The following is a 57,671-nucleotide window of genomic DNA, read 5'->3' on the forward strand; positions in this document are numbered from 1 at the left end:
AGTCAATACATAGGGTGACTGTCACACCGCCTTCGGGAGCAAGCCCCCTCCCACATTTGATTCATTGTCAGGGCTCGAGGCCGATCCGGAAGAACTCGCCGCCACTCCATACGCCCAACCAGCGCTGCCCATCGATCTCACGACTGACCGCCAGTTCCACCAGTTGGTAAAACACATTGCGGTGAATCAACGCTTCGAGGTTGGTGCGCACGTGCACGTAAGGCGCGGGTTCCTGAGTCACCGGGTCGATCTCGACGCGGATCGGATGTTCCGGCCCGGCCTCAGCAGTCTCTTCAACGTTGGTAGTGAAACGCAAGACCTGCGCTTCGCCCTCGCCTTCGGCTTCCACGGCAATCGCCACGAACGGCGCATCGTCGACTTTGATCCCGACCTTCTCGACCGGGGTAATCAGGAAATAATCATCGCCGTCGCGGCGGATGATGGTGGAGAACAGCTTGACCATCGGCTTGCGCCCGATCGGCGTACCCAGGTAATACCAGGTGCCGTCGCGGGCGATGCGCATATCGATGTCGCCGCAGAAGTCCGGGTTCCACAAGTGCACCGGCGGCAGGCCTTTGGTTTTGGGGATCTGTCCCAACAGGTCATTGGCTTTTTGCGGTCCACTCATGGCGTACTCCTTGGTTTATTGGTCGCCGACTCCCAGCAGGCTGCGCGCGTATTGCGCCAGCGGCGGGCCGATCAGGTCTTCCGGCTTGTTATCGTGGAACGTCAGTAAACCGCCACGACTCTTGATGCGTGCAGTATCAATCAAATACTGGGTGCTGGTCTCGATCAACATGATCTGAATCACCCCGCCATCGATGCCGAGGCGATCCACGGCTTCCTGATCGAGCCATTCGTCAGAGTTGCCGATACGGTCGTCAGCCTTGGCGAAACGGGTGTACAGCAGGTAGTGGGCGCCGGCATCGCGGGCTTCGCCCATCGCCTGATCGAGGCCTTCAGGGGCACGGGCGCGGCGGACCATCGGGAAGTATTCGACAAAACCCTTGAACGCTTCTTCGGCCACCACGTTCGGGCGCGGATAGGAGCCACCCGGCGGTGCAAATGCGCCCTGAGCGATGTAGATGAACGAATCCGGCTGAATGCGGAAGTTGTTCACCCGACGGCTGTCGCTGTGATCCAGCAGCCCCGCGTCGCTCATCTGATAGCGAGTGCCTTCGGCCATATCGCTGACAGTCATACAGCCGCCAAGCGCCAAAACGGCCAGCAGCAAAACCAGGCTACGCATCCTCATCCTCCAGAAGCCGGTGACGGAAAACCGGCGAATGGCCGTTGGATGCAGCTTTTGCGCCAGCTCAGGAAATTCGTTGATTGTAAGATCGTATTCGCGAGCAAGCTCGCTCCCACAGGAGAATGCATTCGAAATGTGGGAGCGAGCTTGCTCGCGAAAGCGGTTGTTCAGCCGCCGATAATCTTCATGACCGTAGCGCCACCGGAGAACGCCACTTCCTGCTTGTCGCCCAACGCCTTTACCAACAGACGCTGCAATGCCGGCAACGCCTGATGACGTGGCTTGTCGAGCAGATCACCGACATAGTGGCGGTTGCTCGACGACAGGCAGCCATGCAGCCAACCGGTCGACGACAGACGCAAGCGCGAACAGGTTCTGCAGAACGGCACGCTTTCGTTGGCGATCACGCCGAAATGGCCGCGGCCCGGTATCGCATAGCGCACGGCCGTGGCATCCACCGGCGCATCTGCCTGGGCGTACTCGTAGCGCTCGCCGATCAGGCTCAGCAGTTGCTGCAGGCTGACGAACTGTTGCAGGAAGGCGTTGGAGTCGGTGGCGAGGTGGCCCATGCGCATCAACTCGATGAAACGCAACTCATAGCCCCGTTCCAGGCAGTAATCGAGCAGCGGCATCACCTGATCCAGGTTCTGCCCACGCAACGGCACCATGTTGACCTTGATCTTCAGTCCCGCGGCTTTTGCCTGGTCCATGCCATCGAGCACGGTCGCCAGATCGCCGCCACGGGCAATGCTGCGGAACGCGCCGGCATCCAGGGTATCGAGGGATACGTTGATCCGGCGCAGACCGGCATCCACCAGTAGCGGAAGTTTTTTCGCCAGGAGTTGACCGTTGGTGGTCAGGCTGATGTCTTCCAGGCCCATCTTGCCGACGGCGCTCATGAAAGATTCGAGTTTGGGGCTGACCAGCGGCTCGCCACCCGTGATGCGCAAGCGCTCAATGCCGGCGGCTTCGATCAGATAAGCCACGCCGCGGGCCATGGCCTCGGCCGACAGTTCATCCTGCGCAGCCACCAACCGCTTGCCGTTGGGCACGCAGTAGGTACAGGCGTAATTGCAGGCTGAAGTCAGGCTGATGCGCAAATTGCGAAAACGCCTGCCTTGACGGTCAACGATCATGATCACTCCGGCGATAGAATTTCGAGCCGCTAAAACTTGACTCACAAATCAAGTTTTAGCAAGCCCTATGCCTGAGTATATTCCTGCGGTACTGCGTCATGTAGCGAAATCATGGCGCAATAAGGCCGCTGAATGATTCAGCTGCTCGGCGTTTCCGGATCACGCTTGCGCTTGTTGCCCATGCGCACGCCGATGTCCATCAGGAACTGGAAGAAACCTTCCTGATCTTCCAGCACATTGCTCCAGAACGGCGAGTGATACAGCGCCACCGCGCCGTGCACCAGCGCCCAGGACGCGCAGTAGTGGAAATACGGCGGCACGTCTTCGAGCTTGCCTTCGCTGATCCGGCCCTTGATGAGCAGGGTCAGGCGTTCGAAGTTCGAGGCACGGATCTTGTGCAGCTCCTCGACCATTTCCGGCACCTGATTGCCTTTTACCACCTTCTCTTCGAGACGGTCGAACAGGCGGTAGCGCTGCGGGTCGCGCATGCGGAATTCGAAGTAGGCACGGGACAGCGCTTCCTTGTCCTTGTCGACATCGGCCGAATGCAGCAGCTCGTTCAAATCACGCTCGTAATCGAGCATCAGCCGCAGATAGATCTCGGCCTTGGATTTGAAATGCTTGTAGATCGTGCCTTTGCCGATACCCACGGCATCAGCAATCATCTCGACGGTGACGCTGTCTTCACCTTGTTCGAGGAACAGCTTGAGCGCGGTATCGAGAATTTCTTGCTCGCGGCGACGAAACTCACGGACCTTACGAGGTTCTTTGTGCATAAGAAAAGGTCTGTAGGGGTCAAAATTCGAAGCCGCGTATTATGCCTAACTTGCACAAAAATGCACGGATCATCCGACCATATCTGCGTTTCTTGTTCATTTTGCGAACGCCGGGGGTGCAATGAGAACTCAACTGAAGCGCACGTATTCCAAATTTGTTTAAAAACCCCGACCGGCTAACTGGACTGAACGCCAGACTGATCAATACTTGAACTGTCGGGCGGCATCTCCCCCAAGTGCCGTGCCGGTAAAGGTACCAAGGGACCGCGTGCCTTTGTTTTACTCCTAATGGTCTTAACCCGGATTCACCCCCCAGAACCCGGGTTTTTTTTGCCTGCGATTTGGCGGTGACCTACATGGCAGATTTGACAGAGGCCAGCGTAAACAGGCGCTTGAAGTTCTCGGTGGTCTGCTCGGCAAACCGCTCGTAGCTCTCCCCACGCAGCATCGCCAGAAACTCAGCCACCTCACGCACGTACTGCGGCAGATTCGGTTTACCACGATAAGGGATCGGCGCCAGATACGGCGAGTCGGTCTCCACCAGCAAGCGATCGGCCGGCACCTTGCTCGCCACGTCGCGCAGAGCGTCGGCATTGCGGAAGGTGACGATGCCCGACAGGGAAATGTAGTAGCCCATGTCCAGCGCGGCTTTGGCCATGTCCCAGTCTTCGGTGAAGCAATGCAGCACACCGGCCTGGGGCAACGCCGCTTCTCGCAGCAGCTCAAGGGTATCGGCACGGGCGCCACGGGTGTGGATGATCACCGGTTTGCCGGTCTGCTGTGCGGCTTGCAGGTGCAGGCGGAAGGATGCCTGCTGCAGCTCGGCGGCTTCCGGTTCGTAGTGATAATCCAGACCGGTTTCACCGATCGCCACCACTTTCGGGTGATTGAGTTCGTGCAGCAGCCAGTCCAGCGCCGGCGCCGCGCCCGGTTGCACATCCAATGGGTGCACACCAACCGAGCAATCGACGTCGTCGTAGCGCTCGGCGAGGGCTTTGACGTCGGCGGCGTTATCGGCACTCACGCCGATACACAGGAAGTGCCCTACCCCGCGTTGGCGAGCCGCATCGAGTGCAGCATCCAGCGAGCCGTCGTGGGCGGCGAGGTCGAGGCGATCAAGGTGACAATGGGAATCTACGAGCATAAAAAAGACGGCTACTTACATCGTATGAGTGGGACGGTCGGATTTCAGTGCTCCGGCCAGATGGGTTTCAATGCGACTGCGGGCGGTGTTGTCGCCATCGTTGAATTGCACGCCGACGCCGGCTGCGCGGTTACCCTGAGCGCCTTTGGGGGTGATCCAGGCGACCTTGCCGGCCACCGGAATCTTCTCCGCCTCGTCCATCAGGTTCAGCAGCATGAACACCTCGTCGCCCAACTTGTAGCTCTTGTTGGTCGGGATGAACAGGCCACCGTTCTTGATGAACGGCATGTAGGCGGCGTAAAGCACCGATTTGTCCTTGATCGTCAGGGACAGGATGCCGTTGCGCGGCCCGGGGCTGATGGCTTCATTCATGTTGACCTCCACTGCTGATGTTCAGAGTCTAGGTACACATTCTTATCTTTGACCAGGCAATCCCGCCCATTGCACCAACAACGCTTCCAGCAGCAGTGCCGGGTTGAGGTTGGCTTTGCTCAGGACTTTCTGCCGCTGGGCGAGAATCCAGTCCTGTATATCGAGGACTTTGCCTTGGGCGCTTTTTTGCGCCAGGTACTGCACGACTTTGCGCATATCGGTCAGACCGAGACCGGCTTCATCCTGGGTCAGTTGGTAGCGCAGGATCAGGCTCGACCAGTCGCAGAACCAGTCGAACAGGCGCAGCATCGGAATGCTTTTCCACTCTTCGGCCAGTTGCGTCGGCGATTGCTGCTGCTTGAGCAGCTTCTTCACCCCTTCGACCACCTGCGCCCGCTGTTCACGCACGCCTTGGGACTGCAGACTGACCGCCGCCAGTGGCGAACCGGCCGCCAGCGTCAGCAATTCGACGCGCTCCTCTTCGGAGCACTCCGGCAACGCCTGCGCCAGCCATTGCAAGCTCATGGCCTCACCGGGCAGCGGGCACGCCTGCTGCACGCAACGGCTCTTGATCGTCGGCAGCAAACGGCTCGGCTGGTGGCTGACCAGCAACAACACGGTATCGCCGGACGGCTCTTCGAGGCTCTTGAGCAAGGCGTTGGCGGCGTTGATGTTCATCGACTCCACCGGCTCGATCAGCACCACCTTGCGCCCGCCCAGCTGCGCGGTCTGCACCACGAAACTGACCAGATCACGGACCTGATCGACCTTGATCGCCTTGTCGGCTTCTTCCGGCTCAAGGATGTAATTGTCCGGATGGCTGCCGGCCTTGAGCAGCAGGCAGGACTTGCACTCGCCGCACGCTTCCGGCGTAGGACGCTGACAGAGCAGGCTGGCCATCAGGCGCTCGGCCAACGCGCGCTTGCCGATCCCGGCCGGGCCGTGCAGCAAGTACGCGTGGGCGTGCTGACTACGTCCGGCCAGTTGCTGCCAGAGGCTGTCCTGCCATGGATAGGCCTCAGCCACGAATCAGCTCCAGCAAGTTCGGAATCAGGGTATCCAGCGCTTGCTGAACCTTGACCAATGACTGACCGGCATCGATGCGCACATAGCGCGCCGGATCAGCCTCGGCGCGTTGCAGAAACGCATTGCGTACCGCTTCGAAAAACGCCCGGCCTTCCAGTTCAAATCGGTCCAGACGGCCCCGGGCACTGGCGCGGGCCAGACCGATTTCCACCGGCAGATCGAAAATCAGCGTCAGATCCGGACGCAGGTCGCCCTGAACGAACGTCTCCAGCGCAGCAATGCGTTCCAGCGACAAACCACGACCTCCGCCCTGATAGGCGTAAGTCGAGTCGGTGAAACGATCGCACAGCACCACCGCGCCGCGAGCCAGCGCCGGACGGATCACTTCGGCCAGATGCTGGGCGCGCGCGGCGAACACCAGCAACAGCTCGGTATCGGGGTTCATGACTTCATCGGCCGGGGCCAGCAGCACATCGCGAATGCGCTCGGCCAGTGGCGTACCGCCGGGCTCGCGGGTCAGTACCACTTCGATACCTTCGGCGCGCAGACGCTCGGCGAGGTATTCGCGGTTGGTGCTCTTGCCGGCGCCTTCCGGGCCTTCCAGGGTAATAAACAAGCCAGTCACAGGCAGTCCTTAATCAAAGTCATTGCGCGTTCTGCGGTGCGGTCGTCGCGGGTTCGGCAGCAGGAGCCGGCGTCGGCGCGGGTTCCTGAGCGGGAACCTGTGGCAGCGCTTCAGGCGCGGTATCAGGAGATGCCGCAGGAGTCGCCTCCTCGGTCGCAGTAGCCGGAGCGGTCGGCGTATTTGCCGGGGCCGGGCTGGAGCGGTAATCGGCGCGGCGCTTGAGCTGGAACTCGCGCACCGCGCTGTTGTGCGCATCCAGATCATCGGAGAACACATGGCTACCATCGCCACGGGCGACAAAATACAGACTGTTACCTTCCACCGGATTGAGCGCGGCATGAATCGCCTCGCGACCGACCATGGCAATCGGCGTCGGCGGCAATCCGGGAATCACATAGGTGTTGTAGGGCGTCGGCTCCTTGAGATGAGCACGGGTCAACTTGCCGGTGTAGCGATCGCCCAGGCCGTAGATCACGGTCGGGTCGGTCTGCAACTGCATGCCCAGCGCCATGCGACGCACGAACACGCCGGCAATCTGCCCACGCTCCTGCGGCACACCGGTTTCCTTCTCTACCAGCGAGGCCATGATCAGCGCCTGATATGGCTCGCTGTACGGCGCATCAGCAGAGCGGTTCTCCCACTCCTTGGCCAACACCTCGTCGAGGCGGTCGAAGGCTTTCTTCAGCAATTCGACATCGGAAACACCGCGCACAAAGCGGTAGGTATCCGGGAAGAATCGCCCTTCCGGGAACAGCCCGCGATGGCCGATTTTCTCCATCACTTCGCTGTCGCTCAAGCCCTTGAGGGTTTGCTCGATCTTTTCGTCTTTTGCCAGCGCGGCACGGACCTGGTGGAAATTCCAGCCCTCGACCAGTGTCAGGCTGTACTGCACCACTTCGCCGCGGTTCCACAGGTCGATCAGACCGTTGACAGTCATGCCCGGCTGCATGCGGTATTCGCCGGTATGGATCGGTGTGCCGGCCAGATTGAAGCGCCAGTAGATGCGCAACCAGAAGGCGTCCTTGATGACCCCATCGGTTTCAAGTTGAAGAAAGGTACGGGTCGGCGTCGAGCCTTTCGGCACATCCAGCAGTTCTTCCTGCGTGATGTTCAGGGGCTGTTCCAGCGCCGAATGAATTTTCCAGGCGCTGGCGCCCATCAGCAGCCCTGCCAGAACCAGTCCGGTTTCCAGCAGCAGCAAGAGTTTACGTCTCACGAATCAGGCATCCAGTAGCGCACGGGCAATGGTTTGCAGTTTACGGGTGAGCGGGCCAACCGGCCAGCTCAGTGCAGCGTAGGCCCGTACCGGCCAGACGCCATACACGCTGTTGCAGATAAAGACTTCATCAGCCCATTGCAGCTGTTCGAGGCTGATGTCGGTGATTTGGATGGGGATGGCCAATGACTCGGCCTGAAACAATATTTCAGCACGCATCACACCGGCCACGCCACAGCGCTTCAGATCCGGGGTGATCAGTACGCCGTCGCGCACCAGAAACAGGTTGCTGAACACGCCTTCGATGACGCGCCCGGCCTGATCGAGCATCAAGCCTTCGGCGTGTTCGCTGTCGCGCCATTCGGCACGGGCGAGCACTTGCTCCAGACGATTCAGATGCTTGAGACCGGCCAGCAACGGCTGGTTGGATAACCGCGTGACGCAGGGAAACAGGCGCACGCCCTGCTCGCCATGCACGGCAGGATAAGCAGCAGGCGGATTGCCTTGCAGAATGCGTCGACCCTGTGCCGCAGGATCGGGTGCGTAGCCACGCAAGCCGTCACCACGGGTGAGAATGAGCTTGAGCACGCCCTCGCCCATTGCCGCGGCATAAGCCAGTAGCTCGCTGCGAACCCGCTCGATATCCGCGGCGATGGCCAGACGCGAGCAGCCCTCGGCCAAACGCGTCAGGTGACGATCCAGCAATACCGGCTGGCCGCCGTGCACGGCAATGGTCTCGAACAGACCATCACCGTAAGCCAGGCCGCGATCTTTCAGCGACAGAGCGTCAGCCGGTTGACCGTCGACCCAGCTGTCCATCAACCGGCGAACCGGCGGAATGCCAACGTGCCGTTGGTGCCGCCAAACCCGAACGAGTTGGACAGTACGACGTCGATGTCCATGTTGCGCGCAGTGTGCGGCACGAAATCGAGATCGCAGCCTTCATCCGGCTCGTCGAGGTTGATGGTCGGCGGTGCTACCTGACTGTTGATCGCCAGTACGCTGAAGATCGCCTCGACCGCGCCCGCCGCACCCAACAGGTGACCGGTCATCGACTTGGTGGAGCTGACCGCCAGGTTGTAGGCGTGATCACCGAACACGGTCTTGATCGCGTTGGCTTCGGCAAGGTCGCCGGCCGGGGTCGAAGTACCGTGGGCGTTGATGTACTGCACCTGGTCGATGTTGATCTTCGCATCGCGCAGCGCATTGGTGATGCAGCGCGCTGCACCAGCGCCATCAGCGGGTGGCGAGGTCATGTGGAACGCATCGCCACTGGTGCCGAAGCCGATCAGCTCGGCGTAGATCGTGGCGCCACGGGCCTTGGCGTGCTCGAGTTCTTCGAGTACCAGCGCACCGGCACCGTCAGACAGCACGAAGCCATCACGGCCCTTGTCCCATGGACGACTGGCGCGAGTCGGCTCGTCGTTGCGGGTCGACAGCGCACGGGACGCGCCGAAGCCGCCCATGCCCAGACCGCACGCGGCCATCTCGGCACCGCCGGCGATCATTACGTCGGCTTCGTCGTACATGATGTTGCGCGCCGCCATGCCAATGCAGTGCGTACCGGTGGTACAGGCAGTGGAAATGGCGTAGTTCGGCCCCTGTGCACCCAGGTGGATGGACAGAAAACCGGAAATCATATTGATGATCGAGCCTGGCACGAAGAATGGCGAGATTCGACGCGGGCCCGTCTCATGCAGGGTCCGGCTGGTTTCTTCGATGTTGGTCAGACCGCCGATGCCCGAGCCCATGGCCACGCCAATGCGCTCACGGTTGGCGTCGGTGACTTCCAGACCGGCGTTGCGAACAGCCTGAAAACCCGCGGCCAGACCGTACTGAATGAACAGGTCGAGCTTGCGTGCTTCCTTGACCGACAGGTATTCCTCGACATTGAAGCCCTTTACCGAGCCGCCAAAACGGGTGGAATAGGCAGAAAGGTCGGTGTGTTCGATCAGACCAATGCCACTGCGGCCAGCCAGAATGCCCTGCCAACTGCTCGGCACATCCGTGCCCAGTGGCGACAACATACCCATACCGGTGACTACGACGCGTCTACGCGACACAGCACTCTCCTTTTTCAAATGACGACTTTGCATCAGGCCTAAAGAAAAAACCGCACGCCATGATGGCAGTGCGGTTTTTCCATGACAGCAGACAACGATTACAAACTATTACGCCTGGTGGCTAGTAACGTAGTCGATTGCAGCTTGTACAGTAGTGATCTTCTCAGCTTCTTCGTCAGGGATTTCGGTCTCGAATTCCTCTTCCAGAGCCATCACCAGCTCAACGGTGTCAAGGGAGTCGGCACCCAGGTCTTCAACGAAGGAAGCAGTGTTGACCACTTCTTCTTCTTTAACGCCCAGTTGCTCGGCAACGATTTTCTTGACGCGCTCTTCGATGGTGCTCATACCTTGTTTTCACTCCTAATGGACAAATTCAGGCAGCTGGCCAGTGGGTAAGTGTATAGAAAGGCTTTTCAGCTTTTCAACTGAAAGCTTCACTCCTCAAACCCTGCGGCCCTCTGCCTATAAATAGATTGCAGCTTTATAACGGATTTTAGACAGCTCGTATGACATTTTTTTGAAGCAATCCGTCACATTTTACTTACATGTACATCCCACCGTTCACCGGGATTGTAGCCCCAGTGACGTATGCCGCACCGTCGGATGCAAGAAAAGCGACCACCGAGGCGATCTCTTGAGCTTGTCCCAGACGGCCCAGCGGAATCTGCGTCTGCAAGGCTTCACGCTGTGCTTCCGGCAGTTCGCGGGTCATATCGGTGTCGATGAACCCAGGGGTTACCGAGTTGACCGTAATCGAACGCGAACCGACTTCACGCGCCATCGCACGGCTGAAACCTTCCAGACCGGCCTTGGCGGCTGCATAGTTTACTTGGCCTGCGTTGCCCATGGCACCCACCACCGAGCCAATACTGATAATTCGGCCCCAGCGCGCCTTGGTCATGCCACGCAAAACGCCCTTGGACAGGCGATACAGACTGTTCAGGTTGGTATCGATCACGTCGTACCATTCATCGTCTTTCATGCGCATCATCAGGTTATCGCGGGTGATGCCGGCATTATTGACCAGAATCGCCGGCGCGCCGAACTGCTCCTGAATGCTCGCGATCACGGCGGCAACGGATTCGTCGCTGGTGACGTTCAGTTCCAGGCCGGTACCTTGAATGCCGTGCTCCTTGAGCGTGGCAGCGATCGCCTCGGCACCCTTGGCGGAGGTCGCGGTGCCAACGACGATGGCGCCCTGACGACCCAGTTCCAGTGCGATAGCCTGGCCGATACCGCGGCTTGCACCGGTGACCAGTGCAACTTTACCTTGCAGACTCATGCAAGTTTCTCCTGATTCAGGCCTGCGCTGCACGGGCGGCAACGAAAGCGTCTGGGGTGTTGAGATTGGAGGTCGAAACGCCTTCGGCGCAACGTTTGTTCAGACCGGCCAGCACTTTGCCCGGGCCGCATTCGATCAGATTGGTCGCGCCTTTGGCAGCCAGCGTCTGAACCGATTCAACCCAACGAACGGGCTTGTACAGCTGTTCAAGCAGATCACGCTTGAGGGTTTCCAGATCGGCCGGCACTTGCGCGCTGACGTTCTGTACGACCGGGATCTGCGGCGCCTGCCAGTCGATGGCGGCGATGGATTCGGCAAAGCGCTCGGCAGCCGGACGCATCAGTTCGCAATGCGACGGCACGCTCACCGGCAACGGCATGGCACGCTTGGCGCCACGGGCCTTGCAGCCCTCGATGGCACGCTCAACCGCAGCCTTGGCGCCGGCAATCACTACCTGACCCGGCGAGTTGAAGTTCACCGCGCTGACCACTTCGCCCTGCGCCGCTTCGGCACAGGCAGCCAGTACATCAGCGTCTTCCAGACCGAGGATGGCAGCCATGCCGCCCTGCCCGGCCGGAACGGCTTCCTGCATCAACTGGCCACGGCGCTCAACGAGCTTCACCGCGTCGGCCAGGCTCAGGCTGCCGGAAGCAACCAGCGCGCTGTATTCACCCAGGCTGTGACCGGCAACAAATGCCGGACGCGCGCCACCTTCAGCCAGCCACAGACGCCACAGGGCGATCGAAGCGGTCAGAATGGCCGGTTGGGTTTTGTCGGTTTGATTGAGCAGCTCTTCCGGGCCCCGCTGGGTCAGTGCCCACAGGTCATAGCCCAGAGCAGCGGAGGCTTCTTTGAAGGTTTCGAGGATCAACGGATATTCCGCGCCCAGCTCGGCCAGCATGCCGAGGGACTGCGAACCCTGTCCTGGAAAGACGAATGCGAGGGAAGCAGACATGTAACAAGCCCCTAATGATCTTGTCGTCGAAAATGACGCCCCACTGGGGGACGCAAGAAACTGACAGTTGGATGGCCCTTTGAACCGGGCGGTCACATTTAAGCATTGTCCGACGAAAACGCCTAAGACAACAGATCCTCCAAACGACCGTGGAGGCGTTCGGGCAGGTTCTCCTGAATCTCGATCAGCGCGCGCTGAATTGCACTCTGAAAACCCTGAACCCCGGCCGAACCGTGACTTTTCACCACGATACCCTGCAAGCCGAGGAAGCTTGCGCCGTTATGTCGCGCCGGTGCGAGATCCGCCTGCAGGCGCTTCATCAATGGCAGGGCCAAAGCACCTACCACGCGGGAAGCAAAGTTTTTCCTGAACAAGGCCTCGATGCGCGCAGCGATCATCGTCGCCAGGCCCTCGCTGGACTTGAGCAGGATATTGCCGACAAACCCGTCGCAGACCACCACATCTGCCTCGCCGCGATAAAGACCATCGCCCTCGACAAAACCGATGTAGTTAATGCCGCGCGCCGCCTGCAACAAGGTCGCCGCCAGCTTGACCTGCTGATTACCCTTGATGTCCTCGGTGCCGATATTCAGCAACGCGACACGCGGCCGGGCGATGCCCAGCGTCTGCGCCGCCACCGAGCCCATCACCGCGAACTGCAATAGATGCTCGGCGCTGCAATCGACGTTGGCGCCCAGGTCGAGCAACTGGCAATAACCCTTCTGCGTCGGAATCGCCGCCACCATCGCCGGCCGATCAATCCCCGGCAAGGTCTTGAGCACAAATCGCGACAGCGCCATCAACGCCCCGGTATTGCCGGCACTGACACAGGCCTGAGCCTTGCCATCACGCACCAGTTCAAGGGCGACACGCATCGACGAGTCCGGCTTGCCACGCAAGGCCTGGGTCGGCTTTTCGTCCATGGTGATGACTTCAGATGCCGGGACAATTGTCAGGCGCGCGCGATCGGCAGCCGATTGGCCGTTGATCAGTTCTTCAAGTAGGGAGGGTTGACCGACGAGGGTCAGGTACAGCGAGGGCGTAGCAGAAAGGCAAGCAAGGCTGGCCTGAACAATGCTGCGGGGACCGAAGTCCCCGCCCATTGCGTCAATCGCGATGACTTGAGCGGACAAGTGATTACTCGTCAGCGCCCTTGTCGATCACTTTACGGCCACGGTATACGCCTTCTGGCGATACGTGGTGACGCAGGTGAACTTCACCAGTGGTTTTTTCTACAGACAGGGTGCTAGCCTCGAGAGCGTCGTGCGAACGGCGCATGTCACGGGCAGAGCGGGATTTTTTGTTCTGCTGAACAGCCATAATTGATTAACTCCTAAACGTTTGGGTCACGCTTTAACTGCGCCAATACACTGAACGGGTTGGACCGCGTTACCTCGTCCTCGCTCGGTTCGGGTTCATCTGCTCCCGCCGGCTGCTGGCATTCTTCCGGATGATGAGCAGGCACAATGGGCAAGGCGAGCAGAAGCTCCTCCTCGATCAGTGACTGCAGATCCAATGGATCTTCGCCCAGTTCCAGCACGTCATAACCTTTCGGTAACGACTGGGTATTCGCACCCTCCTTCACTACAGCGTAACTGCATTCGCTGTGGATCGGCAGGGTGACCAGCTCAAGACAACGCTGGCAAACCATTTTGACTTCGGTGTCGATAAAGCTGTGGATCACCACAGATTTACGTTCATCTCGTTCAAAAACGAATTTGGCCTGCACCGTACCGACATCGTCGGAAAGCGGGTCGCAGAGTCTCTTCAAATCGGCCAGCAGCAGTTCACCTTGAAGGGTGGTGCCACGGTCAGCCAATTTGCGCGGGTCAACGTGAGGTGGAATCGGGTCATTCAACATAGGCGCAGCATTATAGGGATGCACCCACCCATGTCAAAGGAAATTGTGCCCTGTCCGTCACTTGCGTGCCTCCGCTAGAATTCGCACCTGCCTCAGGAGACGCCAATGCTGCCTTTATTACTCGCCTCAAGCTCGACTTATCGCCGGGAATTGCTCGCCCGCTTGCACCTGCCGTTCGTCTGCAGCTCGCCGGATATCGACGAAAGCCACCGACCGGGCGAATCCGCCATCGAACTGGTCAAGCGCCTCGCCGAACAGAAAGCCCGCGCACTCGCCGCGAGCCATCCCGCTCATCTGATTATTGGCTCGGACCAGGTCGCAGTGCTCGGCGATCGGATCATCGGCAAGCCACACACCTTCGACAAGGCTCGCGAGCAACTACTCGCCGCCAGCGGCGCCAGCGTGACCTTCCTCACCGGCCTGGCCCTGCTCAACAGCCAGACCGGCCACTGCCAGGTCGACTGCGTGCCGTTTACCGTGCACATGCGTCAGCTCGACGAGGCGCGAATTGAACGCTACCTGCGCCTGGAGCAGCCCTACGACTGCGCCGGCAGCTTCAAGGCCGAAGGTTTGGGCGTGAGCCTGTTCCAATCCACCGAAGGGCCTGACGCCACCAGCCTCATCGGCCTGCCGCTGATTCGCCTGATCGACATGCTGCTGGCCGAGGGCGTGCAAATCCCTTAACGCACAAAAAACCGGCCATTGAGGCCGGTTTCTTTTCAACACTGCACCAGGCTTAACGCAACGAAGGCCCGTGGAAACCCATCCACATCGCCAACTGCTCAGCCACGCTGGCACCGAGCTTCTTCGAGAAGCGGTCGAACGGCGATTCCTGCACAGTGAAATCCACCAGTTCTTTCTCGCCAATCACATCCCGCGCCACCGAACTGGCATTGCCCAGGCCATCGATCAAGCCCAATGGCAGCGCCTGCTCGCCGGACCAGACCAGCCCGGAGAACAGCTCCGGATGCTCCTTGTCTTTCAAGCGATCGCCACGACCCTGCTTGACGCTATTGATGAACTGCTTGTGCGTGGTATCCAGCACGGTCTGCCAGAATGCGGTTTCGTCAGGCTTCTGCGGCTGGAACGGATCCAGAAACGATTTGTGCTCGCCCGAGGTATAAGTGCGACGCTCGACGCCGAGCTTGTCCATGGTGCCGACAAACCCGTAACCGGCCGCCGTTACACCAATGGAGCCGACCAGACTGGCCTTGTCGGCATAGATCTGATCCGCAGCACTGGCGATGTAATAGGCACCGGACGCACCGAGATCGGAAATCACCGCGTACACCTTGATATCCGGGTGCAGACCGCGCAGACGCTTGATCTCGTCATACACATAACCCGACTGCACCGGACTGCCGCCCGGACTGTTGATCCGCAGGATCACGCCCTTGACCTTCTTGTCCTCGAAGGCTGCACGCAGGCTGCCGACAATATTGTCAGCGCTCGCAGGCTCCTTGTCGGCAATCATGCCGGTGACGTCGATCAGCGCGGTGTAGTTCGGGCCACGGGTGGCGCTCTTTTCCATGTCCATCAGCGGCGTGAACAGGATCAGCGCAACAAACAGATAAACAAACGTCAGCAGCTTGAAGAAGATCCCCCAACGCCGCGAGCGACGCTGCTCCTGCACACTGGCCAGCAAAGTCTTTTCCAGCAGCTTCCAGCTTTTCTCGTCACCGTCGTCGGCACTTGCCTTGGCCGGTGCTTTCCATTCGTCGGTCATGCGCGGTACCCCAGCAAAAACGTATTAAGCCTGCTGCCCCAGCCAGGCGTGCAATTCACTAAAACGGTCGATCGACAGGCGCGGCTCGAACTGCTGCAGCGACTCGATCGACTGCGCGCCGTAGCTGACCGCCACCGACGCCATGCCCGCATTACGCGCCATCAGCAGATCGAAGGACGAATCGCCGACCATCAGCGCCTGCTCGGGCCGCACGCGACAATGCGCGAGAATCTGCTCGAGCATCAGCGGATGCGGCTTGCTCGCAGTCTCGTCGGCGGCGCGGGTGATATCGAAATAATCTTCCCAGCCATTGGCCTTGAGCACCCGATCCAGTCCACGACGATTCTTGCCGGTCGCGACCGCCAGGTGGTAGCCCTGCTCGCGAAACGACGCCATCGACTCCACTACGCCTTCGAACAGCGGCGAAGGCACGGCTTCTGCCGCGATGTAGTGGTCGGCGTAATACTCGCGAAACAGTGTCATCTCGGCATCGCTGATGTCCGGGTACAAGGTGCGGATCGCCTCGGGCAAGCCCAGACCGATGATGCCCTTGACGGCAAAATCATCACGCAACTCGAAACCGGAACGCGCGGACGCAGAATGCATCGCTTCGACAATCCGACCAATGGAATCAGCGAGGGTGCCGTCCCAATCGAAAATCAGCAGTTTGTAATCAGATGGGCGCACTCAATCGCTCCACGGTCTTGGCCCACATTTCATCCACTGGCGCCTGCAACTTGAGCTCGCCGCCATCGGGCAGCGGCACGGTCAGCATGTAGGCGTGCAGGAACAGACGCTTGCCGCCCAGATCACGGATCTCCTTGCTGAAACCGTCATCGCCGTACTTGGTGTCGCCGGCAATGCAGTGCCCGGCGTGCAACGTATGGACGCGGATCTGATGCGTGCGACCGGTGATCGGCTTGGCTTCGATCAGAGTGGCAAAGTCGCCGAAACGACGCAGGACCTTGAACACGGTCACCGACTCCTTGCCCTCCTCCTCGTCGACCTCGACCATGCGCTCGCCGGAGCGCAGATTGCTCTTGCCCAGCGCCGCACGGACTTGTTTGATCGAGGTCGCCCAATTGCCGCGAACCAGCGCCATGTAACGCTTGTCGACACCGTCACCGCGCAAGGCGGCGTGCAAGTGGCGCAACATGCTGCGCTTCTTGGCGATCATCAGCAGGCCGGAAGTGTCACGGTCGAGACGGTGAACCAGCTCCAGTTCCTTGGCGTCAGGGCGCAACTGACGAAAGGCTTCGATCACCCCGTAATTCAAGCCGCTGCCGCCGTGAACCGCAATGCCGGCGGGCTTGTTGATCACGATCAGGGCTTTGTCTTCGTAGACAATCGAGGCTTCCAGGCGCTGTAACAGGCCTTGAGCCAATGGCACCGGTTCGTCGCGCTCAGGCACGCGAACCGGCGGCACGCGCACGATATCGCCGGCCTGCAGCTTGTATTCGGGCTTGATCCGCCCCTTGTTCACGCGCACTTCGCCTTTACGCAAAATGCGGTAAATCAAGGTCTTGGGCACGCCTTTGAGCCGGGCAAGGAGGAAATTGTCGATTCGTTGGCCGGCATACTCCGGCGAGACTTCAAGCAGTTGAACGCCTGGAGTCGAAGGGGCAGTAGTTGTCATGCCGCGGATGATAACAATTTTTATGGAATTGAAGCACTTAATCATTGCTGCTATAGTCGCGAACGCCGCCAAAAGCGGCCTGGACAGCGGAACCACGGTCAAAAACCGGCCCTGACCAACGCAATTCACCAGGACGCGAGGCCGTCCTACGGGGCTTTCGCTACGTAACGGTGGAGTTTGCAGTTGTAACAAGCGCAGGTGACATGAGGCCTGAATTACACCGTCGAGCAGAGTTTTCACTCGCCTGACAGGCAAATATTCGAGGCCAGTTCACAAAGTGCAGTCAGCTGCAGATGACCCCGAGCGAAGGCTTCGGAAACATCGCCTGAATTAGCCATGATGCGTGACCTCCCCTTTCGGAGCTCACGGTAAATGCCAACCCGCTGCGGATTCTGCGCGCGGCAGCACCCGAATTATCAGGGATACGTGTAGGGTGGAGATGCACAACCGCCGGACTGTGTAGCAATAGGCTTTATCAAGACGCTTCATCTCGTCCACAGCCGCTGGTTGATTCCTCCTCCTGACTGAGTGCTTAAGTAGCCACAGCAAGCAGGACGCGTACGTCGCGATATCGGCCCAATTGGCCTGACATCGCTGGACACGGGAATGGCCAACCACTCCCGACGCACCTGACACCGACCGTGAGAAGTCGTGTGTGCCGAACGCCGTTTCCGGCAGCCCGGAAACCGACGGTACTACATGAAAAGAATGCTGATTAACGCAACTCAACCCGAAGAGTTGCGTGTTGCACTGGTAGATGGCCAACGCCTCTACGACCTGGACATCGAATCCGGTGCACGCGAGCAGAAGAAGGCCAACATCTACAAAGGCCGTATCACTCGCATCGAACCAAGCCTTGAGGCTGCCTTTGTCGATTTCGGCTCCGAGCGCCACGGCTTCCTGCCCCTCAAAGAAATCTCCCGCGAATACTTCAAGAAAGCCCCTGAAGGCCGCGTCAACATCAAGGACGTCCTGAGCGAAGGCCAGGAAGTCATCGTTCAGGTCGAAAAAGAAGAACGTGGCAACAAGGGCGCCGCCCTGACCACCTTCATCAGCCTGGCCGGTCGTTACCTCGTGCTGATGCCGAACAACCCGCGTGCCGGCGGCATCTCCCGTCGCATCGAAGGCGAAGAGCGCAACGAACTGCGTGAAGCGCTGAACGGTCTGGTTGCTCCAGCCGACATGGGTCTGATCGTGCGCACTGCCGGCCTGGGCCGCAGCAGCGAAGAAATGCAGTGGGACCTCGACTACCTGCTGCAACTGTGGACTGCCATCAAAGAAGCCTCGCTGGATCGCTCCGCGCCATTCCTGATCTATCAGGAAAGCAACGTGATCATCCGCGCCATCCGCGATTACCTGCGCCAGGACATCGGCGAAGTGCTGATCGACAGCGTTGAAGCCCAGGACGAAGCCCTGACCTTCATCCGCCAGGTGATGCCGCAGTACGCCAGCAAGATCAAGCTGTACGAAGACAGCGTGCCGCTGTTCAACCGTTTCCAGATCGAAAGCCAGATCGAGACCGCTTTCCAGCGCGTCGTTGAACTGCCTTCCGGCGGCTCCATCGTCATCGATCCGACCGAAGCCCTGGTGTCCATCGACATCAACTCGGCGCGCGCCACCAAAGGCAGCGACATCGAAGAGACCGCGCTGCAGACCAACCTTGAAGCCGCCGAAGAAATCGCCCGTCAGTTGCGCCTGCGCGACATCGGCGGCCTGATCGTCATCGACTTCATCGACATGACCCCTGCCAAGAACCAGCGCGCCGTGGAAGAGAAAGTCCGCGAATGCCTGGAAGCCGACCGCGCTCGCGTGCAGATCGGCCGCATCTCGCGCTTCGGCCTGCTGGAAATGTCCCGTCAGCGCCTGCGTCCATCGCTGGGCGAAAGCAGCGGCATCGTCTGCCCGCGCTGCAACGGCACCGGCATCATCCGTGACGTCGAATCGCTGTCGCTGGCAATCCTGCGCCTGATCGAAGAAGAAGCCCTGAAAGACCGCACTGCCGAAGTGCGCGCTCAGGTGCCGATCCCGGTCGCCGCGTTCCTGCTCAACGAAAAACGCAACTCGATCACCAAGATCGAACTGCGCACCCGTGCCCGTATCGTCATTCTGCCGAACGATCACCTGGAAACCCCGCACTTCGAAGTTCAGCGTCTGCGTGACGACAGCCCGGAAGCTGCGACCAACCAGTCCAGCTACGAAATCGCTGCTGCCGCTGCCGAAGTCGAAGAAGTCCAGCCAGCCGCTGCGACCCGCACCCTGGTTCGCCAGGAAGCCGCGGTCAAGACTGCGCCGGCCCGTGCCAATGCGCCGGTGCCGACCGAAGTCGCCGCGCCTGCCGCTGCTGCACCGGCTCCGGTTGCCGCGCCAGAGCCAAGCCTGTTCAAGGGCCTGGTGAAATCGCTGGTCAGCCTGTTCGCGACCAAAGAAGAGCCAGCCGCTCCGGTCGTCGTTGAAAAACCGGCCACCGAGCGTCCAGCCCGCAACGAAGAGCGTCGCAACGGTCGTCAGCAGAGCCGCAACCGTAACGGTCGCCGCGATGAAGAGCGCAAGCCGCGCGAAGAACGTGCACCGCGTGAAGAACGCGCCCCACGCGAGCCGCGTGAAGAGCGTCAGCCACGTGAAGCCCGTGAAGTCCGCGAGCCGCGTGAAGCCCGCAGCGAAGCACCGGCCGCCCGCGAAGAACGCGCACCCCGCGCTCCGCGTGAAGAACGTGCACCACGTGCGCCGCGCGAAGATCGCAAGCCACGTGGCGAGCGTGAAGAGCGTGTACGTGAACTGCGCGAGCCACTGGACGCCGCTCCGGCTGCACCCGTAGCAGCTGCCGCTGCCGCTGTGGTCGCAGAAGAGCGTCCGGCCCGTCAGCCACGCGAAGAGCGCGCACCGCGCCCACCGCGTGAAGAGCGTCAACCACGTGCCGAGCAAGCTGCTGCTGCCGTTGCTGAAGAAGAAGTGAACAGCAACGAAGAGCAACTGCCGGAAGACGGTCAGGACAACGCCGAAGGCGATCGTCCACGTCGTCGCTCCCGTGGTCAGCGTCGTCGCAGCAACCGTCGCGAGCGTCAGCGTGATGCCAACGGCAACGTGATCGAAGGTTCGGAAGAGTCCGAGTCCGGCGAACACGCTGAAACAGCACCAAGCGCTGCCGATCTGGCTGCCGGCCTGGCCGTCACTGCCGCTGTTGCCAGCAGCGTGATCAGCGCTCCGGCCGAAGCACAGGCTCACGAGCAAGCCGAACGCGCCACCGCCGCTGTTCAGGAAACCGCCCCAGTGGAAGCGCCGGTCGTTGAGGCCACCACCCCAGTGGAAGTGGTTGCTGCTCCGGAAGTCGAAGTGGCACCGGTTCAGGAAACTCTGCCTCAGGTTGAAGCCGCTGCACAACCTGCCGTTGAGGCGCCAGTCTTGGCCGCAGAGCCGGTTGCTGAAACCGTCGCTGAAACCGTGACCGAAACCGTGCGTGAAGTTCGTGAAGAACAGACCGCGTTCAACTGGGTTGCCGAGCCTGCCGTCGCTGAAACGCCAGCGCCAGTCGTTGAAGCCCCAGTGGTTGAAGAAGCCAAGGCTGCCGCGCCAGTGGTCGAAGCCGCTGAACCTGCTCCAGCGCCAGTGGTTGAAACACCGGTGGTCGAAGCGCCAGTGGTTGCCGAAGCCCCTGCTCCAGTGGTTGAAGCCGCTCCGGTCAGCGCCCTGACGCCAAACGGCCGTGCGCCAAACGACCCACGTGAAGTGCGTCGCCGCAAGCGTGAAGCCGAGCGTCTGCAGAAGGAAGCCGAACTGGCTGCCGCTGCTGCTCCGGCTGCTGAAGTGGTCGAGGTTGCTGCCGTGACTGAAGAAGCGGTGGTTGAATCGGTGATCGCCGAAGCACCACGCTCCGTTCAGGACGCGGTCGAGCATCACCAAGCGACCGAGGAAAAAGAACACGAGCCTAAACCGCTCGTCTGATTCCGCAAGCCAATAAAAAGCCCCGCCTGAGCAATCAGGCGGGGCTTTTTCATGCCTCCAGTTCAAGCTTCACCACCCTTCAATGTGGGAGCGGGCTTGCTCGCGAATGCGGTGTGTCAGCCACCCTGGAAGTCACTGACGCTCCGCATTCGCGAGCAAGCCCGCTCCCACAAAAGCTCTGCAGGAGGCTCAGGATTGGGGGAATACAAGAGAATCGGGCACATCGATATCCCAAAACACCCCGGGATCATCCACCGCTATCTCAATCACCCTGCCCTGCTTGAACAAAGGCCTGGCGCCGCGATCACCACTCAATGCCTGCAAGCCCGGCCCGAACGAACGCCCGAACCCCACCGGATGCCCAAATTCGCCCTCCTGCACCGGCACACTAACCGCGTCATCGGTCATTGCCGCCACCACCCGCTCGATACTCGACGGCAGGATAAACGGCATGTCCCCCAACACGACCAGCCAGCCATCTGCATCCGGACAAACCGCAACGCCAGCCGCAATACTGTCACCCATCCCGGTCGATTCAATCGAGACCACGTCACAGCCATAAGCCTGAGCCATGCGCATCGCCTGCGGCCGCGCTTCAGTGGTCACCAGCACCCGCTTGTCGAGGTTGGCCGGCAGATTCAGCAACACTTGCTCGATCACCGAGCGCACCGCGCCATCACGCCCGGTGCAATCGGCCAGCAACTTGTCCTTGTCGGCACCGGCAACCTGGCGAAAGCGACTGCCCTCGCCCGCCGCCAGCACAATCACTGCGATAGATCGACTCATGCGCCCTCCACGACTTTCTTCTGTTTCAACTCGACGCCGTTCTTGATCGCCACAATCTCCGCCAATAACGACAGAGCAATCTCCGCTGGCGAATGACTGCCGATGTGCAGACCGATCGGCCCGTGCAATCGCGCAATGGCGGCTTCTGACAAGCCTAGCTGAGCCAGATTGTCCCGGCGCTTCTGGCTGTTGACCCGCGACCCCAGTGCACCGACATAGAAGGCCGGCGAATCGAGCGCGGTGAGCAACGCCATATCATCCAGACGGGGATCGTGAGTCAGCGCGACGATGGCTGTGCGTTCGTCCGTCTGAATGCTCAACACCGCATCATCCGGCATACCCGGGACGAACCGTCCGTGGTGCTCTTCCCAGCCATAAACGAACTCGGTACGCGGATCGCAGATCAGCACTTCGAAATCCAGCAGCCGCGCCATGTCCGCCACGTAACGCGACAGCTGCCCGGCGCCGATCAACAACAGACGCCAGCGCGGACCATAAATGGCGCGCAGGGTCTTGCCGTCGAATTCGAGCACATCGGATTTGCTCGCCGCCGACAGCACAACCTCACCGGTTTCGATGTTCAGCTCACGGGCGACAATCTCATGGTTTTCACAACGCGCCAGCAACTCGGCGACCCACGCCGGATCAGCGACCCGCTCCTCGGTCAGGCGCAGCGTGCCGCCACAGGGCAAGCCGAAACGCGCCGCCTCCTCGCGGGTGACGCCATAGGTAATCAGTTGCACTGGCGGGCCGTCGCTGGCGATGCGCCCGTCGTGCAGACGGGCGATCAAGTCATCCTCGACACAACCGCCGGACACCGAGCCGATCACCACGCCGTCCTCGCGCAACGCGAGCATCGCGCCGAGTGCCCGGGGCGCAGTGCCCCAGGTCTGCACCACACTGAACAGCACCACCCGCTGCCCGGCGCGGCGCCATTCAAGCACGCTGCGCAGGACGTTGAGATCGGCGCTGTCCATTACGCCTGCGCCTTCTGCCAGCCCTGCAGCTGATAACGCACCGGCAAGTTGCGGATGCGCTGGCCGGTGGCGGCGAAGATCGCATTGCACAGTGCCGGCGCAATCGGCGGCACGCCCGGCTCACCGACTCCGCCCAACGGCACGTCACCCGGCGGCGTCACCAGATGCACCGCAACTTCCTTCGGCGCCAGCGACATGCGCGCCACTTCGTACATATGGAAGTTGTCCTGCTGGACCTTGCCATCCTTGAAGCTGATTTCACCCAGCACCGCGTTGCCCAGACCCATCACGCACGCGCCCTCGAACTGCGAGCGAATGCGCTCAGGGTTGATCTGCGGTCCGCAATCAACAGCGATGTCAGCCTTGTGCACGATCAGCGTACCGTCGTCCTTGACCTCGACTTCGATCACCGCCGCCACATAGGTGACGAAGCTGTAATGCACCGCCAGACCGAGGCCTCGGCCCTTGGGCAATTGGCGCCCCCAGCCGGCAGCCTTGGCCGCGGTTTCCAATACCGTGCGCATGCGCCCGGTGTCGATCGGGTAGCGCTCGAGGGATTCGCCGTAGTTCCACTCCTCACTCAGGGTACGCGGATCGATCTGCCGATCCGGGCCGAGCAACTTGATCTGGTACTTGAGCGGATCGACGCCAGCCTTGTGCGCCAGTTCGTCGACGAAACTCTGAATCGCAAAACCGTGAGGAATGTTCGACACCGAGCGATACCAGCCGACGCGGGTATGCACCGTGGCTTCGGGGTTTTCCAGGCGCACGCTGGGAATCGCGTAAGCCATATTGGTGAAACCCATGCCCAGTTCGAACGCCGCTTCATGGTTCATGCCCGGGGCGAACAGCGCCGTAATGCTCGGCGCCACTGTGCGATGCAGCCAGCCGGAGGGCATGCCGTCCTTGCCGACAGCGGCTTTCAAATACTCGGCGGACACCGTGTGGAAATACGAGTTGTGGATGTCATCCTCGCGGGTCCATTGCACCCGCACCGCTTTGCCTGGGAACTCTTTGGCGAGGATCGCCGCTTCGACGACGAAATCCGGCTTCGATTTACGGCCGAAACCGCCACCGAGCAGCGTGACGTTGAAGGTGACATTGTCGAACGGCAGCCCGAGGCGCTCGGCGATGCGTTCGCGAGTCACCTGCGGCGCCTGACTCGGCGCCCACGCTTCACACACACCTTTGTCGTAGCGCGCGATGGCGACCATCGGCTCCATCGGTGCCTGCGCCAGATGCGGCAGATAGTAAGACGCTTCGAGACTGCTCGCTGCGCCGCTCAGGGCTTTGTCGATATCGCCAGTGTTGCGTACCACTTTGCCGGGTTTGCGCGACGCCGTTTCCAGTTCCTTGCGATAAGCGATCGAGTCATAACTGGCATTGGGGCCGTCGTCCCATTCGATCTTCAGCGCCTCGCGGCCCTTGATCGCCGCCCAGGTATTGCTGGCAATCACCGCTACGCCGCCCAGCGGCTGGAATTCCGAAGGCAGCGGACGGCTCTCGATCTGCATGATCTTCAGCACACCCGGAACCTTCAGCGCGGCGCTGTCATCCAGCGACTTGACCTTGCCGCCGTACACCGCCGGACGGGCGATGGTGGCGTAGAGCATGCCGTCGAAATGCACGTCCGCGCCGTACACCGCGCGCCCGTTGACGATATCGGCACCGTCGATGGCTTTGGTGCCTTCCTTGCCGATGTAGCGGAACTCCGACGGCTGCTTGAGGCGCAGGCTGTCACGCGCCGGCACCGCCAACGCACTGGCGGCAGCGGCAAGTTCGCCGTAACCCAGCTCGCGACCGGATGGTTTGTGAATGACTTTGTGCAGCTGCGCATGGCACTCGCCCACCGGCACCTGCCACTGCGCGGCGGCGGCTTGTTCGAGCATGGTCCGGGCCGCCGCGCCGCAGCGGCGCATCGGTTCATACCAGTGACGCATGCTGCGCGAACCGTCAGTGTCCTGGTTGCCGAAACGTACTTCGTCACCCGGCGCTTGCCGGACTTTGACCTTGGCCCAATCGGCGTCCAGTTCGTCGGCAACTACCATGGTCAGGCTGGTGCGCACGCCCTGGCCCATTTCCGAGCGGTTGCAGACCACGGTGACCGTGCCATCCGCGGCGATGCTGACGTAGACCTTGGGATCGTCGATCCAGCCATTGGGCATGCCGTCGGCACCGAACTTCTTCGGCGCGTCTTCAGCCAGTGCATCCTGCCAGCCCCAGCTCGCGGCCAGCACCAATGCGCCCGTGGCGCCGACGCCCTTGAGAAAGCCACGGCGGCTGAGATTGCTCAGGGCGAAATCATTCGGCAAGCGGCTCATGCCTTGGCCTCCTTCAAGTGAGTCGAGGCCTGGCGGATCGCGGTCTTGATCCGGTTGTAGGTGCCGCACCGGCAAATGTTGCCGACCATTGCCTCTTCGATCTGCTCGTCGCTCGGATCGGGGTTGGTCTTTAGCAACGCGGTGGCGGACATGATCTGCCCGCCCTGACAAAAACCACACTGCGCCACGGCGCTATCGAGCCAGGCTTGCTGCACCACCTGCCCGACCGGATCGGCGTGCAGATTGTCGATGGTGGTGACGTTTTGCCCGACCACCGAGCCGATCGGCGTGATGCAACTGCGCGCCGGCAAGCCGTCGATATGAATGGTGCAGGCACCGCACAGGCCCATGCCGCAGCCGAATTTGGTGCCGTTGTAACCGGCGACATCACGGATTGCCCACAGCAGCGGCATGTCTTCGGTGACATCCAGTGGGTGATCCTGGCCATTGAGTTTCAGGGTAATCATGGGCACGCCCGCATATTCTTGGTGGTTATAGGGTCGAGCAGAACTGGCGGTGGTTCACGCAGATCGACTCAGGCTAATGGGCCAATACACATCAGTGAAGCCGAACACTGAGCCTGTGGCGAGGGTGCTTGCTCCCGCTGGACTGCGGAGCAGGCCCTTCTTGAAAGCGGGGCCGCTACGCGCCCCAGCGGGAGCAAGCTCCCTCGCCACAGGGTCATCGCTGACTGATATGTGGTTGGCACAGGCTCTCTTGTGCCGACGCGAACGTCTGCACCGGGCCTTTGGTGGAGCAAATGACGGTTATCGTTAGCTGGCTAAGTTAACCCACCGTTAACAAAAAAGCCCTGCACTTTTTGTTCAGTGCAGGGCTTTGGATACCGACCTGAAGCGTAGCCTCAATAGCGGTTCGGCTCCATTTCCAGTTCGACATTGAAACGTTCGGCAATATCTTTCTGGATGCGTTGCGCCAGCTCCAGCAATTGCAGGCCGGTGGCGGTGCCGTAGTTGACCAGCACCAGCGCCTGCAATTTATGCACGCCGGCATCGGCCTCGCGGAAACCTTTCCAGCCAGCGCGCTCGATCAACCAGCCGGCGGCCAGTTTCATCTGGCCGTCCGCTTGCGCATAGGCCACCAGATCCGGGTGCTGCGCCTTGATCTGCTCGACCAGCGCGGCCGACACCAGCGGATTCTTGAAGAAACTGCCGGCATTGCCGAGCACCGCCGGATCCGGCAGTTTTTCGCTGCGGATACTGCAGATCGCGCGGCTGACGTCGCTGGGTGTCGGTTGCTCGATGCCTTGCTCGGTCAGGCGCTGACGCACCGGGCCGTATTCCAGATGCAGATGCGCAACACGATCGAGCTTGAAGCGCACCCGCAGGATCAGCCAACGCCCCGGCTGCTGCTTGAACAGGCTGTCGCGGTAGGCGAAATTGCATTCTTCCAGGCTGAAGTCGCGCAGCTCGCCGGTCTGGCGATCCAGCGCGGTCAGCCCGGCGAACACATCCTTGATCTCGACGCCGTAGGCGCCGATGTTCTGCATCGGCGCCGCGCCCACGGTGCCGGGGATCAGGCTGAGGTTTTCCAGACCGGAAAAACCCAGCGCCAGCGTGTGCTGCACGAACGGGTGCCATGGCTCACCGGCTTCGGCCTCGATCACCACGCGGCTGCCGTCATCGCTGATCAGCCGAATGCCACGACTGGCCATGCGCAGCACCAGCGCCGGAATGTCTGCGGTCAGCAGCAAGTTGCTGCCGCCACCGATCACCAGCAACGGCAGCTCATGGGCAGTGGCATAGGCAAGGGCTTCGCGCACGTCGGCGTCGCTGTGGGCCTCGGCGAACAACTGCGCGCGCACGTCGACGCCGAAACTGTTGAACGGTTTCAGCGAAACCTGTGATTGAAGCTGCAAACTCATAACCGGCCCTTCACTTCGATCAACAGTTGGTCACACGCTGTTTCGATCAGGTCCAGCACCTGCTCGAAGCCTTGATCGCCGTCGTAGTACGGATCCGGCACTTCATCGAGCACACCGGCATAACGCCGCAGGAACAGGTCCAGCTCGGCCTTGCCAGTGGACGGTTGCAGCGCCTTGAGGTTGCGCAGGTTGCTGTTGTCCATGGCCAGAATCAGGTCGTAACTGGCGAAATCGGCACGGCTGACCTGCTGCGCGCGTTGCGCCGACAGGTCATAACCACGCACTTTGGCTGCAGCCTGGCTGCGCTTGTCCGGCGGATTGCCGACGTGCCAGTCACCGGTGCCGGCGGAGGCCACTTCGACCTGATCCGCCAGCCCCGCTGCGCGCAGTTTGTGACGCAACACGCCTTCAGCGGTGGGCGAACGGCAGATGTTGCCCAGGCACACGAACAGAACGCGCATCAGGCCTCCAGCAGGCGACGAACGCGCTCGAGGTCTTCAACGGTGTCGACGCCGGTTGGCGGCGCGATCAACGCGTCGGCGACATGAATCCGCACGCCATGCCACAGGGCACGCAGTTGTTCGAGGGATTCAGTGTTTTCCAGCCAGCATGGGCCCCAGTTCACGAAGTCCTGGAGGAACCCGGCACGGTAGGCATAAATGCCGATGTGGCGACGGTACGGCACGCTTTCCGGCAACTGCTCGCGGCTCTTGGCGAAGGCATCGCGGGCCCACGGCAAAGTAGCGCGACTGAAGGTCAGCGCCAGACCATTGAGGTCGCTGACGACCTTGACCACGTTCGGGTTGAACAGGGTTTCGACGTTTTCGATCGGCTCGGCCAGGGTGGCCATGCGCGCTTCGGTGTGGGCGGCGAGGTTGGCGGCAACCTGATCGATCACGCTTGGCGGGATCAGCGGCTCGTCACCCTGCACGTTGACCACGATCGCGTCAGGCTCGAGGCCCAGTTTGGCGGCGACCTCAGCTAGACGATCGGTGCCGGAATTGTGATCTTCACGGGTCAGCACCACTTCCGCGCCGAACGCCTTGCAGGCCTCGACGATGCGCGCATCGTCGGTCGCGACCACCACACGGCTGGCGCTACTTTTGCTCGCCTGTTCCCAGACGTGCTGGATCATCGGCTTGCCGGCGATATCCAGCAGCGGTTTGCCCGGCAAGCGGGTCGAGGCGTAACGCGACGGGATGACAACGGTGAAAGCAGTGGTCATTTATCCAGACGCTCGTCAGTGGTCAGGGTGCGCGCTTCGCTTTCGAGCATCACCGGGATGCCGTCGCGGATCGGATAGGCCAGACCGGCGCCCTTGCTGATCAGTTCGGTCTTGTCGGCGCTGAGCTTGAGCGGGCCTTTGCAGATCGGGCACGCGAGGATGTCGAGCAATTTGGTGTCCATGAACATTCCCTGGATAAAGAGTTAAGGCAAAAGACGATCGGGCAACAGGCGCATCAGCTGGGTGTCGAACCAGGCCACGAAGGCTGGTGACGGCACGGCATCGACCGCCAGATACCACCAGTCGTCTGCTGCGAAGGCACGGCACTTCACCGCGTCCTTTTCGGTCATCACCAACGGCAATGACGGTGTGAAATTCAAGGCCTGCACGCTGTATTCGGCGTGGTCGGCAAACGCATGGGGGACTGCTCGCCAGTCTAGCGCTTCGAGGGTATTGAAGAAACGTTGCGGATTGCCGATTCCGGCCACAGCGTGCACCGATTGACCGGGCGCAAAATGCGCCAGCGGCTTGCGCTTGCCGCTGCGCAGATTGACCAGTGCGGTCGGCTGCAGGTGAAAGGCGAAGCCGTCTTCACGATCCGCAGTGGCACCGTTGAACAGCACGCCATCGACGCTTTGCAGGCGCTCGATCGGCTCGCGCAACGGACCGGCCGGCAGGCAGCGCTTGTTGCCCAAACCACGGGCGGCGTCGATCAGCACCAGCTCCAGATCTCGCGCCAAGCGGTAATGCTGCATGCCATCATCGGAGAGAATCAGGTCCAGCGGCTCACTGGCGAGCAAGGCTTTGACCGCTGCGCTGCGATCAGGGTCGATCATCAGCGGCACGCCGGTGCGCTGCACGATCAACAGCGGTTCATCGCCGGCGACGTCGGCGCTCTGCTCGGCGGTGACCCGCCACGGCAGTTGCGGCGGTTTGGCGCCGTAACCGCGACTGACCACGCCAACCCGCAGACCGGCGCGTCGGCAATGCTCGATCAGCCACAGGATCATCGGTGTCTTGCCGGTGCCGCCGACGGTGATGTTGCCGACCACGATCAACGGCACCGGTGGCTGATAGATCTGGCCTTCACCGTCGAGAAAGCGCTGACGCTTGTTGACCACCACGCGGCGGTAGAGCATTTCCAGCGGCCGCAGCAGCGTCAGGGCCGGATGCCCCTGATACCACGCGGCGAGCAAACGATCGGACAGGCTCATCAGGATTTGGGCGCCGCCTCGACCGTGGTCATGCGCAAATGGCTGAAACCGAGCTTGCCGGCCGCGTCCATGGCGGTGATCACCGATTGGTGTTGGGTCTTGCCGTCGGCACTGATCGACAACGGCATGCTGGTGTCACCGTTGGCTTCTTTCTGCATGGCTTCCATCAGGGTTGCCAGGTCGTTTTTCGGCAGAATCTTGTTGTTCACCGAGAACACGCCTTCGGCGCTGATCGCGACGTCCAGTTGCTTGAGCTGCTGGTCTTCGGCGGGCGATCCGCTGACCGATTCCGGCAGATCGACGCGCAACTGGGTTTCGCGGGTGAAGGTGGTGGTCACGACGAAAAACAGCAACAGGATGAACACCACGTCGATCAGCGACGCGAGGTTGATGTCGATCGTTTCCCGGGGTTTGCGACGGAATTTCACGCTTTGTCCCCGGCCAGATCGACGTCACGGTCGCCCTGCACCACTTCGACCAGTTTGATCGCTTCCTGCTCCATGCCCACCACCAGCTCATCGATGCGGCGTTGCAGGAAACGGTGGAAGAACACCGACGGAATACCGACCATCAGGCCCGCCGCAGTGGTGATCAGTGCCTTGGAAATACCGCCGGCCAGGACCGAGGCGTTGGTGGTCATGCCGGAACCGGTGAAGGCGCTGAAAATGTCGATCATGCCCAGTACCGTGCCCAGCAGGCCCAGCAACGGTGACATGGCGGCAATCGTGCCCAGCGCGTTGACGTAGCGTTCAAGCTCGTGAATCACCCGCGCGGCGGCTTCTTCGATGCATTCCTTCATGATCTCGCGACCATGCTTGGAGTTGGCCAGGCCCGCGGCGAGGATTTCACCCAGCGGCGAGTTGGCGCGCAATTCCTTGAGCTTTTCTTTATTGAGCTGCTTGTCCTTGATCCAGACCCAGACCTGACCCAGCAGATGCTCGGGGGTGACGCGGCTGGCGCGCAGGGTCCACAGACGCTCGGCGACAATCGCCATGGCCGCGATGGAACTCAGAATGATCGGCAACATCATCCAGCCGCCGGATTTGACCAATTCCCACACAGTGACAGTCCCCTCGAAAAAGTGCGCCACTTTACCATACCGGTTGGCGATTAAGACCCGCTGCCCCGACGACCTGATGCCACATTCGGCGATCCCGCGATCAATGGTGTTTCAACGCCAGAAACGCCGTTGTTGACGCATCAGCCTCGGTGCCTGAAAGCTGCCCAGGCGCAGCTGAATGGCGCCGTGCTGCGCGCTGTCGTAGATGCGCAGCCCTTGCTGGCGATAACGCGCGAGCACCAGCGGGTGCGGATGACCGAACGAATTGCCCTGCCCCCGGGAGATCAGCACCGAATGCGGACGTAATGCCCGCAGCAAAGCCATCGAAGAGGAACTGCGGCTGCCATGGTGCGGCGCTTGCAGCCAGTGCGTCGGCAGCGCCAACGGACTCTCCAGCAACACCCGTTCGGCAGCCGTGTCGATATCGCCGGTCAGCAGCAGCCGCTCGCCATTGGCCTCGATCTGCAACACACAGGAGCGCTGATTGCTGTCATGGGCCGCCGACCATTGCCACAGCTGAAAACTGACCCCGTCCCACTGCCATTGACGTCCACTTTCACAGGCCTCGGCCCGCAGGATGGCGGGCAGCCCCGGCGGATCGCCGCTGATCACCCGCGTCACGTTCAGGCCCCGCGATACCGCCAGCGCACCACCGGCATGGTCGGCGTCGGCATGACTGAGCAGCATCAGGTCGATGCGCTTGCCCCCCATTTTGTGCAGCGCCGGCACCACCACCCGCTCCCCCAGATCGAAATCGCCGAAGCGTGGACCGGCGTCGTAGAGCAACGCGTGATGACGCGTGCGGATCAGGATCGCCAGGCCCTGACCGACATCGAGCTGCCAGATATCGGCCAGTCCAGCGGCCACTCGCTCGCGCGGCGGCGCCAGCAGAATCAACAGCAACGGCCAGCCCAACGGTCGCAACGGTACCCCGCGCGGCAACAGCAACAGCAAGGCGCCGAGACTGCCGAGCAGCAAAACCCACCACGGCAGCGACGGCGAGATCCACGCCGGCCAAGCCCCGGCGATCACCGACAAGCCACGAAACAGCCAGTCGATCAAACCACCGGCCAGCCACAACAAGCCTGCACCGACGTAAGGCACCGGCAACAACAGCGTGCCGAGCAGCGCCGGTGGCAGCACCAGCAGACTGACCCACGGCACCGCGAGCAGATTTGCCAATGGCCCGCTGAGGCTGATCGGCAGGTTCAGCGCCAGCAACACCGGGCACAGACCCAGCGCAATCAGCCATTGCGCGCGGGTCCAGGTCTGCCACCATTTCCACGCACCGAGTCGCCCGCCGAAGGTGAAAATCAAAATCCCCACCGCGGCGAACGACAGCCACAAACCCGGACGCAAACTGGCTAACGGGTCGAGTAACAGCAACGCATCGAATGCCAGCAACAGCGGCCACCACGCGCCGAGATGGCGAAAGCGCAGGCGCCACAACAACACCAGCCCGACCATCACGCAGGCCCGTTGCACCGGCACATCAAACCCGGCGAGCAAGCCGTAACCGAGCGCCGCGGCAAACGCCAGCCCGCAGGCCCATGGCAGCCATGGCCAGCGCAGCGGCCACCAGCCGTAGCGCGCCAGCCCGGCGACCAATAGATAGATGACCGCCGCCAACATCCCGATGTGCTGACCGGAAATCACCAGCAGATGCACGGTGCCGGTGTCCTGCAGGATCTGCCAATCCTCGCGGCTGAGCCCGGAGCCGTCGCCGAGCACCAGCGCCGCCAATGCACCGCCCCGGCCTTGGGCATCGACTGCCATCAAGCGCTGACGAATGCTGTCGCGCCATGCCCAGTTTGCCTCGGCCAGGCGCTGACCATCCTTGATCGTGCCGGTCGCGCCGATGCGTTGCGCCAACAGCCAGGCTTCGTAATCAAAGGCGTCGGGATTGAGCAAACCACCGGGGCGCCTGAGCTTCACCGCCAGCCGCCAGCGCTCACCGCTGTTGAGCGGCGGCCCGGCGTACCACGCCAGACGCATCAACGACGGCAATTTTTCGTGTCGCGAGCGGGCATCGGCCAACTCGAACCGCACCACGCCCTCGCTGGTTTGCGGCAAACCGACCACCCGCCCTTCGACCCAACGGGTTTCGCCGTCAAGCGCTTCCGGCAGGCGATCATTCAACGCCCATTGCGCACTGACGCACGCCCAGGTGAAACCGAATAGCAGAAACGCCAGGGGATAGCTGCGAAACGGCAACAACATCAGTCCCACCAACGGCAACAACATCATCAACCCGACCGGCGGTAAAACCGGCAAAAAAACCGGAACCAGCAGACCGACTGCCAGCGCCATCATCCCTGTGCGCATAAGCCCGTCCTTGAGAGTTCGTGCATTAGGGGTAGCTGGTATGAGGGCGGGTCGTCGTCAACAATTGTCACAAAGTCTGAATGGGCGCTTCGTAGAATCCAGACATACTTGCCGCCTTAACCGACCGAGAAGCCTTATGCCCCGGCGCTTATTCAAACGTTACATGCCCGACCCGACGAGCATCAGGGAACACAAATCCTTACGCTTTCTCGGCAAGTTGCTGCATGACCCGAACCTCTGGCACCTCAATCGGCACTCGGTGGCCCGGGCGATGGCCGTCGGCCTGTTCGCCGCGTTCCTGCCGATTCCGGCGCAGATGCTGGTGGCGGCGGCACTGGCGATCACCGTGCGCGGCAACATGCCGATTGCCGTCAGCCTCGTGTGGCTGACCAACCCGATCACCATGCCGGCGGTGTTTTTCTGTACTTATCAGGCCGGAGCCTGGTTGATGAATGTGCCCGCCCGCACCCTGCCCGATTCGTTGACCTGGGAATGGATCAGCGGAGAGTTGTCGACCATGTGGCAGCCGTTTTTGCTGGGGTCGGTAGTGTGTGGATTGATACTTGGCATCCTCGCTTACTTCACGGTGATGCTGTATTGGCGTTGGTGGGTGGCGCGGCAATGGGCGCGGCGCAAGAAAAGCCGCAAATCTTGAATGCAAAACGGCCTCCGCAGTGGGAGGCCGTTTTTTTGTAGCGTCTGAATAAGCCCCATCGCGAGCAGGCTCACTCCTACATTGGAACGCGCCCTTCTGTAGGAGTGAGCCTGCTCGCGATGGCAGCGACGCGTTTTCGGATCAGGTCCGCATCCCGCGCCCACTCACCAGCAACCGCGCACAACCGAGGTACAACACCACCGTCGCCACCAGCATGAAGGTGATCGCGATGCCGATGCGGATATCCGACACCCCGAGAATGCCGTAACGGAAGGCATTGACCATATGCAGCACCGGGTTGGCCAGCGACACGGTCTGCCAGAACGGCGGCAGCAAGGTGATCGAGTAAAACACGCCACCGAGGTAAGTCAGCGGCGTCAGCACAAACGTCGGGATGATCGAAATGTCATCGAAGTTGCGCGCAAACACCGCGTTGATGAAGCCCAGCAGCGAGAAGATCGTCGCGGTCAAGATCACCACCAGCAAGGTCACGCCGAGGTGATGCACCTGCAGATGGGTGAAGAACAGCGACAGAATGGTCACGATCACCCCGACCATCAAGCCACGCAGCACGCCGCCAATGGTGAAGCCGATCAGAATCGTGTGCGGCGACACCGGCGAGACCATTAGTTCCTCGATGGAACGCTGAAACTTGCTGCCGAAGAAACTCGAGACCACGTTGCCGTAGGAGTTGGTGATCACCGACATCATGATCAGCCCCGGCACGATGTACTCCATGTAACTGAAGCCACCCATGCCGCCAATCTGCTTGCCGATCAGGTTACCGAAGATCACGAAGTACAGAACCATGGTGATCGCCGGCGGCAGCAGGGTCTGCGGCCAGATCCGCGTGAAGCGTTTGACCTCGCGATAAACGATGGTCTGGAGGGCGACGAGGTTGGGGCGGAACTCGGAACTCATACCGCCACCTTCGACAGATTCTTCTCTACCAGAGACACGAACAGCTCCTCGAGGCGATTGGTTTTGTTACGCAGGCTCAGCACTTCAATATTCTGCTGCGCCAATTGAGTGAACAGCGCGGTGATGCCCATGGATTTGTCGACCTGGACTTCCAGGGTATGGCCGTCGAGCAACCGAGCGGGATAGCCGATCAGTTGCGGCGCGGCGTGCAAGTCGTTTTTCAGGTCGAGCAGGAAGGTTTCGACGTGCAGCTGGCCCAGCAGCTGTTTCATGCTGGTGTTCTCGACAATGGTGCCGTGGTCGATGATGCCGATGTTGCGGCACAGCTGCTCAGCCTCTTCCAGATAGTGCGTGGTGAGGATGATGGTGATGCCTTTCTGGTTCAGCTCGGTGAGGAACGTCCACATCGAGCGACGCAGTTCGATGTCGACGCCTGCGGTCGGCTCATCGAGGATCAGCAGGCGCGGCTCATGCACCAGGGCGCGGGCAATCATCAGTCGGCGTTTCATGCCGCCGGACAGCGAACGCGACGGCACATCGCGCTTGTCCCACAGGCCGAGCTGGGTCAGGTACTGCTCGGCGCGTTCCTTGGCGATCTTCGCCGGGATGCCGTAGTAACCGGCCTGGGTCACGACGATGTCGAAAGTCTTTTCGAACTGGTTGAAGTTGAATTCCTGGGGCACCACACCGATCGAGCGCTTGAGCGCGGCGGGGTTCTTGTCCAGGTCATGACCGAAGATATTCACCGTGCCGCTGGTCTTGTTGACCAGGGTCGAGAGAATGCCGATGGTCGTGGATTTGCCGGCGCCGTTGGGGCCGAGCAAGGCGAAAAAGTCACCTTCGGCGACGTCCAGATCGATACCACTCAAGGCCTGGAACCCGTTGCCGTAGGTTTTGGTTAGCTGCCGGATGGACAGAGCGGAACTCATATCGGATTTACGCACCAAGAAGGGAAGAAAAGGAAAGATTGGGCCGGGCGGCGAACAAAACAACCACGGCGCATGAGCGCAATGGTGCTTGCCGCCGCCACACAAGTACAGTCAAGAGTGTCGATAGTTATTATCAAGTCAACGCGGTCATGACTGCTTTCTGATAGGCCGGACGCTGCTTCAGCCGTGCGTACCAAGCCTGCAGATGCGGCTGCGCGGCACGTTCGATGGGCATCTCGAACCAGGCATAAATGAAACTGCCCAGCGGAATATCGCCCATGCCGATTTCGCTGCCGGACAGATATGGCTGGCTGGCGAGGGCCTGATCGGCCATGGCCAGCAGCGCGGTGCATTCCTTGATTGCGGCGTTGATCGCCGGCCAGTCCTGCTGGTCCGCTGGCGTACGCAACACGCCCCAGAACACGGTGCGGAACGGCCCGGCAAAACTCGAGGTGGTCCAGTCCATCCACTTGTCAGCGACGGCCCGGGCTTGCAGGTCTGCCGGATACCAGGCGCTGTTCGGTGCATGCTTGGCCAGCAGGTATCGCACGATGGCATTCGATTCCCATAGCACGAAGCCGTCATCCTCGATCACCGGTACCCGGCCGTTCGGGTTCATCGCGCGGTATTCAGGCGTGTCGACCACACCGAAGGCGCCACCGGCGTCAATCGCCTCGTAGGCCAGGCCCAGCTCCTCGGCGGCCCACAGCGGCTTCCTGACATTCGATGAGTTTTTCCGTCCCCAGATCTTCAGCATGACCGCCTCTTTTCCAATGCGTGGGCAGGCAGCATACGCCGGATCAGACCCGACTCAAATCACTCTGCATATCGCCCAACACCTTCGCCTGACGTTCGCCGAACAGATGCGGGTAGCACTTTTTCAAGTGCTCGAAGAAGAACCGCTCCGGCACATCGACGAACTGACCATGATCGACCAGATACTCCATCAACAGCGCGCCGTCACGGTTGTATGGGTGGAAAACGCTGTCACTGATACCGTCAAAGTCCAACGGTGCGACGTTGAACAGCTCGCAAAGTTGCTGATTGAAGGCCGGCGTGGCCTTGACCCAACGGTCATTGAGGAACAGCTCGGTGTAGCCGTGCATGGCAAACACATCGCTGCGCAGCAGTTCCAGCAGACGCGGGGTCGACAGGTGATTCTTGACGTCGGCCAGACCGATGCGTGCGGGAATGCCGCAATGCCGTGCGCACCCGGCCAGCAATGTGGCCTTGGGCACGCAATAGCTTTCCCCGGTGGCCAGCGCATAGCTGCCGCACAGGGTTTGCGGGTCGAGGCTGAAGGTATACGGGTTGTAGCGCACCGCATCGCGCACGGCGTGATAGAGACTGATCGCCTGCGCGAGCGGGTCGCGGCTGGCACCGCGGTGTTGTTCGGCGAACTCCACCACCGCCGGGTGGTCACTATCGATGAAGCGGCCGGGACTCAGATACTCGCGCATGACGATGTTCTCCTGGGTGAGCCCCGAGTCTAGCGACAGCTCAAGCACAGAGATAACGACGTTTCGGCCAAACATGGACGCAAAGACGCGGGAACGGCGAACGATTTCCCACGGATGTTGCCCACCGAACCTACGAAAAACATCCGGGGTTTCCCACGAGTTCAATCACCATGTTCTGACCACCCCGTTTTACAGATGCCGTCTAAGCTCTGGAGGGTCGGTTTGCCTTGGTTCACGGAGGATTACATATGCTGTTGTTGTGGATACTGGTTCTGATCGTCGGTGTGGCGTATCTCGCCCACCGCCGCATCGCCCCCTTGCCCGCGTTGGGTATCGTCGCCATTTACCTGCTGGCGATGGGCATTTTCAGCCATGCCCCGGGCTGGTTGCTGCTGCTGTTCTGGATCGTGCTTGCTGTGGTGGCCGCGCCGTTGATGCTGCCTGACCTGCGCCGCAAACACTTCACCGCGCCGCTGTTCAACTGGTTCCAGAAAACCCTGCCGCCGATGTCGCAGACCGAACGCGACGCGATCGATGCCGGTACCGTGTGGTGGGACGGTGAACTGTTCAGCGGCCGTCCGGACTGGGACAAACTGCTGTCCTATCCAAAAGCGCAACTGAGCGAAGAGGAACAAGCCTTCATCGACGGTCCGACCGAAGAACTCTGCGCAATGGTCACTGACTGGCAGATCGGCCAGTCGATGGATCTGCCACCCGAAGCCTGGAGCCACATCAAGGAGCACGGTTTCTTCGCCCTGATCATTCCCAAGGAGTTCGGCGGCAAGGGCTTTTCCGCCTACGCCCACTCGCAAGTAGCGATGAAACTCGCGACCCGCAGCGGCGACCTCGCCTCCACCGTGATGGTGCCCAACTCCCTCGGCCCGGCCGAACTGCTGCTGCATTACGGCACCGATGAGCAACGCAACCACTACCTGCCGCGGCTGGCCCGTGGCGACGACATTCCGTGCTTCGCCCTCACCGGCCCACTGGCCGGTTCCGATGCCGGCGCCATGCCGGACACCGGGATCATCTGCAAAGGTGAATGGGAAGGCCAGGAAGTCATCGGTCTGCGCCTGAACTGGGAAAAACGCTACATCACCCTCGGCCCGGTCGCGACCCTGCTCGGTCTGGCCTTCAAGGCCTATGACCCGGAGCATCTGCTGGGCGACAAGGAAGATCTCGGCATCAGTCTGGCGCTGATTCCTACCGATACACCGGGTGTGGAAATCGGCCGTCGTCACCTGCCACTGGGTGCAGCGTTCATGAACGGCCCGAACTCGGGCAAAGACGTGTTCATCCCGCTGGACTACCTCATCGGTGGCCAGGAAATGCTCGGCAAGGGCTGGATGATGCTGATGAACTGCCTGTCGGTCGGGCGTTCGATCTCGCTGCCGGCAGTCGGCACTGGCGCGGCCAAATTCACCAGCCTGGTGACCGGTCAATACGCGCAGATTCGTGAGCAGTTCAACGTCCCGTTGTCGGCCTTCGAAGGCATTCAGGAAGCCATGGCACGCATCGGCGGCAACGCCTGGATGATGGACGCCGCGCGCATGCTCACCGCCAACGCGGTGGATCTGGGCGAGAAACCGTCGGTACTGTCGGCGATCCTCAAGTATCACCTGACCGAACGCGGCCGCGAGTGCATCACCCACGCCATGGACGTGCACGGCGGCAAGGCAATCATCATGGGTCCGAACAACTACCTCGGACGCAGCTGGAACGGCGCACCGATCTTCATCACCGTGGAAGGCGCGAACATCCTCTCGCGCAACCTGATGATTTTCGGTCAGGGCGCCATTCGCTGCCATCCGTTCGTGCTCAAGGAAATGGCCCTCGCTGGCCGCGAAGACAAAGAACAGGCACTGAAAGAATTCGATGGCCTGCTGCTCAAGCACATCGGTTTTGCCGTCGGCAACGCCGCCAGCACCCTGGTGCTGAACCTGGGCTTCGGCCACTTCGAACATGCACCCGGGGACAGGATCAGTCAGGGCTACTTCCGTGCACTCAACCGTCAGGCAGCGGCTTTCGCCATGCTGGCGGACTTCAGCATGATGTTGCTGGGTGGCGAACTGAAGCGCCGGGAACGCCTGTCCGCACGTCTTGGCGATGTGTTGAGCAACCTGTATCTGGCCTCCGCTGCGCTCAAGCGTTATCACGACCTGGATTCGCCGGCGCATATGGAGCCGCTGTTCCGTTGGGCCATGGAAGAAAGCCTCGGCCAGTCGGAACGGGCACTGGATGAGCTGCTGAGCAACTTCCCGAACAAAGTGTTTGGCTGCCTGCTGCGGGTGATCGTGTTCCCGTTCGGCCGTCGCCATAAAGGCCCGTCGGACAAGCTCGGCGCCGAAGTGGCAGCGGTGATCGGTCGTGCCAAAGGCGATCCGACCCTCGAAGAACTGCTCGCCGGTTGCTATCGCCCGCAGTCCGTCGACGATGCCGTCGGTGCCCTGCAACACGCCAGCGATCTGCTGAATGCCGCCCAACCGCTGCACAAAAAACTGCACACCTCGCTCAAGAGCGGTCAGGTCAAACCGGTGGCTGGCGAACACGCCATCGACGCCGCACTGGAGGCCGGGGTGTTGCAACCGCAGGAAGCACAGACCCTGCGCGATGCCGAAGCAGCACGGCGCAAGGTGATCGACGTCGATGATTTCGACAAGGAAGAGCTGAAACAGGCAGAAGGCAAAGTCCGCTGATGCCGACGACCGTGTAGCTGTTTATTTGTGAAAAACGGGCACGAGAGCTTTATACTCCCGCGCCCGTTTTGCTCTTGAGGACTTATCTCGTGTCCAACGTCGTTGCCGATCATCTGGTTTTGCTCGACCATCTGCGCAGTATCCTGGTCGCCGTAGGTGAGGCCGAACAGGTTCCCGAAGAAAGCCATGCCTTGTTCCTGGAGCGCTTTGACGAACTGCTGGCGTCCCTGCCGATCGATCCGATCGAAAGCCAGTACCTGGGCCAGGACATCCTGACCCAAGTGATTACCCGTTATCCGCAAATAGCCCACCTGATCCCGCGGGATCTGCTGTGGTTCTTCGCTGGTGACTGCCTGCACTACCTGTCCGATGAAGAAATCGATCTGTATCAGGCACTGGAAGAACGTCGCTACGAAGCCGAACAGAACGACGAACCGTTCGACTGGAATCAGGAAAAGCAGTTGCTGGCGATGTCTGCTCAGGACAGCAAGCACTGATTTAATGGTTTGAAGATCAAAAGATCGCAGCCTGCGGCAGCTCTTACAGGGAATACATGTGATTCCTGTAAGAGCTACCGCAGGCTGCGATCTTTTGCTTTTAAAGCAGCCCCTCGCTCTCCGGCAATTCATACGCAAGCGCCAGATTATTCGGCGCCCCCGCCTTGCCCGGCTTGCTCAACGTCGGCTCCTTCTCCAGGCACTCCACCAGATAATCGATGAATACCCGCAGCTTCGGCGGCAGGTAGCGCGTGGGCGAATGCAGCAACCACAGACCACCGTGGTAAGAAGCGAGGAACGTCCACTCCGGCAGCACCTGCACAATCAACTTCTGCTCCAAGGCATAGCGCGCGGTGAAGTACGGCAGGCTGCCGATACCGATGTGCTGCAACACTGCCCCGAGCCGCACGCCGGTATGGTTGGCGGCATAGCGGCCGCGCACGCCGACGGTCACCGCTTTACTGCCCTTCTTGAATTTCCAGCGTGCATCGCTCGGGGTTTCCCCCAGATAGATGCAACTGTGATCAAGCAGGTCATGCGGGTGGGTCGGGGTGCCGTGTTCGGCCAGGTATTGCGGGGTGGCGCAGAGCAAATGGTCGATGGTCAGCAGCTGCCGCCCGACCAGCCCGGCCGGCGGGCGGTCAGTGATGCGAATCGCCAGGTCGACATGATCGTCAATCAAATCAACCTGGCGGTCTTCCAGCAGCAACTCGACATCGACTTTCGGATAACGCCGCAGAAACTCAGGCATGTGCGGATGAATCACGAAACGCCCGACCGCTTTCGGCACACTGACCCGCACCAGCCCTTCCGCCTCGTGGGTGAACTGCCCACTGATCTCCATCACCGATTTGGCGGCGCTGACCATCTCCTGACAGCGCTTGAACACTTCCTCGCCACCGTCACTCAAGCGAAGTTTGCGCGTAGTGCGCTGCAGCAAACGCGTAGCCAGGGCCTTTTCCAGGCGGGAAATGCTGCGACTGATCGCCGACGGCGACGAGCCCAACTGGCGGGCCGCCTCGGAGAAACTGCCGGTCTCCACGACCTTGACGAAGATCGCCATTTCACCGAGCAGTGGCAGCGGAAGATTGATGCTCACAGCGCACAAGTCCTTTGATGTTTGAACGGATTATCACGTTATTGCACGATTCATATAATAAAAAAAGACACTTTAATAAGGGCATGGAATATGACGCTTCGCCTCTTTTTCCATAGTGATGACCTCAAGGCTAATGTGGAAGTCCTCGACTGCACGCCCCACGAGAACGAATTTGCTGTGGTGCTGCGCGCCACGTTGTTTCATCCGCAAGGCGGTGGTCAGCCTTGTGACACCGGCATGATCGGCGAAAGCCAGGTACTGCGCGTGGTGCAGGAGCCTGACCGGATCGTGCATTACGTCGATCGCCCGGTAAAACCCGGCATGACCTGTATTCACGTGGATGAACAACGTCGCCGCTACAACACCCGCATGCACTCGGCCGGGCACCTGATCGGGCATTTCGTGCAGGCCATGGGCTGGACGCCGATCAAGGCGCACCACTGGCCGGACGAGGGCCGGGTGCAATTCAAGCCGGGCGATGCCGCCCAGGAAGTCGACGCGCCAACCGTTCAACACGGTATCAGTCAGTGGATCGAACACGATCTGCCGCGCCTGACCTCGCTGCGCGAAGGCGCGCGGGAAATCGGTTTTGGCGAACTGCCGGCCTATGGCTGCGGTGGCACCCACGTACGCAGCCTGAAGGATTTGGGCGCAGTCACGATCGCCTCGCTTTCGCAGAAGAAAGGCACGTTATCCGTCCACTACAGCGTGGATTGAGCTTCTCGGGCGCTGCTCCGCGCAGCGTCCGACGCCGGGGGAACCGCACTCGCCGGTTCCGTTGACTATCGATAGATGGACCTAAAAACAATGATGCTAGACGTCGAGCGTCTCGATGAGACGTGCATAAAAAAACTGGCCAACGAAGAAGTCCTCGCCATCCGCGTCAAAGGCTTCTTGCCCGAGCCGCTGGCGATCGAAATTGGCGACAAGATTCTTGCACCGGGCTTTGAGGGCTACATCAACGCGCCGAGCATCGGCCGGATCGGCATGGCGTTTTACGAGGCGGAAAACCAGCCGCTGCTGATCGAGGACTACTTCGAGCGCGCCACCCGCAACATCGCCGAACTGCGCGAGCGCTGTGCGCCCTATTCCTCGCCGGTCGACACCCTGCGCTGCATGCTCGACGAGTCGTGGCCGGCCGGCGCGCATCTGGAAAACCTCTATGGCCGCAAGATGTATGTCGGCCTGTCGCGGGTGGTCAAACCCGGCGTGTGCTTCCTCGCCCACCACGACATTTTCGCCAAGGACGCCCCGGACAGCTTTCAGGCCCGCAGCCTGGAGGCGCAGTTCGCCTGCAACGTGTACCTGAACATGCCGACCGAGGGCGGCGCACTGCAGATGTGGGACGACGACATCACCCCGGATCAGTTCGACCAGATGCGTGGCGACAGTTATGGCATCGACCCGGCGCTGCTCGGCCCACCGACCCTGGAAGTGCGGCCGGAGCCGGGCGATTTCATCATGTTCAATTCGCGCTGCATGCACTCGGTGACCCCGGGCGTGGCGGATCCGCGTCTGAGCCTTTCGTTCTTTGTCGGCTATCGCGGCAATGCTTCACCCCTGACCTTCTGGAGCTGAGATGTTATCGAACTACCTGGGCGAGTTTCTGGCGCTGGCCACCATTCACTTTCTGGCCGTGGTCGCTCCCGGCCCGGACTTTGCCGTGACCATTCGCCAAAGCGTGCGCTTCGGCCGACTGGTAGGCATCTGCACCGCACTGGGCATCGGCGCCGGCATTTCGGTGCACGTTCTCTACACCTTGCTCGGCGTTGGCGCCCTGATGCACACCACGCCGTGGTTGCTGACGGTGGCCAAGGTGATCGGTGGCGCATACATCTTTTACCTCGGCATCAGCCTGATCCGCAGTAAACCGAAGACCACGCTCGAAGACGAAAAAAGCGCTGACGAACCGCTGGTCGAGCAGTCGCTGTTCAAGGCGTTCAGCACCGGTTTTCTGACCAATGCCACCAACCCCAAGGCCACGCTGTTCTTCCTGGCGATTTTCACCACGATCATCAGCGCCAGCACCCCGCTGAATATTCAGGCGCTGTACGGGGTGTGGATGTGCTTCGTCAATGCGCTGTGGTTCGTGATCGTCGCGCTGTTTTTCTCCAGCAGCCGGGTACGCACCCTGTTCATGCGCATGGGCCATTGGTTCGAGCGCAGCATGGGCGTGATCCTGATTCTGTTCGCCGGCAGGCTGGTGCTGTCGATGTAAAAACGACACCCAAAGACAAGGCCCGGTCAGTTGCACACTGCTCGGGCCTTTTTCGTTTGTGCGCCGCTTTTGCATTTCTGTGCGACGGATCCCACTTCAGGGGCTCCCCTTCAACACCTTCGCGGTGTTAGTTTGGAAAAGATTTGTTTCAACTTTCAAACACTTCCACTCAACTGCCTGCAAAGGAATGCCCACCGCAATGAATTTTTCTCTCAAGCGACTGGCCGCTACCAGCCTGATCCTGGCCAGCTTTTCTGCGTTCACCCTGCCCGCGCAGGCCAACATCACTCCGCAACAGAGCGCAGCCATTCTCAAGAGTTTCGATGAGGCGAGCCTCACCGACTTCCGCCAGTTTCTGGGTGCCGTAGGCAAGAGCGACCTGGGTAAAACCGACAACCTCGGCCCGGCGATCAACGCCTTTCTCGACAACAAGACCCCGAGCGCGGAACAGCAGAACGAGATCTACCGCCTGCTGGGCATTTACACCCGCGCCAAGTACGGCAAAGCCGCCCTGGAAACCCTGCGCGAACTGGTGGAAATCCCGACCTTCCAGAAAGAAGGCGTGGCCCAGCACGACAATCCGGAGTTCATCAAGATCGCCGAAAAGATCAAGAACCTGGCCGAATCGTTCAACCTGAAGTTCCGCAACGTCGACAACCGCGTCTATGAAATCTCCCTCGACGGCAGCGGCGACGAAGTCGTGGGCATTCACGCGCATGCCGACGTGGTGCCGGTCACCCCGGAAAACTGGGTGCTGAAGGACGGCACCAAACTCGACCCGTTCAAAGTCACGCTGATCGGCGACCGCATGTACGGTCGCGGCACCGAGGACGACAAGAACGGCATCGTCGTCGCGATGTACGCGATGAAAGTGATCAAGGAAGAAAAGCTGCCGCTGGCACGCAACTTCAAACTGCTGGTGGACACCACCGAAGAAACCACCGGCGACGCGATCCCGTATTACTTCGAACACAATCCGACGCCGAACTACAACATGGCGCTGGACGGTGGCTACCCGGTGGTCATTGCCGAGAAAGGCTACGGCACGGTCATGGCCAATTTCCCGCTGCGCAAGGCTGAAGGCAGCGGCGCAGAAATCATCTCGATGACCGGCGGCCTGGCAACCAACCAGATTCCATCGGTTTCGGTGGCGACACTCGTCACCGACAAGCCTGAGCAACTGGCTGCGAGTCTGCAGAAAGCCGGCAGCGAATACGCGAAAAAACACGGTGGTGACTTCGAAGTCGCGGCCAAGGTTGACGGCAAAGACGTCAAGCTGAGCGTCACCGGTGTGTCAGCGCACTCCTCCGAACCCGAGTCCGGCGTCAACCCGGTCGCGCGGATGCTCGACTTCATCAACAGCCTCGACGGCAAGGTGGCGCTCAAGCACAACCAGATCACCGACGCTGCACGCTATGCGTCCACCAACTGGGGCCTGGATTATCTGGGTAAAAAACTCGGCGTGGACTTCTCCGATTCGTTCATGGGTCCGCTGACGACCTCGCTGACCTACGTCGGCGTGGACGACAAAGCCTTCAAACTGGCAGTCAACCTGCGCGTGCCGAAGGGCAAATCGCCAGAAGTGCTGAAGAAGGAAATCGCTGACAAGCTCGCCGCCTGGAGCAAGAAATCCCACGTTGCCGTGGACTTCACCTACTCGATCGCCGAACCGATGTACCGCAATCCGGAAGGTGAATGGGTCAAGGCACTGCTGGCGGTGGCCACTGAAAACCTCGGCATGAAGCACGAGTTCGGCACGTCTGCCGGCGCGACCTCGGTGCATGAACTGCCGAACGGCGTGCAATTCGGCCTGGCCCGGCCTGAAGTCAAATACACCGGGCATACCGATGGCGAGTTCAAGACGGTTGACCAGTTCCTGCTGGATCTGCAGATCGTCACTGAGATGATGGGCCGTGTCGGCCAGCTACCGAAGCTCTGATAAGGCACTGGCCCGTGATTCAGCGGGCCGGAGTGAAAACAAAAAAGGACCCGAAGGTCCTTTTTTGTTGCGTGCTGAATGCTGCACAAACAAAAACGCCGATCATCACTGATCGGCGTTTTTGTGAAATTGGAGCGGGAAACGAGACTCACATCTGGCGTCCGACCCATTGAAATCTAAGGGGTTTCTTTTCTTTCCGAAGCAGGAAAAGACTCAATTTTGGACTTGTTTTTGGGGTGTTTCAAGAGCAAAAAATGGGTAATTCTAAGCAAGGCTATTGGATTCTCCCCATAGCCAATGGACGGACGATCATCAAGCTGGCGGTGTCTGCGCAGGATCAACAGGAGATGAGTCCCCACCTAAAAAACGTCCCAACCTCCCCCACACACCAGTCAACTCACAACCGACGAATATCGGCCACCGCAGGCAGCTCTTCGGGCTGGTAGACCATGAGCAGGTGTTCTGGAGCCCTCTCCCGCTCAGGATCGATGGCCGCTCGGAAGGATTGGATTAAATACTTGGCGATAGGGGCGCGGACGTTAAAAACCGTTGCTGCAGTACCCCCCATGTATTCCTCACGGACCATTCGGGCCTGCTCAGCCGACAGATCCCTGTGTGGCACCAGACGCACTGCAACTATCCTGTGCCAATCTACGTCTCGATCCAGCCCTGGGAGGTCGGCGTCTTCAGATGCACTTACCGCCGAAATTCGGCCAAGATTTAGGTCGCAGAATGCCTCGGCTTTCGAACAGTACGCCCGGATGTGCCACAGCGGTCCCGTTTGAATAAGCGAGTGCGGGCGAATTACTCGTTCATGTGCTTCAGGATTACTCATGGAGCGATAGAGCACTCTGATGCAGCGTCCTAGCCGCATTGCACGGTGAATCTGAGCAAACAGCGGGTGCCGGATCGATGTGGCATCGACCTGAATGCTTTCAACCGCCACACCTGCGGATACTACATCTAGGCTTCCAATCGCTCCGATGAGTCTCTGGTACTCATCGAAAGTGCCACGGGTGAGTGTAGGACGTAGACTCCAAGAACCCACATAGCTCTTGCTACCACTATCGGGCTCGCAAGCATCCGGATACTCTGCCCGAAACCCCGCAATGTCCCGGCTGGCCAATGTCTCGTGGATGTTGAACAGGTCAAGCAGTCGGGAGCGCGAAACGCGCCCTTCCCAGAGGAGCAGAATCTCGATAGCTTCAAAGCGCTCCTTTGGAGCAGAGTTGCGACGGGTCATATCCGGAAACCAATGAGAACATTTAGAGCCATAGCATAGATGTAGCAATAGACCTATGCTGCGGTTATCTGAGTAAATCAAACCGGGGCATTGGAAATGGAAGCCAGCACGCCACCGCTTTTTGAGCGCCTACCCAAGGACCTATTCCGGCCCTTAGCAGCGACCAACAATCTACGTTATTGGGATCTTCTATGCCGACTAATGATAGAAATGTGGGGGGATGGCGGACGCTCTCCCGGTGAAGAAGCTCCCAAAACAACAGTAATTCGCGCCATTGAGTCCTTCCTGGTGGCGGACGATCCATGGGAGGACGTAGAAAGTCCTATCACTATCCGCGCCCACGGCATCTTCAACTTTTTCTGCGAGAGCGGATGGCTCAGCCAACGTCGCCGTGGTGTCATCGATCACGTCACAGTGCGGCCAGTCGTCGCCCAATTTTTCACAGTTCTGACCGAATTTGCTCACCACAAGCCCGAGTTCCTTGGCGGCAAGGTCCGATCAATCTTCCTCAACTTACGCGAGGTCTCTGCCGGGAAGGCTCCCGAACTCTATCCCGAGGCTGCCCGACAGGCCAAGCAGTGCATGGCGCACATCATCAACACCAGCTGCCGCGTTCAGGACTTGATGGACGTACTCGTGACCAAGACCACGGCTAGTGAGTTCGTTCGAGGCTTCTTTGAGGAATACATCGAGAAAGTTTTCATTGCGGATTACAGCGACTTCCGCACCAATAACCATCCACTGCAGTACCGATCGGACATCGTCAGCCTGACACTCCAGTTCCAGCACGATGCCAATCTGCGCCAATCCTTGATCACGTGGTATGCCGAGAAACAGGCAGATGGTGACCTCCTGCGAGCAGAGGCCTTGTACGAGCGGGACACCCGTTTGCTTCTGCGATTACGCGATGTCGAGGAGCACCTGCGTCGGCTGGATGAAGAGATTCGCGTGGCGCATCAGCGCGCCATGGCTTTTTTCGAGTACAAGCTGCGATCGCCGGGCAACTTCGACAAGCTGATCGACCAGGCCATCAGTGCCGCTAAGGTATTGGAGGAAGGCCATATTGCCTTACCTGGCATCGCAGGGATCTATCATGCGTCCGAGTTTGGTCTAGCCAAGCCCCGCATACCGCTGCGAGAGCATGTATCGACCACAGTCGCAGAGATCGCCCCGACCATCGAGGAGCTCGCCAAGGAAGCGCTCCGGCAGCGGATGAACGCTGATCGAAACGTCACGCCCTTGAAACTGGCCCAATACGTGGCGCGGCATTTAGGCGACCAGAACGCAATCCGCTCGGATGAGTTGAATATCGATTCGATCATTGATCTCTGCTGCTATCAGCGACTGCTGCTGATTGCCTCTCGCGACGGTTGCCCTCAGGGCAAGCGGAAGTCGGATCCCCACCTGCAGATGGTACCGGGCATGCACGTCACATTCGTGCCCGACGCCAGTACGAGGAATGAGTACATGGAGCATCAACAGTTCGTGATTCGAGTGGGGAGGAAGTGATGGTCAGCTGGGAGCGATTGTCAGAACAGACGCAAGGTGAGTACGTGGTCGCCGACTTCGAGAAAGCTGCCTATCGGCTAATCGTGGAGCAGGTGCTATATGCCAGCGACCGTTTCAGCCGTGTGTCGTATCACTTGATAGTCAAACATTTCGCGGCATACAGGGATGTCATGTCCAAGTTGGGCATGAGTTTGATACACAATCATCACCACTCCTATGTAGCCGCTATTCCGACCCATCAGGTGGCCGAGAAAATGCGCCTTAGCGAAACCCGCCTGGCGCTGGTGCTGCGCCGTCTCTACGACGACCGGATGCAGTCGGCGGAGATCACTGACGGCGAAGCCTATATCTCCCTTGAAGAACTGGAGCGCGCCTACAAAGAGTGGCTCGGTCGGGAGCTTCCCGAGCGGGGCGATCTGCGCGAGCTGGCCGTTGCCCTAAGACGTTATGGACTGGTGCGAGTGCTGGACTCCGAAGACGGACAGCCCTTCAAGATTGCGATTCGCCCTGGCATCGCTGATGTGTTGGGCGAAAGCGCATTACATCAGTTGGCCGCACATGCGCCAGAACCGGGCGAGGAGAACGACATTGAAGTTGCTTGAGAACATCGCCCTGGTTCAGTTTTTCCTTTACGAGGCAAAGGACCTGGAGACCGGCATCAACACCGCCTTTCTGGGCCCCAATGGTACCGGCAAGTCCGCCCTGCTGGATGCGATCCAAGTGGTCATGCTTGCTGCCGACGGCAACCGCACGCACTTTAATGCGGCCAGCGAAGGCAAGAAGCGCTCCCGTACGCTTCGGGACTACTGTCTCGGGTCTTACATTCCAGGCGGTAGCTCCTACGCCCGAACGTCCGCAAACACGTACGTGGACCTAGTGTTTCGCGATGCCAAGACCGGAGTCCCCTTCACTGCAGGGGTTTCCCTCAGTGCTCACATTGACGATCCAAAGGCGGAGGTTAACGGCCTCTACATCTTGCCTGGCGTTGCAATGACTGCGAAGCACCACCTACAGACCGAGGGCCAGCGTGAGGTGGTAATGCCATGGCGCGCTTTTCAACACATGGCGACCGATCTCTGCCGGCTCGAAGCGAAGACCGTGCCGGTGTTCACTCAAAACCGCGACGACTTCGTCCGACGCCTTCTAATCGATCACTTGGCAGGACCCGGCGACAAACCGAATTCGCAGTCTCTTCGTGCCGCCTTTGCGCGCTCACTCAAGCTCAATGAGGACATCACTGATTTGAGCGAGACACTGCGACAACATCTGATTGAGCCTATGCCTACGGGGGTAAAAGAATTTCGGGCCCGCCTGGACGAGGTCCGTGACCTGCGCGATCTCATCACGCGACTTAAGAAACGCATCGATCGTGCGACCGAGGTTGCCGACAAATACGGGGTAGTCAAACGCGAGCGCACCTCCGACGCAAATCTGGCAGTACTCAAGCACACTTACTCCACCGAGCGACTGGGCGAAACTCTGGACTCTGCCGAGGCGGAGATCGAGAAACTGGCTGAAGAGATTGAGCAGGCGAAGCTGAAGTTAGGTCGGTCCGAGGCCGAATTAACACTGGCCAACGAGGCACGAGACCGGGTGATTGCCGAACTCAACCGCGATCCCGATTTCCGCAAACAAGCTGGCCATGCCGAAAATCTGAAGCAACTGGAGTCAACGCTAGGACAGAGGCAGGCTCAGCTTCGATCGCAGTTCCTCGCTATGTTGGCCGCGCTGCGTGCGGCCACCGATGTGCCAGGCATGGAAGCCCACCGCGGTGCATTCGAAGAGGCGGCCGCGCAGGTGCAAGACCTGGAGCGGATACGCGATGACGGCGGGATCCCTCCAGCAGTTGCTATCCAGGTTACCCTGCGCTCCATGGCTCAGGCCTACGATGTGGTACGCCGCGCGGTAGCGGAGGCCGAAGCCGAGCAGAAGCTGGCGACTGAAAAACGCCGTGAGGCAGTGATCGCCCGTGAACGTGCCAGTCGCGGGCTTACGTCTCTACATCAGTCCACAATGCAACTGATGGGTGTGCTCTCCGACGCGGGTATCGACGTCACTCCCGTTTGCGACTTGGTAACTGTTTCGGACCCCAACTGGCAGCCCGCCATCGAGTCCTGGCTGGGCCGGCACATTGAGGCCTTGCTAGTTCCTGCTGAGAAAGAGCTTGATGCGATTGCCATCTATCGCAGCAAGGCAGCCACCAGCATTTACGGCGTAAAGTTGGCCCTACCGTCCCGTACCCGTGAATGGCGTGCTATGGGCAATGAGCAATATGCGGCGGAGCTAATCCAGGGCAAAAGCACAGAGGCAGTACAATACCTTCAGGGCGAGCTTGGCCGTACGGTGCTGGCCGAATCGAATGAGCAGCTTCGTGCTGGCGCCAAGGCGATTTCCAAGGAAGGCATGGCCAGTTCGGGCGGCGGCATAGAACGCCGGCGCCTCCCGGGTGCGGGCGAGCTACGGCTTGGCCGCACTGATAGTAGCGCGACGCGCCAACGGGCCGAACAGGATTTCCAGGTGGTAGAAGAGCGACTAAGAATAACGACTACTGCCGTAGACCGGCTGTTGGCTGGTCAGCAAAAGCTGGCGCCGTTCGCGGACGCAGCGGCGCTGCAGGGCACCCTCGAGAGCCAGTTTTTGGCCGCAGCCCAAACAGCTGGCGCGACCGCGAATCTGAGGTCTGCGCTCGAAAGCACACAGACTGATTCCCTGGCCGGATTGCAGGCGAGGAAAGCAGCGGCTGACAGCGACGCGGTCAACGCTCGAGAAAAGGAATTGCAGTGGACTAGGGAGGTTACCCGTCTCGGCGAGAAGCTGACGCATACAAACACCCAAGTAGCGGGTCTGCAACAGCAACTGGAAGTCGAGTCGCTACGGGAGCGAGAATGTCGTCAGAACACGCTCTACAACGCGAACGAAGTGGAGCGTCACCGTGCCAGACTGGACGAACGCCACAGGGAGAATTGGGCCCAGAAGCTATCCAGTCTGGACCGTGCACTCCAGCAGGCGCGCTCGGCAGCCGATAACGCGGACCGTGATGCATGGTATCTGTTTGCTAACTACACTCGGGATTACAACCTTCAAAACATCGACATCAGCAGTGGTGACTGGTTGCGCGCATTCGAATTCATCTTGGCCGAACGGCAGCGACTGCAGGACTTGGAGTTGGCCGAGCAGGAGGAAAAAGCCGAAGAGGCTTACCAGGCGGCAGTGAAGGTGTTCCGCACAGACGTGGCACAGACACTGCTCACAGGGTTCGACCGCATTCAAGAACAGATTGACGGTCTCACATCGGTACTGAAGTCGGCACCAGCTTTCTCGAACAACGAACGATATGAGTTCAAGCACAAGGTGGTTGACGAACACCGGAGCCTTTACGACTTCCTTCGCCGAGTGCGAACACAGGGTAGCTCAGAAGACGACCTCTTCGGCGGACCTGGAGATATCCCGGAGGAGTTCCGCATGCTGGTAGACGGAGACAGCAGCTCACCACTCTTGCACGAAACCAGCCCACTCAATGACCACCGCCGATTCTTCAGCTACGACATTGAGGTCTTCCAAGATGGCACCTCGGTCGGATGGCTCAGTAAGCGCTTCGGGCCGGCATCTGGCGGTGAGCATCGGACTCCGGTCTACCTTATTTTCGGGGCGGCGCTCGCAGCCGCCTATGGCAAGTCCAAGGGAAGTACAGCGGGCGGCGGGATCATGTTGTTGGATGAGGCATTCGAGAAGATGGATCCGCAAAACGTCCGAGCCACGGTCCAATATCTCAACGCGCTGGGCCTGCAACTAATCATGGCAGGCCCCGAATCCGACCAGGCCAAGTTATCGTCGTTCCTGAGCATCTATTACGACATGTCCCGCTTCGGATCGCGGAACGTGCAGTTCAAGAAGAATGTAGTGCTCGACGGCGCCCGTGACCTGTTACAGAGCGACAATTTCTTCGTCAATCCCAACCTGCTACAGCAAGAAATTGATCGTCTTACCGAGGCCGACAATGTCACTGGCTGACTCTGCACTTTATCGACTCCTCTTGCGGGGCGAGCGTTCCCGGCTGAGCGGAAATACCCGAGTCCTTCGCGAGTCATTCAAGTCCTCTCTCTCGCCTTACTGGCAACAGAGCCTGGACGAGCGTGACCGGATGCACGTTTACATGCAAGCAGCCTCATCAGCGGGCGCGATCAGGCTCGAATGGGCCCGACAGGGTGGAGATGACCGCCCCCTTGATGCAGTCGTGCTCAAGGACCTCGACAGGCTGGCGGCGTACCTGGGCCGCTCCACCGTAAATGCGTCCGTTGCTCAAGCGGGGAACGTCCTTGCACCATGGAGCATGAACGGTCGGGTGGAAGAGTTGCTCGATTGTTGGAGGCGCCTTAAACAGGTGCGATCACTCGGGCCAAACTCCGCTGCGGACTTTGCTGACGCCTTGCGTGTTCTCGACAGCATGGCCGTCGCGAGTGAGGACCGCGTCGTACGCCAGCTCAGCGTTCAGTTGTTCCGTGACTCCAAGCGTATTGAAGCGCTATGCAAGCATCTGGATCTGCTCACATCCGAAGCAATGAATGCGCCGGCAAGGCACTGGAGTGAAGTCTTCGGCGCTATCGGACTTTCCAAAGAGCCGCAGCCGTTTCTGGTCTCAGGCATCGGAGCGCTCAGACTCGCCGATGGTATTGATTGCCCGATCGTCCGTCCGTTCGTAGGAGTGGCAAACACAGCGGTGCATGGTTACTCAGGTACTCCAGCGTGGCTGCTATCGATCGAAAACCTGACCACCTTCCACCAGGCCGCCCGCGCACTTGGCGATACACGGCAAGGAATTGTCATCTACACCGCAGGCATGCCTTCGCCCAGTTGGGGCAGAGCCTATTCCAATATACTTTCATCGCTCCCGACTGATGCTAGCGTTTACCACTGGGGCGACCACGACGAGGGCGGCTTCCGGATTGCTGCAAGGGTGGCGCAGTTTGCAGCTGCAGCCGAACGTCACCTCGAACCCTGGTCCATGGACGCATCACAATGGGGAAAAAGCGGCGAACCAGCCAAGTCTGACCAGCATCGCTCTATGGTCAAGAGCGCAGAGCGAGCAGGATGGATAGAGCTAGCCTCGCGGATAAGCCCAGTGCTGTTTGAGCAGGAAGGCCAAACACTTCTTTTACCCCTTTGAGAATTTGCGAGTCCTCCGCAGGTGCTGGGTGAATATATGGAGCGGGAAACGGCCTGGTGAGCATCTAACACATTGCCCACCACCCCCTGAATGGGATGCTCCCTAGAAACTGTGAGAGTATGTAATCAGCAGTCTACAAGACTAACTTAAGCCACCTATCAGGGAGAATCGGGTGCGAACTCATCACACCTGATGGGCCACAGCTTCGGCTGTATCGTTGCCAGCGTTTTGCTGGTCGGGCCAGGGGGCAAAAACCCATTACAGAATGCCGTGGACTCCTGTGTGCTGGTATAAGGAGCTCTGTCATTCTGGGCATATGCCAGCAAGATTCCCTATGACACGGACACCAGCGGCTACTTCAGCCGATTGCTGAGTAGCCAGAGAGTCAAAGGACCACTGGCCATCACCCGCTCGAAATACGACTACGCCGTCGGCAAGATCTATTTCTGGGCGGCCGGGGTGGCCAACCAGGTGGAATTCGACTTGTCTCTGCCCCGCTACGCTGCCATAAGCACTGCCCATTTTTGGGCGCTATGGGTACTTCACCTACTCGCCATCATTAACCAGTTGATTCACTCGACCCAGTGCGGCTGCGAAGGCCCTCGCATTCTCCGCTCGCGCAGCAGCTTCACCCTCCCCCCTACCTTCGTCGAAACCTCCGCGTCTTGATATCACCATGCCAGTAAGGCACCCTTTACTGGCGGGAAAGACGATCAAACGGAGAGATACCATGGACCTGGAACAGGCTCGGGCCTTGTTGGCGCAAGCTCAACAACACCGACAGCCCGCCTATGAGCCCAGCATCTTCGCTCTTGGCGGACGAGGCTACTACGAAAGAAAACCCTACCACTGACCTGCTGGCGTTTTTCCTCGATCCTACGCAGATACATGGCTTTGGCGATTGCTTCCTTCGAGCCTTGCTGAGCTGTGTGTGCGAGGAACCATTACCTGACACTACGCTTCGACTGCCTCCCCAGCGTGAGGTCAATACCGTCAATGGCAACCGCATAGATCTGCTTCTTCAAGGTGAAGACTGGATCCTTGTGCTGGAAAACAAGATATTCCATGGCTAGGTCAACCCGTTCGCCGACTATGAGCTCTACGCCGAAGCACTCGCAAACGAAAGCTCAAGCCGACCCATTTTCGTTGTGCTGTCCCCTTCAGGAAAAAGCCTAAGCAGTACCTGGACCGGCTTGAGTTACGCAACATTCATCAAGACGCTACGCGAAGAACTGTCCCCAGCCCCTACTCCAGTCACGGGACAAATGGCAGGTACTAGCAGGGGAGTTCCTGCTGCACTTGGAAAACACCACCGTGGAGCAGGCAATGAGCGCCGACAGCATTGAGTTCATCTTCGACCACCTGCCTCAAATCAACGCGCTCAACAAATTGCGGGACAAGGCATTCGAAGCGTTGAACAGCAAGATCCTCACCAGGCTCCAAGCAGACATCCCCGACTACGTGCCCTATACGCGACGGCACACCTGGATCGATGGCCCTGCACTGCGCTACGCCTGCAACGACTGGAAGAGCTGGTCGGACGTTGTCCTCTACCTGGACTGCAGCCAATCAATGTTGAAGCCTTTCGTACGAGTCTATCTATTTGATGTCAATGCGAATCTCATGGAACAGGGGCGCAAACTGTTTACATGCCCCAGCCGGCAGCCTTGGACCGAAGGCAAGTCTGTTATCGGATTCGAATGGCAACGGGAGGAGTTCGATGAGCAGGCGGTCATTGAGGTGATGATTGAAAAGATGAAGCTGCTGATGCGATTCGAGAACGATATTCGCCGAGATGAAAGTTAGTCACCATCGCGACGGCGAAGGATACGCGACTGAGGCCGCACACCTGTCGCTCCAGATGCCTTTTTACACCCACGCGCCATGCCGGCGCTTCATAGATAAAACTATCCCCCTTTTTCGAATCCGGTATACACCCATGGATGAAAGCATTCTCTGGCTGAACAGGCTGCTCAAAGCAACGGCGGATCGTCAGCTCGATAAAGACATGACGAAGTTGGACTTCCAACAACTTCTGCTCTATTGGCTTGCGGCCCACATCGTGGACTGGGGCGGCAGCAAATGGAGTAAAGAACGTGCGGACCGGTCTTGGGCGGCCGATCGCAATTTGGATGATCGCGCACAACTGCTCATGGACTATTGTGGTCGCGACGATGAACTGTCGGCTCGACATAGCAGCATTCAGGAGCATTTGTCGCATCTAATAACCGAGACACTGAGAAGACTCGATCCTGATGAGCATCTCGCCCTCTTCGACACGCTCTTCTATCGTGTTACTGCGCAGGCCGGTATCGATCGCCGCCATTCTGAAATCAGCGCGGCCTTTGCCAATGGCCTGGCGCGTAAAGAAGGCTTGATAGAGCTGCAGGCGTACAGTGGTGAACCTTTTATTGTTCACTTCCATCTGGACAAGGGCAATTCACTCTACCGATACACTTCAGAAAAAAAAGACCTGCAGGACTTGCCCCGGCTCAGGCTGGCCGTGCATCAAATCGAAAGCCATCTGATCAAAGACCAACTGACTGACTTTGATAACGATTGCCTGACCTTACTTGATCTCGCCGCTGTCGAGAGAACACCTTTCAACACGCTGCTCAAACGACTCGAATCGAGCAAGCTGACAGAACGCACTCTGGTGCTGTTCAAACCCAGCGTCGGATCGGAGCGCGAAACGCTTGAAAAACTCAAACGCAGACTGGAATATGACGACCTGCTTGAAGCCACGTTCGAATTCACCAGCTACAACGCGAAAGGCAAACCAGTGCGACTCTGCGCTTGGCTGTTGAACCGGCACAAGTACCACGGAGGGAAGACGCTGTGTATCGATATGCGCAATCTCCTGGAGACCGTCCCCAGTATCACCGCGGAACAACTTGCCTGGTTTGCATCTGCGGTGTGCGAGCTCTGGGCCTCTCCTGTGAAATTTCGCATCGGGCAGTTTCCCCAGGTACGCCTGGGCATGCTGCAAGGTCTTTTCAGCAAGTACTTTCACAACGGCTACCAGAACATCGACGGTCTTTGCGCGGTATATGACTCGGAGGATGTGCTAAAAGCACCGGTCAATGGCCGACTTGTGCCGCCCTCTAGTTCGACGGAGGGAGAATTTTCGCTGCTTGATAAGCATCAGCTTGTAGATTCACTGGATCAGGCAGGTCAAGGGCCCTTATGTGCCTATATCATCGGCGACAATGGCGCGGGCAAGAGCTTGTTGCTGGCGTCTCTGGCAGCCCACTTGCAAGAACAGTCGACTGTCTGTGCTGTGATCGCCAGCGGGACTACGGATCGCTTCGCTCTGACGGGTAAAAAAAACGGCTACCGCTACCTGGGTGATAGAACGAAGAGCGGCTATTCAACGCAATCTATTGAACGAAAACTGATCGTTTTTTTGAAAGAGGCGTTCGCCTTTCCCGAACGCGCCCAACTGTTCGAAAGAATGCTGGAGTCACTTGGCCTGAAGGGCAGGGTCTACCTCGCCCCGGTTGAGCTTTTCAGCAATTTGCTGCTCCCGAACTCCCTGGTCGAGCGAGTTAAACCCCTGGCGGAAGCCTTGTACGATTCGGCTCCAATCAAGGGCATGACGCTCGCCCTGTCCCGGCAACACAGTTCGCGCATGGCGAAATTCAGCGACTTGAGCTCTGGTGAACAGCAGGTCCTGTTGCTTCTCGGCAAAATCATGGCCAGCGCCGGTCCCGGCAAAGTCCTACTCATCGACGAGCCGGAAATCAGCTTACATGTTCGCTGGCAGCAATTGCTTCCTGGGTGTTTTAGCCTGATGGCCGAGCAATTGCAGACCCGGTTCGTCATCGCGACCCATTCACCCACGCTGATCGCCAATGCCCAGGACAACATCAGCGATTGTTTCCTAGCCAAGAACCAGCAGCTCTACCCCGTACCACCCGAGCAACGACACTCGGTGGAAACCATTCTGCTGGAAGGGTTCGAGACCTACACCCCACACAATCGTGAAATTGCCGAACGCTGTGCCGCCCTGGTCGCCAAGGCGATTCGAGCGACTAACCACAGCCAAGGTGTCGACGCTGATCAGCAACAGAAATTCGTAGATGAGCTGGATGGCATGGATGAGATCATGACGAACTCTGGCAATCCTCAGGACAAGCGCTACAGGCAGGACCAACAGCTGATCATTCAGGCTCGCGATGCGATTGCCGAAACCTTCCGCTTCGCTCAAGATGAGTTGTCTGCATGACCAGCAAAGCAGTCGAGTCCACCGACCTCAAACCCTCCCCGGCCGAGAAGCGCATAAGCCTGCGGCGCGACCGCCTGACCCTCCTACGTGAATTGCGGGACGCGGCAAAAGCTGGTGACGAAGAGGTCTGGAGCCGTCTGGGTGATACCAAAAATGTCCGAAGCAAAGACCTCAAGACCTTGCTGCGCAAAAGACTCAAGGCTCGCCAAGAGCCACGCTGCTGTTACTGCAAGCGTTGGCTGCTCAACAATGCACATGCCAGCCCGATAGAGCATGTGCTGCCGCGCAGGTTCTACCCACAATTTGCCCTGCGC

General features: G+C 59.8%; 55 protein-coding genes (1 of these 55 running past the window's edge). 17 read left to right on the forward strand and 38 right to left on the reverse strand.

The window, feature by feature from the left end; translation table 11 throughout:
• Positions 1-67: 67 nt before the first annotated feature.
• From J1G18_RS25705 to J1G18_RS25785, 17 genes are all read right to left on the reverse strand, one after another.
• Positions 68-628: a DUF1285 domain-containing protein gene (locus J1G18_RS25705; protein WP_097088448.1), complete on the reverse strand. Its 561-nt coding sequence runs from the start codon at positions 626-628 to the stop codon at positions 68-70.
• Between the two features lie 15 nt (positions 629-643).
• Positions 644-1,249 carry a DUF4823 domain-containing protein gene (locus J1G18_RS25710; protein ID WP_007967613.1) on the reverse strand — a complete coding sequence of 202 codons (606 nt, stop codon included), beginning with the start codon at positions 1,247-1,249 and terminating at the stop codon, positions 644-646.
• A 170-nt stretch (positions 1,250-1,419) separates the two neighbouring features.
• Positions 1,420-2,388: a GTP 3',8-cyclase MoaA gene (locus J1G18_RS25715; protein WP_098965014.1), complete on the reverse strand. Its 969-nt coding sequence runs from the start codon at positions 2,386-2,388 to the stop codon at positions 1,420-1,422.
• A gap of 137 nt (positions 2,389-2,525) precedes the next feature.
• Positions 2,526-3,164 carry a TetR/AcrR family transcriptional regulator gene (locus J1G18_RS25720; protein ID WP_007950805.1) on the reverse strand — a complete coding sequence of 213 codons (639 nt, stop codon included), beginning with the start codon at positions 3,162-3,164 and terminating at the stop codon, positions 2,526-2,528.
• A gap of 352 nt (positions 3,165-3,516) precedes the next feature.
• On the reverse strand, positions 3,517-4,308 hold the full coding sequence (locus tag J1G18_RS25725) for a TatD family hydrolase (protein WP_223009087.1): 792 nt from the start codon (positions 4,306-4,308) through the stop codon (positions 3,517-3,519).
• Between the two features lie 15 nt (positions 4,309-4,323).
• Entirely contained in the window at positions 4,324-4,680 is a 357-nt protein-coding gene (locus J1G18_RS25730) for a PilZ domain-containing protein (protein ID WP_007967607.1), read from the reverse strand.
• Between the two features lie 42 nt (positions 4,681-4,722).
• Entirely contained in the window at positions 4,723-5,706 is a 984-nt protein-coding gene (locus J1G18_RS25735; RefSeq protein WP_098965017.1) for a DNA polymerase III subunit delta', read from the reverse strand.
• Positions 5,699-6,331 carry a dTMP kinase gene (tmk, locus tag J1G18_RS25740; protein ID WP_098965019.1) on the reverse strand — a complete coding sequence of 211 codons (633 nt, stop codon included), beginning with the start codon at positions 6,329-6,331 and terminating at the stop codon, positions 5,699-5,701. Before tmk ends, J1G18_RS25735 begins: the two co-directional genes overlap by 8 nt.
• A 19-nt stretch (positions 6,332-6,350) precedes the next feature.
• The gene (mltG, locus tag J1G18_RS25745) at positions 6,351-7,547 is read right to left on the reverse strand and encodes an endolytic transglycosylase MltG (protein WP_223009090.1); all 1,197 of its coding nucleotides are present in this window, start codon (positions 7,545-7,547) and stop codon (positions 6,351-6,353) included.
• Between the two features lie 3 nt (positions 7,548-7,550).
• A complete protein-coding gene (gene pabC, locus J1G18_RS25750; protein WP_134787073.1) occupies positions 7,551-8,366 on the reverse strand; it encodes an aminodeoxychorismate lyase in 816 nt (271 codons plus the stop codon).
• Positions 8,366-9,610: a beta-ketoacyl-ACP synthase II gene (gene fabF, locus J1G18_RS25755; protein ID WP_003227039.1), complete on the reverse strand. Its 1,245-nt coding sequence runs from the start codon at positions 9,608-9,610 to the stop codon at positions 8,366-8,368. The genes pabC and fabF overlap by 1 nt, the downstream gene beginning before the upstream one ends.
• Before the next feature lie 108 nt (positions 9,611-9,718).
• Positions 9,719-9,955 (reverse strand): acyl carrier protein, encoded by a 237-nt coding sequence (gene acpP, locus J1G18_RS25760; RefSeq protein WP_003175607.1) that lies wholly within the window; start codon positions 9,953-9,955, stop codon positions 9,719-9,721.
• A gap of 196 nt (positions 9,956-10,151) precedes the next feature.
• Complete coding sequence (fabG, locus tag J1G18_RS25765; RefSeq protein ID WP_027612356.1) at positions 10,152-10,892, reverse strand: 3-oxoacyl-ACP reductase FabG; 741 nt, start codon at positions 10,890-10,892, stop codon at positions 10,152-10,154.
• A 16-nt stretch (positions 10,893-10,908) separates the two neighbouring features.
• Entirely contained in the window at positions 10,909-11,847 is a 939-nt protein-coding gene (gene fabD, locus J1G18_RS25770) for an ACP S-malonyltransferase (RefSeq protein WP_223009092.1), read from the reverse strand.
• Positions 11,848-11,969: 122 nt separating this feature from the next.
• Positions 11,970-12,980: a phosphate acyltransferase PlsX gene (gene plsX / locus J1G18_RS25775; protein ID WP_139054892.1), complete on the reverse strand. Its 1,011-nt coding sequence runs from the start codon at positions 12,978-12,980 to the stop codon at positions 11,970-11,972.
• A gap of 4 nt (positions 12,981-12,984) precedes the next feature.
• Positions 12,985-13,167, reverse strand: coding sequence for a 50S ribosomal protein L32 (gene rpmF, locus J1G18_RS25780; protein WP_003179396.1), 183 nt, complete (start codon positions 13,165-13,167; stop codon positions 12,985-12,987).
• A gap of 13 nt (positions 13,168-13,180) precedes the next feature.
• Entirely contained in the window at positions 13,181-13,708 is a 528-nt protein-coding gene (locus J1G18_RS25785) for a YceD family protein (RefSeq protein ID WP_003204262.1), read from the reverse strand.
• 105 nt (positions 13,709-13,813) lie between these two features.
• Between J1G18_RS25785 and J1G18_RS25790 the strand changes: the two genes are divergently transcribed.
• On the forward strand, positions 13,814-14,392 hold the full coding sequence (locus J1G18_RS25790) for a Maf family protein (protein WP_098965025.1): 579 nt from the start codon (positions 13,814-13,816) through the stop codon (positions 14,390-14,392).
• Positions 14,393-14,444: 52 nt separating this feature from the next.
• Here J1G18_RS25790 and sppA read toward each other — a convergent pair whose 3' ends face one another.
• From sppA to rluC, 3 genes are read right to left on the reverse strand one after another with little or no spacing between them, the layout of a single operon-like run.
• Positions 14,445-15,434 carry a signal peptide peptidase SppA gene (gene sppA / locus J1G18_RS25795; RefSeq protein ID WP_095137203.1) on the reverse strand — a complete coding sequence of 330 codons (990 nt, stop codon included), beginning with the start codon at positions 15,432-15,434 and terminating at the stop codon, positions 14,445-14,447.
• A 24-nt stretch (positions 15,435-15,458) separates the two neighbouring features.
• Positions 15,459-16,121 carry an HAD-IA family hydrolase gene (locus J1G18_RS25800; RefSeq protein ID WP_027612351.1) on the reverse strand — a complete coding sequence of 221 codons (663 nt, stop codon included), beginning with the start codon at positions 16,119-16,121 and terminating at the stop codon, positions 15,459-15,461.
• A complete protein-coding gene (gene rluC / locus J1G18_RS25805; RefSeq protein WP_007950779.1) occupies positions 16,108-17,070 on the reverse strand; it encodes a 23S rRNA pseudouridine(955/2504/2580) synthase RluC in 963 nt (320 codons plus the stop codon). Before rluC ends, J1G18_RS25800 begins: the two co-directional genes overlap by 14 nt.
• A 699-nt stretch (positions 17,071-17,769) precedes the next feature.
• Between rluC and rne the strand changes: the two genes are divergently transcribed.
• A complete protein-coding gene (gene rne, locus J1G18_RS25810; protein ID WP_223009094.1) occupies positions 17,770-21,009 on the forward strand; it encodes a ribonuclease E in 3,240 nt (1,079 codons plus the stop codon).
• A gap of 189 nt (positions 21,010-21,198) precedes the next feature.
• Here the strand turns inward: rne and J1G18_RS25815 are convergent, their stop codons facing one another.
• From J1G18_RS25815 to J1G18_RS25870, 12 genes are all read right to left on the reverse strand, one after another.
• Complete coding sequence (locus J1G18_RS25815) at positions 21,199-21,795, reverse strand: nucleotidyltransferase family protein (protein WP_223009096.1); 597 nt, start codon at positions 21,793-21,795, stop codon at positions 21,199-21,201.
• On the reverse strand, positions 21,792-22,772 hold the full coding sequence (locus J1G18_RS25820) for an XdhC family protein (RefSeq protein ID WP_135296336.1): 981 nt from the start codon (positions 22,770-22,772) through the stop codon (positions 21,792-21,794). The genes J1G18_RS25815 and J1G18_RS25820 overlap by 4 nt, the downstream gene beginning before the upstream one ends.
• A complete protein-coding gene (locus tag J1G18_RS25825; protein WP_223009098.1) occupies positions 22,772-25,093 on the reverse strand; it encodes a xanthine dehydrogenase family protein molybdopterin-binding subunit in 2,322 nt (773 codons plus the stop codon). The genes J1G18_RS25820 and J1G18_RS25825 overlap by 1 nt, the downstream gene beginning before the upstream one ends.
• Positions 25,090-25,560, reverse strand: a complete 471-nt coding sequence (locus J1G18_RS25830; protein ID WP_027612345.1) for a (2Fe-2S)-binding protein — start codon at positions 25,558-25,560, stop codon at positions 25,090-25,092. Before J1G18_RS25830 ends, J1G18_RS25825 begins: the two co-directional genes overlap by 4 nt.
• Before the next feature lie 395 nt (positions 25,561-25,955).
• Positions 25,956-26,975: a UDP-N-acetylmuramate dehydrogenase gene (gene murB / locus J1G18_RS25835; RefSeq protein WP_223009100.1), complete on the reverse strand. Its 1,020-nt coding sequence runs from the start codon at positions 26,973-26,975 to the stop codon at positions 25,956-25,958.
• Complete coding sequence (locus tag J1G18_RS25840; RefSeq protein ID WP_223009104.1) at positions 26,972-27,436, reverse strand: low molecular weight protein-tyrosine-phosphatase; 465 nt, start codon at positions 27,434-27,436, stop codon at positions 26,972-26,974. The genes murB and J1G18_RS25840 overlap by 4 nt, the downstream gene beginning before the upstream one ends.
• Complete coding sequence (kdsB, locus tag J1G18_RS25845; RefSeq protein ID WP_223009107.1) at positions 27,436-28,200, reverse strand: 3-deoxy-manno-octulosonate cytidylyltransferase; 765 nt, start codon at positions 28,198-28,200, stop codon at positions 27,436-27,438. Before kdsB ends, J1G18_RS25840 begins: the two co-directional genes overlap by 1 nt.
• Positions 28,197-28,382, reverse strand: coding sequence for a Trm112 family protein (locus J1G18_RS25850; protein WP_003174668.1), 186 nt, complete (start codon positions 28,380-28,382; stop codon positions 28,197-28,199). Before J1G18_RS25850 ends, kdsB begins: the two co-directional genes overlap by 4 nt.
• A 21-nt stretch (positions 28,383-28,403) precedes the next feature.
• Positions 28,404-29,414: a tetraacyldisaccharide 4'-kinase gene (gene lpxK, locus J1G18_RS25855; protein WP_223009110.1), complete on the reverse strand. Its 1,011-nt coding sequence runs from the start codon at positions 29,412-29,414 to the stop codon at positions 28,404-28,406.
• The gene (locus tag J1G18_RS25860) at positions 29,414-29,842 is read right to left on the reverse strand and encodes an ExbD/TolR family protein (protein WP_097088472.1); all 429 of its coding nucleotides are present in this window, start codon (positions 29,840-29,842) and stop codon (positions 29,414-29,416) included. Before J1G18_RS25860 ends, lpxK begins: the two co-directional genes overlap by 1 nt.
• On the reverse strand, positions 29,839-30,474 hold the full coding sequence (locus J1G18_RS25865; RefSeq protein WP_003227083.1) for a MotA/TolQ/ExbB proton channel family protein: 636 nt from the start codon (positions 30,472-30,474) through the stop codon (positions 29,839-29,841). Before J1G18_RS25865 ends, J1G18_RS25860 begins: the two co-directional genes overlap by 4 nt.
• A gap of 111 nt (positions 30,475-30,585) precedes the next feature.
• Positions 30,586-32,799, reverse strand: a complete 2,214-nt coding sequence (locus J1G18_RS25870) for a DNA internalization-related competence protein ComEC/Rec2 (protein ID WP_223009113.1) — start codon at positions 32,797-32,799, stop codon at positions 30,586-30,588.
• Between the two features lie 136 nt (positions 32,800-32,935).
• Between J1G18_RS25870 and J1G18_RS25875 the strand changes: the two genes are divergently transcribed.
• Positions 32,936-33,454, forward strand: a complete 519-nt coding sequence (locus J1G18_RS25875; RefSeq protein WP_098965042.1) for a DUF2062 domain-containing protein — start codon at positions 32,936-32,938, stop codon at positions 33,452-33,454.
• Between the two features lie 141 nt (positions 33,455-33,595).
• Here J1G18_RS25875 and J1G18_RS25880 read toward each other — a convergent pair whose 3' ends face one another.
• From J1G18_RS25880 to J1G18_RS25895, 4 genes are all read right to left on the reverse strand, one after another.
• Positions 33,596-34,375 (reverse strand): ABC transporter permease, encoded by a 780-nt coding sequence (locus J1G18_RS25880; protein ID WP_098965044.1) that lies wholly within the window; start codon positions 34,373-34,375, stop codon positions 33,596-33,598.
• The gene (locus J1G18_RS25885; RefSeq protein WP_027612335.1) at positions 34,372-35,304 is read right to left on the reverse strand and encodes an ABC transporter ATP-binding protein; all 933 of its coding nucleotides are present in this window, start codon (positions 35,302-35,304) and stop codon (positions 34,372-34,374) included. Before J1G18_RS25885 ends, J1G18_RS25880 begins: the two co-directional genes overlap by 4 nt.
• A 133-nt stretch (positions 35,305-35,437) precedes the next feature.
• A complete protein-coding gene (locus tag J1G18_RS25890; RefSeq protein WP_134787085.1) occupies positions 35,438-36,061 on the reverse strand; it encodes a glutathione S-transferase family protein in 624 nt (207 codons plus the stop codon).
• 43 nt (positions 36,062-36,104) lie between these two features.
• Positions 36,105-36,764: a transglutaminase-like domain-containing protein gene (locus J1G18_RS25895; RefSeq protein ID WP_098965047.1), complete on the reverse strand. Its 660-nt coding sequence runs from the start codon at positions 36,762-36,764 to the stop codon at positions 36,105-36,107.
• A 248-nt stretch (positions 36,765-37,012) separates the two neighbouring features.
• Here J1G18_RS25895 and J1G18_RS25900 point away from each other — a divergent pair, with 248 nt between their 5' ends.
• Together J1G18_RS25900 and J1G18_RS25905 are read left to right on the forward strand one after the other, a co-directional pair.
• Positions 37,013-39,460: an acyl-CoA dehydrogenase gene (locus tag J1G18_RS25900; protein WP_134787087.1), complete on the forward strand. Its 2,448-nt coding sequence runs from the start codon at positions 37,013-37,015 to the stop codon at positions 39,458-39,460.
• Positions 39,461-39,549: 89 nt separating this feature from the next.
• Positions 39,550-39,957: a PA2817 family protein gene (locus J1G18_RS25905; RefSeq protein ID WP_007967565.1), complete on the forward strand. Its 408-nt coding sequence runs from the start codon at positions 39,550-39,552 to the stop codon at positions 39,955-39,957.
• A gap of 100 nt (positions 39,958-40,057) precedes the next feature.
• On the opposite strand, the gene J1G18_RS25910 is transcribed toward J1G18_RS25905, so the two are convergent.
• On the reverse strand, positions 40,058-41,056 hold the full coding sequence (locus J1G18_RS25910) for a LysR family transcriptional regulator (protein WP_223009116.1): 999 nt from the start codon (positions 41,054-41,056) through the stop codon (positions 40,058-40,060).
• Between the two features lie 90 nt (positions 41,057-41,146).
• On the opposite strand from J1G18_RS25910, the gene J1G18_RS25915 reads away from it, so the two are divergent.
• The 4 genes from J1G18_RS25915 (at position 41,147) to J1G18_RS25930 (ending at position 45,213) form a co-directional block, all read left to right on the forward strand.
• A complete protein-coding gene (locus J1G18_RS25915) occupies positions 41,147-41,773 on the forward strand; it encodes a hypothetical protein (RefSeq protein WP_097088482.1) in 627 nt (208 codons plus the stop codon).
• Positions 41,774-41,863: 90 nt separating this feature from the next.
• The gene (locus tag J1G18_RS25920) at positions 41,864-42,634 is read left to right on the forward strand and encodes a 2OG-Fe(II) oxygenase (protein ID WP_047600411.1); all 771 of its coding nucleotides are present in this window, start codon (positions 41,864-41,866) and stop codon (positions 42,632-42,634) included.
• Between the two features lies 1 nt (position 42,635).
• Positions 42,636-43,274 (forward strand): LysE family translocator, encoded by a 639-nt coding sequence (locus J1G18_RS25925; RefSeq protein ID WP_223009120.1) that lies wholly within the window; start codon positions 42,636-42,638, stop codon positions 43,272-43,274.
• Positions 43,275-43,473: 199 nt separating this feature from the next.
• Positions 43,474-45,213 carry a dipeptidase gene (locus J1G18_RS25930; protein ID WP_223009122.1) on the forward strand — a complete coding sequence of 580 codons (1,740 nt, stop codon included), beginning with the start codon at positions 43,474-43,476 and terminating at the stop codon, positions 45,211-45,213.
• 397 nt (positions 45,214-45,610) lie between these two features.
• On the opposite strand, the gene J1G18_RS25935 is transcribed toward J1G18_RS25930, so the two are convergent.
• Entirely contained in the window at positions 45,611-46,456 is an 846-nt protein-coding gene (locus J1G18_RS25935) for a WYL domain-containing protein (RefSeq protein ID WP_223009124.1), read from the reverse strand.
• Positions 46,457-46,552: 96 nt separating this feature from the next.
• Between J1G18_RS25935 and J1G18_RS25940 the strand changes: the two genes are divergently transcribed.
• The 8 genes from J1G18_RS25940 to J1G18_RS25970 form a co-directional block, all read left to right on the forward strand.
• The gene (locus J1G18_RS25940; protein WP_223009127.1) at positions 46,553-47,965 is read left to right on the forward strand and encodes a Wadjet anti-phage system protein JetA family protein; all 1,413 of its coding nucleotides are present in this window, start codon (positions 46,553-46,555) and stop codon (positions 47,963-47,965) included.
• On the forward strand, positions 47,965-48,567 hold the full coding sequence (locus J1G18_RS25945; RefSeq protein ID WP_223009130.1) for a DUF4194 domain-containing protein: 603 nt from the start codon (positions 47,965-47,967) through the stop codon (positions 48,565-48,567). The genes J1G18_RS25940 and J1G18_RS25945 overlap by 1 nt, the downstream gene beginning before the upstream one ends.
• Complete coding sequence (locus J1G18_RS25950) at positions 48,554-51,976, forward strand: SbcC/MukB-like Walker B domain-containing protein (RefSeq protein ID WP_223009132.1); 3,423 nt, start codon at positions 48,554-48,556, stop codon at positions 51,974-51,976. The genes J1G18_RS25945 and J1G18_RS25950 overlap by 14 nt, the downstream gene beginning before the upstream one ends.
• Before the next feature lie 142 nt (positions 51,977-52,118).
• Entirely contained in the window at positions 52,119-53,129 is a 1,011-nt protein-coding gene (locus tag J1G18_RS25955; RefSeq protein ID WP_262415680.1) for a DUF2220 domain-containing protein, read from the forward strand.
• 791 nt (positions 53,130-53,920) lie between these two features.
• Complete coding sequence (locus J1G18_RS28160) at positions 53,921-54,202, forward strand: PD-(D/E)XK nuclease family protein (RefSeq protein WP_262415674.1); 282 nt, start codon at positions 53,921-53,923, stop codon at positions 54,200-54,202.
• A 226-nt stretch (positions 54,203-54,428) separates the two neighbouring features.
• The gene (locus J1G18_RS28165) at positions 54,429-54,935 is read left to right on the forward strand and encodes a hypothetical protein (protein WP_262415675.1); all 507 of its coding nucleotides are present in this window, start codon (positions 54,429-54,431) and stop codon (positions 54,933-54,935) included.
• Between the two features lie 133 nt (positions 54,936-55,068).
• Positions 55,069-57,357, forward strand: coding sequence for an AAA family ATPase (locus J1G18_RS25965; protein ID WP_223009138.1), 2,289 nt, complete (start codon positions 55,069-55,071; stop codon positions 57,355-57,357).
• Positions 57,354-57,671, forward strand: partial view of an HNH endonuclease gene (locus tag J1G18_RS25970; RefSeq protein WP_223009141.1) — the 5' end (the start) only. 450 nt of this gene lie beyond the right edge of the window; the window shows 318 of its 768 coding nt (coding positions 1-318); its start codon is at positions 57,354-57,356; the stop codon falls past the right edge of the window. The genes J1G18_RS25965 and J1G18_RS25970 overlap by 4 nt, the downstream gene beginning before the upstream one ends.

The sequence above is a fragment of the Pseudomonas sp. MIS38 genome, assembly GCF_019891575.1.
GTDB lineage: Bacteria > Pseudomonadota > Gammaproteobacteria > Pseudomonadales > Pseudomonadaceae > Aquipseudomonas > Aquipseudomonas putida_A.

Excerpts from the sequence above, each read along its gene's own strand:
- J1G18_RS25705 (WP_097088448.1), bottom strand. The coding sequence starts at position 628 with ATGAGTGGACCGCAAAAAGCCAATGACCTGTTGGGACAGATCCCCAAA.
- J1G18_RS25710 (WP_007967613.1), bottom strand. The coding sequence starts at position 1,249 with ATGCGTAGCCTGGTTTTGCTGCTGGCCGTTTTGGCGCTTGGCGGCTGT.
- J1G18_RS25715 (WP_098965014.1), bottom strand. The coding sequence starts at position 2,388 with ATGATCGTTGACCGTCAAGGCAGGCGTTTTCGCAATTTGCGCATCAGC.
- J1G18_RS25720 (WP_007950805.1), bottom strand. The coding sequence starts at position 3,164 with ATGCACAAAGAACCTCGTAAGGTCCGTGAGTTTCGTCGCCGCGAGCAA.
- J1G18_RS25725 (WP_223009087.1), bottom strand. The coding sequence starts at position 4,308 with ATGCTCGTAGATTCCCATTGTCACCTTGATCGCCTCGACCTCGCCGCC.
- J1G18_RS25730 (WP_007967607.1), bottom strand. The coding sequence starts at position 4,680 with ATGAATGAAGCCATCAGCCCCGGGCCGCGCAACGGCATCCTGTCCCTG.
- pabC (WP_134787073.1), bottom strand. The coding sequence starts at position 8,366 with ATGGACAGCTGGGTCGACGGTCAACCGGCTGACGCTCTGTCGCTGAAA.
- acpP (WP_003175607.1), bottom strand. The coding sequence starts at position 9,955 with ATGAGCACCATCGAAGAGCGCGTCAAGAAAATCGTTGCCGAGCAACTG.
- fabG (WP_027612356.1), bottom strand. The coding sequence starts at position 10,892 with ATGAGTCTGCAAGGTAAAGTTGCACTGGTCACCGGTGCAAGCCGCGGT.
- fabD (WP_223009092.1), bottom strand. The coding sequence starts at position 11,847 with ATGTCTGCTTCCCTCGCATTCGTCTTTCCAGGACAGGGTTCGCAGTCC.
- rpmF (WP_003179396.1), bottom strand. The coding sequence starts at position 13,167 with ATGGCTGTTCAGCAGAACAAAAAATCCCGCTCTGCCCGTGACATGCGC.
- J1G18_RS25785 (WP_003204262.1), bottom strand. The coding sequence starts at position 13,708 with ATGTTGAATGACCCGATTCCACCTCACGTTGACCCGCGCAAATTGGCT.
- J1G18_RS25790 (WP_098965025.1), top strand. The coding sequence starts at position 13,814 with ATGCTGCCTTTATTACTCGCCTCAAGCTCGACTTATCGCCGGGAATTG.
- sppA (WP_095137203.1), bottom strand. The coding sequence starts at position 15,434 with ATGACCGACGAATGGAAAGCACCGGCCAAGGCAAGTGCCGACGACGGT.
- rluC (WP_007950779.1), bottom strand. The coding sequence starts at position 17,070 with ATGACAACTACTGCCCCTTCGACTCCAGGCGTTCAACTGCTTGAAGTC.
- rne (WP_223009094.1), top strand. The coding sequence starts at position 17,770 with ATGAAAAGAATGCTGATTAACGCAACTCAACCCGAAGAGTTGCGTGTT.
- J1G18_RS25815 (WP_223009096.1), bottom strand. The coding sequence starts at position 21,795 with ATGAGTCGATCTATCGCAGTGATTGTGCTGGCGGCGGGCGAGGGCAGT.
- J1G18_RS25820 (WP_135296336.1), bottom strand. The coding sequence starts at position 22,772 with ATGGACAGCGCCGATCTCAACGTCCTGCGCAGCGTGCTTGAATGGCGC.
- J1G18_RS25825 (WP_223009098.1), bottom strand. The coding sequence starts at position 25,093 with ATGAGCCGCTTGCCGAATGATTTCGCCCTGAGCAATCTCAGCCGCCGT.
- J1G18_RS25830 (WP_027612345.1), bottom strand. The coding sequence starts at position 25,560 with ATGATTACCCTGAAACTCAATGGCCAGGATCACCCACTGGATGTCACC.
- murB (WP_223009100.1), bottom strand. The coding sequence starts at position 26,975 with ATGAGTTTGCAGCTTCAATCACAGGTTTCGCTGAAACCGTTCAACAGT.
- J1G18_RS25840 (WP_223009104.1), bottom strand. The coding sequence starts at position 27,436 with ATGCGCGTTCTGTTCGTGTGCCTGGGCAACATCTGCCGTTCGCCCACC.
- kdsB (WP_223009107.1), bottom strand. The coding sequence starts at position 28,200 with ATGACCACTGCTTTCACCGTTGTCATCCCGTCGCGTTACGCCTCGACC.
- J1G18_RS25850 (WP_003174668.1), bottom strand. The coding sequence starts at position 28,382 with ATGGACACCAAATTGCTCGACATCCTCGCGTGCCCGATCTGCAAAGGC.
- lpxK (WP_223009110.1), bottom strand. The coding sequence starts at position 29,414 with ATGAGCCTGTCCGATCGTTTGCTCGCCGCGTGGTATCAGGGGCATCCG.
- J1G18_RS25870 (WP_223009113.1), bottom strand. The coding sequence starts at position 32,799 with ATGCGCACAGGGATGATGGCGCTGGCAGTCGGTCTGCTGGTTCCGGTT.
- J1G18_RS25875 (WP_098965042.1), top strand. The coding sequence starts at position 32,936 with ATGCCCCGGCGCTTATTCAAACGTTACATGCCCGACCCGACGAGCATC.
- J1G18_RS25880 (WP_098965044.1), bottom strand. The coding sequence starts at position 34,375 with ATGAGTTCCGAGTTCCGCCCCAACCTCGTCGCCCTCCAGACCATCGTT.
- J1G18_RS25885 (WP_027612335.1), bottom strand. The coding sequence starts at position 35,304 with ATGAGTTCCGCTCTGTCCATCCGGCAGCTAACCAAAACCTACGGCAAC.
- J1G18_RS25890 (WP_134787085.1), bottom strand. The coding sequence starts at position 36,061 with ATGCTGAAGATCTGGGGACGGAAAAACTCATCGAATGTCAGGAAGCCG.
- J1G18_RS25895 (WP_098965047.1), bottom strand. The coding sequence starts at position 36,764 with ATGCGCGAGTATCTGAGTCCCGGCCGCTTCATCGATAGTGACCACCCG.
- J1G18_RS25900 (WP_134787087.1), top strand. The coding sequence starts at position 37,013 with ATGCTGTTGTTGTGGATACTGGTTCTGATCGTCGGTGTGGCGTATCTC.
- J1G18_RS25915 (WP_097088482.1), top strand. The coding sequence starts at position 41,147 with ATGACGCTTCGCCTCTTTTTCCATAGTGATGACCTCAAGGCTAATGTG.
- J1G18_RS25920 (WP_047600411.1), top strand. The coding sequence starts at position 41,864 with ATGATGCTAGACGTCGAGCGTCTCGATGAGACGTGCATAAAAAAACTG.
- J1G18_RS25925 (WP_223009120.1), top strand. The coding sequence starts at position 42,636 with ATGTTATCGAACTACCTGGGCGAGTTTCTGGCGCTGGCCACCATTCAC.
- J1G18_RS25930 (WP_223009122.1), top strand. The coding sequence starts at position 43,474 with ATGAATTTTTCTCTCAAGCGACTGGCCGCTACCAGCCTGATCCTGGCC.
- J1G18_RS25935 (WP_223009124.1), bottom strand. The coding sequence starts at position 46,456 with ATGACCCGTCGCAACTCTGCTCCAAAGGAGCGCTTTGAAGCTATCGAG.
- J1G18_RS25940 (WP_223009127.1), top strand. The coding sequence starts at position 46,553 with ATGGAAGCCAGCACGCCACCGCTTTTTGAGCGCCTACCCAAGGACCTA.
- J1G18_RS25945 (WP_223009130.1), top strand. The coding sequence starts at position 47,965 with ATGGTCAGCTGGGAGCGATTGTCAGAACAGACGCAAGGTGAGTACGTG.
- J1G18_RS25955 (WP_262415680.1), top strand. The coding sequence starts at position 52,119 with ATGCAAGCAGCCTCATCAGCGGGCGCGATCAGGCTCGAATGGGCCCGA.
- J1G18_RS28160 (WP_262415674.1), top strand. The coding sequence starts at position 53,921 with ATGAGCCCAGCATCTTCGCTCTTGGCGGACGAGGCTACTACGAAAGAA.
- J1G18_RS25965 (WP_223009138.1), top strand. The coding sequence starts at position 55,069 with ATGGATGAAAGCATTCTCTGGCTGAACAGGCTGCTCAAAGCAACGGCG.